We start from the raw sequence: 57,671 nt of genomic DNA, 5'->3' as shown, positions 1-57,671 counted from the left end.
AAGGTCTTTGAGGTCGTTGAGCAGCAGGCTTCGTTCCCTGGTGGTGATGCCGCCCTGTTCAGATACCTGAACGATAACATCAAGTACCCTGCAGTGGCTCAGGAAAATGGTATTCAAGGCCGTGTTACCGTATCGTTCGTCGTTGAGCGTGATGGCTCAATCACTGACGTGAAGGTGGAGCGTGGCGTTGACCCGTCTCTTGACCGCGAGGCTACTCGTGTCGTGAAATCTATGCCTCACTGGATTCCTGGTAAGCAGAACGGTAATGTCGTTCGCTCACGTTTCAGACTTCCTGTGACCTTCAGACTCAGCAACTAATTGTATGAAGAAATCAACATCTTACTTTTTCGTAGGATTAACACTGTTCGCCGGTCTTTGCTTTTCTTGTTCTGATAACAAGAAGGGTAAAGACGGTCGAACTGATACTTACTCATCAGGGGCGATCTCTTTCGTCTCTGATGAAAGTTTTAGTCCCATTATTGAGGAAGAGCGTACGGTCTTCCAATTCGATTATCCCCAAGCTAAGGTTACTCCTGTGTATACCAACGAGTCGGATGCTATCAATCGTCTTTTGGATGGCAAGGCTTGGTTGGCTTTTGCTGCTCGTGACTTCAAAGCGTCTGAGCTTCAAAACTTGCAGGCAAGGAACTTTAGGCCTGTGTCGATCAAGGTGGCTTACGACGCCTTGGCCTTCATTGTGAACAAGGCCAGTAGCGACACAATTATTTCTGTTCAGGACATCAGGAATGTTATGAGTGGAAAGGCTACTAAGTGGAGCGACATTTCCAATGGAGCATCAAGTGGCACCATCACTGTTGTATTCGACAATGCTAAGTCGAGCACAGTCCATTTCGTTGAAGATTCCATACTTGGCGGTAAGCCGATCACCAATCCCAATGTGGCTGCGGTGAACAAGACTGCCGAGGTGATTAAATATGTTGAGGAAAACCCTGGCGCGATTGGTGTTATTGGTAACAATTGGCTTAACGATAAGCACGATTCTACCAATCTCACTTTCAATAAAAACATTCGCGTCATGCGGGTCAGCAAGGTTCATCCTGCCACACCGGCGAGCAGCAGGTTGCCTTACCAATATTACATCTATAATGGTGAATATCCTCTCGTGAGAACCATCTATGCGCTTCTGAATGATCCGCGCCGTGGCTTGCCTTGGGGCTTCGCTCACTTCATTGAGGGGCCAAAGGGTCAGCGCATCGTGATGAAGGCTGGTTTGCTTCCCGTTTTGGGTCAGATCAATGTGCGGGATGTTAATGTAAGTCAATAAATAAAACTTTTGGTCTCATTCATCGTCTGCTTTATAAAGAAACCATTATTTAAAAGTCAGACAAGAGAGAATAAGAATTTTTGAGAACAACAACCCCATTAACGTTTAGAATTATGAAGACTATTAAATATGTATTGATGGGTGCTTTGCTGTTTGGTGCAGCAGCCCCTGGTATGGCTCAAGACGACAACAAGGCCGTTATCGAGCAGGTAGTGAGTGTTATCAAGGCCAAGCCCGCAAATCTCAGCGATCAGGTGAAGGACTTTGGCAAGAAGTACAAGAAAAACACAGAGGTTCTCTTGGCCATTGGACGTGCATTCCTTGAGCAGAAGGATCTCGTAAATGCTCGTGATTTCGCAGAGCGTGCTTTGGCTCGCGACAACAAGAACGCACATGTATGGTTGCTGAAGGGTGATATTGCTGTTAGTGATAACAATGGCGGTGACGCTGCTGTTGCTTATCAGAACGCCATCTATTTTGACCCGAAGGAACCCGATGGTTATTATAAGTATGCGATGGTTCAGCGTGGTGTTGACCCTGCCGGTGCAGCCCAGGTGCTTGAGGATCTTCGCCAACAGCGCCCCGACTATCCTGTTGATCAGTTGATTGGTCATATTTTCTTCAATGCACAGGACTACCAGAAGGCTGCTGATGCTTTTGCTAAGGTGTCTGATGTTACTAAGATGAAGCCTGAGTACATCACTGAGTATGCTACTGCTACTTGGTTGCTCGGTCATCGCGAGCAGAGTATTGAGGTTTGTAAGGCTGGTCTCTCTGTAAATCCTCGTAAGGCTGCTTGGAACCGTATCGCTTTCTACGACTATACTGACTTGAAGAAGACGGATGAGGCTTTGGCTTATGCCGACAAACTCTTCAATGCCAGCGATTCTGCCCACTTCATTGCAGAGGACTATACATATCACGGCACAGCCTTGCTGCAGGCTAAGCGTTGGGATGATGCTATTCATGCTTTTGAGAAGGCTTTGGAGCTTAATGAGGGCAACAATAAGCAGAAGAGCATCATCAACAAGAACCTCTCTGACGTCTATCTGCAGAAGGGTGATTTCGATAATGCCGTCGCTTATTTTGAGAAAAGTATGGAAGGCTCTGAGAAGCCGACTATGGATCAGCTCGACAACCTTGGCTCACTCTATGCCGATATTGCCTCTAAGAAATTGAAGGCTGAGGATAAGGCGGGTTCTGATGAGGCTTTCCGCAAAGCTGATGGAGTTTATGCTCGCATGTTGGAGTTGTATCCCAACTACGCCAACTATTGCAATTACATGCGTGGTCAGGTTAACGCCAACCTCGATCCCGATAGCAAGGAAGGTCTTGCCAAGCCTTATTATGAGGCGCTTGCCACCTCGTTGGAGGCAAAAGCTGAGAAGCAGTCAAGTGAGATCGCCATGTTGAAGCAGGCCTACCTGTACCTTATCGTTTACGATTTCAATGTGCTTCAGGACAAGGCTGCCGCTAAGGCTGTTTCTGAGAAACTCCTGGCCGTTGACCCTGAGAACGCTGTGGCTAAGCAAGTGATGGCTATGTAATTTCGTTATCAAGGCGACTTCAAATGGTTGCTACTCAATAATATGAGCGGGGTGCATCTCTAATGATGAGAGATGCACCCCGCTTTCATTTTGTTGATAGTGTAGGGAATCTTCTTGGTCTTATTGTACTCGCAAGGCTTGCACGTTACCGATTGGTTTTCGCTATCGTAGGGTATCTTCCTGTTTCTGTAGCACTCACAAGAGAGCCTGCCAGTGAACAATGTACTGTTAGCCTTTTACAAACCTGAGAACCTCAGGGCTTATGCTGAACGATGTGAAATGGATGGCAAAACAAAAGCCCAACCTGAAACCAGGCTGGGCTATATGTCTTTCTGATGATTGCTTATCAGAACTTACTCGGCGAGGCTGATTGCCTCGTTCGGGCATACAGAAGCGCAAGTACCGCACTCTGTGCACTCGTCAGGATTGATTTTGTAGATGTCGCCCTCAGAGATAGCGCCAACGGGGCACTCATCGATACATGTACCGCAAGCAACGCAGTCATTACTAATTACGTAAGCCATAATAATAAAATGTTTATTGTTAATACTGTTTTGTTAATTCGCAATCGTTCGACAACCTTTGCTGTTGTCTTTTTATTGTTTTGCAAAGATAGTCAATTTCCCCATAATACCTACAAATGATGAAGATTTTTTTTGCGATTTAACATTCGCTACTAAAAAATGAGGGTAGGGCGTTTGCCAAACAATAAATTGCGTGCTGCGTGCGTTATTCCTTATATGAAGCGAATATTGTGCCTTTTTATGCTCTCCCTGCTTGTGATTCGCGTGGCGTGTGGGCAGGAGCGTACGGTTGAGAACCGGCCGTATACCGATTTGCGTAAGTTCCATTTCGGCATTCTTGTTGGTACCCATTTGCAGGACCTTGAGTTCAACAATGTGGGTCCACAGCTCATTACCAATGCCGATGGCACCCAGCAGCAATATGTGATCACCTGCGACCAAGACCGTTGGGATGACGGTTTCAATGTGGGTGTGTTGGGTGAGCTGCGCCTTAATCGCACCTTCCAGTTTCGCATCGCTCCGGCCATGTATTTCGGAACCCGTCACATCTCGTTTCATAATATGGACACCAGCGCCCCCGACTCTATGTTGGCGCGCAACCAGACGTTGAAGACCGCCTATTTCTCATGTGCCCTTGATCTAATTGCTGCTTCGGCCCGTTTCAATAACCATCGTCCATACGTAATGGTGGGTCTTAATCCCGTCATTAACTTGAGCGGCTCTAATGACGATTACCTAAAACTCAAGCGTTACGACCTTTTCCTGGAAGCCGGCATCGGTTGCGACTTTTACCTTCCTTTCTTCAAGGTCAGACCTGAGTTGAAGTTCATGTACGGCCTCACAAACAGTCTCGACACCGATCACGCCTCACAGATTCGCGACCGTTCGATGTTGCCCTATGCCATGTCGGTTAATAAGGCCCGATCGAAGATGATAGCGCTGACCTTCTATTTCGAGTAACCCGCTTGCGAGTTCTTTCCGAGGGCTTTTCGGTAGGCTTGTATGATGGGGTCGGTGCCCTCTGCATTCATCCGCTTAAAGATCTTCTCCAATTTTTTCGTCTGTTTCTTGATACGTCGCAATCGAGGGTCCACAGTGTCTGCCATACTGAAGTTGATTCCCCTGATGGGGTTTCGCAGTTCAAACTCCTTCCGGGCCTCTTTTGTCCATCGCTTCACGCTCTCTGTGAGTTGCTTGTTGCGATATACGCCGTACACCACAATCTCTCCGATGTTGTTGTAGTCCTGCATCAGCGGGATGGAGTCGGCAGTAAGTGAGGCCGGAATGGCCAACGACACATAGCCTGTCGCACTGATGTGCAGTGTGTCGAAGCGCTCGGGGATGAACGCCTCGCCAAGAATTGTCGACGCCTCCGCTTCCTTGTGGTCCACCCACACCAATGCGTCCCTCACGGGCTCGTTTCGCTCAGGGTCGTAAACGGTGATGCACCGTTGAGCTTGCGCAGCCATGGAAGAGGCCAGCAGCGTTATGATGATCCATGATTTCTTCATGTTTCTTTTGTCTATGTGATGTTGTTTGTAAGCAATTACAAAGGTAATGCAATTTGCATAGAGTGCGAAACGATTTATCCCATTTCTTTTTCCCCCATTCGTTCATTAGCTTTTCCCCAAAATCGTTCATTAGCTTTTCATTTTGTTTGTGTTTGCTTTGAGCGAGTCGCGACAGTTGCACTGGAAGCTACTGACTAAGTCGTAACGATCGTGAAAACTGACGCTGAGAGAAACGATCGTTAGAGATGAAAGGCCCCAATAACATCCCAATAATCTCCTTTTTCAGTTTAATAGCCGATTTTGCTGTAACCTTAATCAATCCTTATAATTGCTACAAATGCCTGCGCCTAACTTGACTTGTGACATTTTAACGTTTCAAAAACAACGAAATTGCTCAATTATTAGGCATGGTTTGTCTAAAAATGATTAACTTTGCAGCCTAATCGAATAACGTACGTATTTACATGGCTGAAACAAAGAAGATCAAGACTGCGCTTATCTCAGTCTTCCACAAGGATGGATTGGAGGAAATCCTTGCCAAGTTACATGAAGAGGGTGTTGCTTTCCTGAGCACAGGTGGCACACAGAAGTTTATTGAGGGTTTGGGTTATCCTTGCCAGAAGGTAGAAGACGTAACCACCTATCCTTCTATTTTGGGTGGTCGTGTGAAGACCCTTCACCCGAAGATTTTTGGAGGAATCCTTGCTCGACGCGACAATGAGGGCGACCAGCAGCAGATGGCCGAGTACGATATTCCTTCTATCGATTTGGTCATTGTCGACCTTTACCCGTTTGAGCAGACCGTGGCCAGTGGAGCCTCTGATGCCGACATCATCGAGAAGATCGATATTGGTGGCATTTCTCTCATCCGTGCAGGAGCCAAGAATTTCAAAGATGTGGTTATCGTGCCCAGCAAGGCCGAGTATGGCATGTTGCTCGATGTGCTGAAGGCTAAGGGTGCACAGACCGATTTGGAGGATCGCAAGCAGTTCGCAGAGCGTGCTTTTGGCGTCAGCAGTCATTACGACACTGCCATCCACAATTGGTTTGCTAAGTAGTTTCGGGCACAGAACTTAATAAAGAACATGGGATTTTTTTCATTTATTCAAGAGATCGCTATGGATCTCGGTACCGCCAACACCATCATCATCAGCGATGACAAGATTGTTGTTGACGAACCGTCAGTGGTAGCCTTGGATCGCCGCACCGACAAGATGATTGCTGTGGGTGAGAAGGCTAAGATGATGTACGAGAAGACACACGACAATATCCGTACCATCCGTCCGTTGCGCGATGGAGTCATTGCCGACTTCACCGCTTGCGAGCAGATGATGCGTGGCCTGATTAAGATGGTCCACACGGGTTCGCGCCTGTTCTCTCCGTCGTTGCGCATGGTCATTGGTGTACCCTCTGGTTCAACGGAGGTGGAGCTTCGTGCTGTTCGCGACTCGGCCGAGCATGCCGATGGTCGTGATGTTTACCTCATTTTTGAGCCTATGGCAGCAGCCATTGGCATTGGTATCGACGTCGAGGCCCCAGAGGGCAACATGATTGTTGATATCGGCGGTGGCTCCACCGAGATCGCTGTCATCTCGTTGGGTGGTATTGTGAGCAATAACTCCATCCGTATCGCTGGTGACGATCTGACGGCCGACATCCAGGAGTATATGAGCCGTCAGCACAACGTGAAGGTTTCTGAGCGCATGGCTGAGCGTATCAAGATCCACGTGGGATCGGCCCTGACCGACTTGGGCGACGAGGCTCCCGAGGATTATGTGGTGCATGGTCCTAACCGCATCACAGCACTTCCCATGGAGGTGCCTGTGTGCTATCAGGAAATTGCTCATTGCTTGGATAAGACTGTGGCCAAGATTGAGAATGCCGTGCTTTCGGCCCTCGAGGCTACCCCGCCTGAGCTCTATGCCGATATCGTGAAGAACGGTATCTATCTCACCGGTGGTGGTGCGTTGCTGCGTGGTCTCGACCGTCGTTTGAAAGACAAGATCAACATTCCTTTCCACATTGCCGAGGATCCGCTCCACAGCGTGGCAAAGGGCGCTGGCATCGCTTTGAAGAACGTCAATCGCTTCTCATTCTTGATGAGATAAGTTTTTGTTTGAGCAGTGCGTAATCTATTAGAATTTCTTGCACGCTACAACCATTGGCTTCTCTTCGTCCTCCTTGAGGTGATAGGTGTCGTGCTGTTGTTCCAATACAACAGCTATCAGGGCAGTGTGTGGTTCTCATCCGCCAATGCCGTTGCTGGCAAGGTGCTGAGTTGGGACGCTAAGGTGGAGTCTTTCTTCTCCATGTCGAAGGCCAACCAAGAGCTCACCCAACGCAACCTCTATCTCGAGCAGCAGGTAAAAATGCTCTCGGGACAATTGGGTGAGGCCACCAAGGACAGCGGATGGGTTCATCGCAACCAGTTGTCCCTGCTTCGTTCGTTCAAGTTGATACCCGCCAAGGTGGTTAGCAACTCGGTCGATCGTTACGACAACCTTCTCACCATCGACAAGGGCAGTGCCGACGGAGTGCGTAAAGACATGGGCGTTGCCTGCGGCCAAGGGGTCGTGGGCATCGTCTATATGGTTTCCACCCATTATTCGGTCGTCATTCCCGTTCTCAACACCTCGTCGAACATTAGTTGCCGCATCCGAGGCCGTGGTTATTTCGGTTATCTCCATTGGAATGGGGGCGACCCTCGTTTGGCCTATATTGAGGATGTTCCTCGTCACGCCCATTTCCGTCTTTACGAATGGGTGGAGACCAGTGGCTACTCGTCGGTTTTTCCACCGGGCATTGCTGTGGGCAAGATTCTCCATGTTTACAACTCGCCTGATGGTGTGTCCTATCGTTTGCAGGTCGAGTTGGCCACCGATTTTGGCAACCTGAGCGATGTGTGTGTGGTCGATAATGAGCCTATGTTGGAACAGATAGACATCATGCGCTCGGCGCGTGACTCCTTGAAACTGAAAGATGGAAAGTAATTAGGGATGAACATTGATTTCTTTAAGCGGTTGTTGCTCTTTCTTGCCCTGTTGTTGGTGCAAGTGTTGGTGCTGAACAATATCCATTTGTTCGATTGCGCTACACCGTTGCTTTACGTCTATTTTGTCGTTAGTTTCCAGCGGGGATACCCCCGTTGGGCTATCTTGTTGTATAGTTTTCTCTTGGGCCTTTGTGTGGACATTTTTGCCGACACGCCTGGTGTCGCTACTACCTCGCTGACTCTTGTGGGCTTCTTGCAGCCCTATGTGCTCGAGTTGTTCATGCAGCGCGACGATGATGAGAACTTCCAACCAGCTATCTACTCTATGGGTCCGCTGACCTTCTTCTATTATTCCCTGTTGTTGATGTTGGTCTATTGTGTGGCCTTCTTTACCCTCGAGACCTTCTGTTTCTTCAATTGGGTGCAGTGGTTGCTGAGCATCGGGGGCAGTTTGGTGCTTTCCGAAGTATTGCTCATCGTTGTTGATGGCATTAGGAAGAAGTAATATTGATGAAGGATTTTAATCTCGACAATCGCCGTTATGTTATAGGTGGTGTAGCCGTAATTATTGTAACGATCTACATCATCCGCCTTTTTACGTTCCAGCTCCTCAGCGACGACTACCGTAAGAGTGCCGACTCCAATGCCTTCCTCAAGCGCATTGAGTTTCCCTCGCGTGGTGTTATTCGCGACCGCAATGGTAAGTTGTTGGTGTTCAACCAGCCGGCCTATGACATTATGGTGGTGATGAACGAAGCCAAGGGACGTCTCGACACGCTCGATTTATGTCAGACGTTGGGCATTACCAAGGAGTATTTCATCAAGCGCATGGATGAGATCAAGGACCGCAACAAGAATCCTGGATATTCGCGTTTCACCCAACAGCTCTTCATGAGCCAGATCAACGATAAGGATTACAGTGTCTTCTATGAGAAGATGTTCCGCTTTCCTGGTTTCTATGTGCAGAAACGCACCGTCCGCCAGTATGAATATCCCTACGCCGCCCATATCCTTGGTGATGTGGGTGAGGTGTCGCCGTCCGATATCGAAGACGACGAATACTATCAGGCCGGCGATTATATCGGTAAGTTGGGTGTTGAGCGTAGCTACGAGAAGCAGCTTCGCGGTGAGAAGGGCGTTCAGATCCTCTTGCGCGATGCTCATGGTCGCATCCAGGGCAAGTATCAGAAGGGACGGTTCGACCGTCGTCCGCAAGCCGGCCACGACCTGACATTGGGAATCGACATCAATCTTCAAGCCACCGCTGAGCGTATGTTGGAAGGAAAGATAGGCGCCATTGTGGCTATCGATCCTCAAACCGGACAGGTCTTGTGCATGGCCTCTTCGCCCTCTTACGACCCTCGGTTGTTGGAAGGACACAATCGCAGCAAGTACCACTCCTACCTGTCGCGCAACACGTGGAAGCCTTTGCTTAATCGCGCCATCATGGGACAGTACCCACCGGGCTCCACGTTCAAGACCACACAAGGCTTGACCTTCCTGTCTGAAGGCATCATCAATAGCCATACCGTGTTCCCCTGCCATCGTGGCTTCTCTTATAAAGGCTTGCATGTGGGATGCCACAGTCATGCGGCGCCCTTGGCCATCGTGCCTGCCATCAGCACGTCTTGCAACGCCTTCTTCTGTTGGGGACTGTATTACATGATGTCCAATCGTCGTAAGTACGGCACGGTGCAGAACGCCATGAACACCTGGCGCGACTACATGGTGAGCATGGGCTTTGGCTACCGCTTGGGCATTGACCTTCCGGGTGAGAAACGCGGACTCATACCCAACGCTGGTTTCTACGACAAGGCTTACAAGGGCTCTTGGAACGGCCTGACGATCATCAGTATCAGTATTGGTCAGGGCGAGGTTAACCTCACGCCGTTGCAGATTGCCAACCTGGGTGCCACCATCGCCAACCGCGGCTATTATTATGTGCCTCATGTGGTGAAATCCATAGCGGGCATGCCGCTCGACACGCTCTATACCAACCGCCACTACACACGTGCCACACGACGCTCCTACGACATCATTGCGGCAGGCATGCGCTCGTCGGCCTTGGGTGGTACGTGCCGCATGCTCGCATCGTTGCCCTTTGCGGCGTGTGGAAAGACAGGTACGGCCCAGAACCGTGGTCACGACCACTCCGTCTTTATGGGTTTTGCACCTATGGACAATCCGAAGATTGCAGTGTCGGTTTATGTTGAGAATGGTGGATGGGGAGCCGATTACGGTGTTCCCATGGGAAAGGTCATCATGGAACAGTATATCATGGGTAAGTTGAGCGAGGCCGGTGAACGCCTTGCCACTGAAATGCAAAAACGTAGAATTGGATATGGAAATGCAGAACGATGACAAGCAGCAGCCCAGTGTGCTTCGCAGTCTTGACTGGTGGACGATAGGCATCTACCTTGCGTTGCTCGCGTTTGGGTGGATCAGTGTCTGCGGAGCCAGTTACACGTATGGCGAGACCGATATTTTCAGTTTCGCCACCCGTTCGGGTATGCAGATCATATGGATAGGCACGTCGCTCGTCCTGGGCTTTGTGTTGCTCATGCTCGACGACCGTTTCTACGACACCTTTGCCTATGTCATCTACGCCTTGTTGTTGCTGCTGCTCTTTGTAACCATCTTCAACCCTCATGAAATTAAGGGTTCGCGGTCGTGGCTGGTGCTGGGCCCCCTTCGCCTGCAGCCTGCCGAGTTTGCCAAGTTTGCCACGGCGCTTGCTGTGGCCAAACTCATGAGCACCTACGGTTTCGACATCCATAAGCCCAAGCATCTCGCTACGGCTATGGCGCTCATACTCTTGCCTATGCTGTTCATTGTGGGGCAACGCGAAACCGGTTCGGCATTGGTCTACCTTTCGTTCTTCCTGATGCTGTATCGTGAGGGCATGCCAGGCGGCATCCTCTTTACGGGAGTGGCCATGGTGGTTTATTTCGTGGTAGGCATCAAGTACGAACAGGTGTGGTTGTTGAATACGCCCACGTCGCTTGGTAAGTTTGTTGTGCTGCTCTTGGTGCAAATGTTCACCTCGGCCATGGTCTTTGTGTATTGCAAGGAGAAGGAGCGTGCCATTCGTGTAGGTCTCATCTCGCTTTCCATCACGGTCGTAGCGTTGCTTTTCTCCCTCTATGTCATACCGTTCGATGTAGTGTGGGTCCAGTTGATCGTGTGTGCCTGCCTTGTGGGTTACTTGGTCTATGAGGGCTTGTCCACGCAAATTGTCCATTACCTGCTTATCGCTTTGTTCTCCGTGGGTTCCATCGCGTTCTTCTATAGCGCCGATTATCTGCTCAATAATGTGATGGAGCCCCACCAGCGTGTGCGCGTCAATGTGTTGTTGGGTCTCGATGAAGACTTGGCTGGAGCAGGCTATAATGTTCATCAGAGTGAGATTGCCATTGGTTCTGGAGGCCTTCGTGGTAAGGGTTTCCTCAATGGAACGCAGACCAAGTTGCGCTTTGTTCCTGAGCAAGACACCGATTTTATCTTCTGTACGGTGGGCGAGGAAGAAGGTTTTTTGGGATCAGCTGGCGTGTTGCTGCTGTTCTTGGCGCTTATCTTGAGGCTCATTCATTTGGCCGAACGGCAACCGTTCAAGTTTGGGCGGGTCTATGGTTACTGTGTGCTAAGCGTCTTCCTGTTCCATCTTTTCATCAATGTGGGCATGGTGTTGGGCCTAACGCCTGTTATTGGCATACCGTTGCCCTTCTTTAGTTACGGAGGATCGTCGTTGTGGGGTTTCACCATCCTGCTCTTCATCTTTCTACGTATAGATGCCGCTCGCAACCTTGTGCGCAGCTAAGAACGAGTGATGGCCCCCTATCAAGTCATGAGGCCATTGGGGTTCAACCAACATGATCTTTACTAAACCCCAATCGGTCATTAGACCGAAACAGGTGGGTTGTTAGGACCTTCTGGATTCTTTCCAACTCTTGTCAGCGTTTCTTTCGGCATCTTGCTTCCATTCGCATTTCGCCATAGCCCGCTATGGCTTCAATGCGAATGTCGCAACCTGCTCGAAACAAACACTAACAAGAATTGAAATCTAATGACGATTTGGGCTAAAAGGCGACCTGCCGCATCGCAAAGTCATTCGATTTGTGGTGCGGCAGGTCGCCTTTAGTGCTATCATTTTTCCCCAATGACCGTTTGGGTTTTATTGCCTTCTCTCCAGTTCGATGCCGATGTCCGACACGCCTGGCAGTATTTCGCGCTTCATGTCGTGGCGAACGGTGATGTGCAACGAGTCGTTCTCATTGAGTTGCATGAGCGAGACGGGGAAGTGGTATTGGTAATAGCTTACGCCTTTGCCCCTTACCTGTCCGTCCTTGCCCATCAGTGGGCAGTTGATGGTGTCTATTACCGTCTTGTTGGCGGGTAGCACCGTCTGCTCCACAATGAGCGTCATGCTGATGAAGGGAAATGCGTTGTTGATGCGCAGTCCCATGCTGGTGGCGTACAATCCTTGTTTGGCCAAGGGTGGAACTTCAAATTTCAGCGTGTCGATCTTCTCCCATCCGGCAATGGGCGTGTGGTTGTAGTGGTCGTAGACTTTGTTGCCCGTACACGCTACACATAGCACGCCTGCCATGAGGAATGCCATTATGTGTTTCATGCGTTCTCCTTTGGGGTAGGTTGTCCTTGTGGCTTGCTTGGCTGTGGATTGGCGCCCTGTTGCGGCTTGGCACCCTGCTGGGCTTTGGCTGGTTGCTGCTGGTTGGCCGTTTGCTGTGGCTTGCCATTGGGTTGCTGTGGCTTAGCCCCCTGTTGGGGTTGCTGTTGCGCTTCGCCCTTGGGTCCATTGGTACGGTTGGGCTTGTTGGTGCGGTTGGGCTTGTTGCGTCGTTTCTGTTGGTTTCCGTTTCGCGGAGCCTCGCCCTGCGGCGCATCCTGACGCGGCGAGTTTCCTTGTTGGTTGGTTTGTGCGGGTCGGTTGTCGGCTTTCGGCTTGTGGCTCTTCTGTCCTCCCTTCTTCTTTCGTTTCGACTTGTCGAATCTGCTCAGGTCTGCATCTGCCAGCAGGTCGATGGGCTTCTTGGCCTCCTTCGCCCTGTCGTCCTCTTGCAGCGAGAGCGGTTTCTCACCTTGTCGGTTCATGGCGATGACCTCCTTGGCGCGCTCGGCAGTTATTGTTTCGAGGTTTACAGCCAGGTTCTTGTCCGACGAGTAGGTGCAGAGCCCTGCCAGGATGTCGGTTTTGAAGAGGAAGAAATCGCAGTCTTGCGTTTGCAGTATAGCGTCCTTGGGCGGCAATTTGCGTCCAGCCTCCATGTAATCGTCCACCTCATAGTTGAGGCAGCATTTCAACTTGGCGCACATGCCAGCCAACTTCTGTGGGTTGAGCGAGATGTCTTGGAAGCGTGCGGCGTTGGTCGACACGCTCGAGAAGTTCTTCATCCATGTGGCGCAGCACAACTCGCGTCCGCAAGGTCCTGTTCCACCGATGCGTCCAGCCTCCTGTCGCGCTCCGATTTGCTTCATCTCAATGCGCACGTGGAATGTGGCTGCCAAGTCTTTGATGAGCTGACGGAAGTCCACACGTTCGTCGGCGATGTAGTAGAATATGGCTTTGTTTCCATCGCCTTGATATTCCACGTCGCCAATCTTCATCTGCAATCCGAGGCGTTTGGCGATCTGTCGGCTCTCGATCATGGTGTTGTGCTCGCGCGCCTTGGCCTCATGGTATTTCTCCATGTCCACAGGCTTCGCTATGCGATAGATGCGTCGTATGTCGTCGGCCGATTTGAGGTTGGCCTTTTTGATCTGCAAATGTACAAGGCGTCCGGTGAGTGTCACCACGCCGATGTCGTGTCCGGGATTGGCTTCCACAGCCACAATGTCGCCCTTTTGCAACCTGAGGTTATTGACGTTGTGGTAATAGCCTTTTCGCGTATTCTTGAACTGCACCTCCACCAAGTCGGTCGACTCAGCGTTGCCGGGTACATCGGCCAGCCAGTCGTAGGTGTTGAGTTGCTTGTCCTGTCGCCCCACAGCGGCGCTGCAGAGTCCACGGTCGCATCCCGTACATGTATTATTGTTCATGATAATTGTTTTTAGATGTGATAAAAGGTGTCATCTCCTAAGGAGTATGATCATATTGAGAGCCAAGTTGAAGAACTGAATCTTCGCATTGGCGTTCTGTCCGATGTCGCGGTGTGTGCGTTGTAGCATTTCAGCCATTTCCACCACATTGCGCTCATTGATGAATCGCGCGAAGTGTTGGCTAAACTTTTCCTCTTCCTGCGTCATGTAGTTGAGCGCTGGTTGCTGAAAGTTGAACATGAAGTTTTCGCGCACCAAGTGCAGGAAATAGGTCAACATGCGCCGTTGTTTCTCTCGTCCCAGACCGGCCACATTGTCGCTCCAATTCTTCAGACCTTTCATTTCGCGCATGTACGCTTGTCGCATGAGGTTCACGAAGAGGTCGAAAAACTGTCGGTTTTCACTGTCGCTGTCGAGCTCCTCCATGGCTTTCAGCCAGTTGCCGCATGCCGTATGTGCCACGCGTTGCGCCATGTCGGCGTCCAGTCCGCGCCTGCTGATGAGCGCCTGCTCCATGTCGGGCGTGTCGATGCGGTGCACGTCGAATCGTTGCACGCGACTGCGAATGGTCTCCAGCAGCCGTTCAGGCTCCTCGCTCACCAAGAGAAACACCGTTTGCGAAGGTGGTTCCTCCAGCAGTTTGAGCAGTTTGTTGGCACTGGTTATATTCATTCGCTCGGGCAACCATATCAGGCTTACCTTGTATCCGCCCATTGCCGACTTCATGTTCAGCACGTGGGCGAGCGCATCGCTTTCCGCCTCGAAGATCGCGGCTTGCTGGTTTTCGGCATCCATGGCCGTCATCCATTGGTCCATGGTGAAGTAGGGTGTCTTGCCGATCAGCGTTCGCCACTCCTTTGCAAAGTCGTCGCTGGTTATCTTTCGGTCGCTCGACGCGCCCTTGGGGCGTATCACGGGGTATGAGAAATGGAGGTCGGGGTGTTGCCATTTGCCCAGCATCGCCTCAGCGTTGGCCGTGGCGGCGTTGTTGGTTAGCAGCGAGTGGCCGTCGTGCCGCTCGCCCAGGAGGTAGGAGGCGAAGGCCAGGGCCAATGCCAGTTTGCCGCTTCCCGCCGGCCCGTTGAACATAAGGGCGTGTGGGACGCGTTGCTCCTCGACAAGTTGCAACAACCTGCCGATGGCTTCGCTTTGACCGATGACTTCGCTAAATTGCATATCTTATAGTAGGTTTTTGGTTATTTGTACCACGCTGTCCATGGCCGACACGGTGTAGAAGTGTATGTCTCTCACACCGTGCGCATAGAGTTCCTTACACTGTGCCGTGGTCCATTCCACTCCGAGCGCCTTGGCTTCCTCGTCGGTTTTGCACTTCACGGCTTCGGTAGCCAGCTCTTGTGGCATGTCGCAGTGGAACGTCTTGGGCACCTGTGTTATCTGTGTGAGTTTGGCAAACGGCTTGATGCCGGGCACGATAGGCATGGTGATGCCCATCTCCCTTGCCTTCTTCACAAACGCAAAGTATTTCCTGTTGTCGTAGAACAGTTGTGTCACGGCGTAATCAGCTCCGAGGTCTTGCTTTTCTTTCAGGTATTTCATGTCCATCTCGAGGTTAGGCGCCTCCTCGTGCTTCTCGGGATAAGCCGCCACGCCGTAGTGGAAGGGCTTTCCGGGGTTGCGCATCTCCGATCCGTCGATGAAGCGTCCTGCGTTGAACTCGTTCACCTGACGTATCAGGTCGGTGGTGTGCGTGTGTCCGCCGGGAGTGGCGGTAAACATGCGGTCCTCCTTGGCCTTGTCGCCACGGAGCAGCAACACGTTCGTGATGCCTAAGAACTGGAGGTCGATGAGCTCGTATTCGATCTTCTCGGCTGTCGTACCGCTGCAGATGACGTGTGGGATGACGGGCACCCCATAGCGTTTCTGAATGGCGGCGGCCACTGCGATGGTTCCCGGTCGGCGGCGCAAGCGCAACCGTTCATATTGTCCATCCTCCCGTTCACGATAAATATATTCGCTGTGATGTGTTGTGATGTTGATGTAGAGCGGGTCAAGATCGCCCAGCTTGTCGATGTTTCGAAACAGCGTTTCTGTTCCGTTGCCCTTCAGTGGGGGCAGCACCTCAAAGGAAAATCGGTGCGCGTTTGTGTTGTCGTTGAGTAAGTCTATGACGCTCATGAACTTTTGTCATTGATGTATTATCCGCTACAAAGTTAACAAAAAAGTTTCATAATCATTCGTTTGTAGTCCATTTTTCCACAATTCGTCAACGCATGCGCTCTGTGTGATTGGGTGGTTGCTCCTGTTGCTGTGGTTTTTCTCGTTGAAAAGCGGCGTAAATGTTGTGGTCTTCCGCAACTATTGCGTATCTTTGCATACACTAACCATTCCATAAATATGACAGAAGGATACAAGCAACAAGAGTATCATGGTCCGGTGAAGCGTTATTGCCAGACCATGGATTTGAAAGACAACCCCGAGTTGATTGAGCGCTATTGCAAGGCCCATAGCGAGCAAGAGTTTTGGCCCGTCATTGGCGAGGGTATCCGTGCGTGCGGCATCCTCGAGATGGAGATTTACATCTTGGGCAACCGATTGTTCATGATCGTTGAGACGCCCATCGATTTCAATTGGGACGAGGCTATGGCCAAACTGTCAACCTTGCCGCGCCAGCAGGAATGGGAAGATTTCGTGGCTGTGCTGCAAGGCTGCCAGGCCGGACAAACCAGCGATGAGAAGTGGAAGATGATGGACCGCATGTTCCATCTTTACTAAACCTCCATCCGACGTAAACACCCTTGTCTTACCCTCGTTCGGCATCCACCAGGTTGGTGAGCTGGCCGAAGTGGGTGATACGTGCGAGGCGTGGATGGTCGTACTCCTCTGTTTGCTCGTGTCGCCAGATGCTGGTGAAGGGTATATGCACGGCCCATCCTCCGAGCTGCAACACGGGCTCTATGTCCGACCGGAACGAGTTGCCCACCATGAGCATGTGGTCGATCTGCGTATCGAAGAGGCGGCATAGCTTGGCATATTCGGCCTGTGTCTTGTCGCTCACCACCACCACATCATCGAACAGCGGTGCGAGGTTCGAGCGCCTTACCTTGTTCTGTTGGTCGAGCAGGTCGCCCTTCGTAAACACCACCATGGCATAGCGCCCCGACTGCCGCAGCGCCTCTAGCGTGGGGCGTACCTCGGGCAGGGGTGTGGCGGGCAGTGTGAGCAGCGATTTTCCCAGTTCCACGATGCGCAGCACATCGGCCGCGGCAATCTGTCCGCGACTCACCTTTACCGCGTTTTCCACGAGCGATAGGGTGAACGCCTTGCTTCCGTAGCCCAGCAGTGGCATGTTGGCCGTTTCCGTTTGGAAGAGCATTTCGGCCACGGTGGGTTCATCGGCGTAGGGCGCCAGCAGTTGTGCGTAGGCCTTTTCCACATTGTCGAAATGGCCTTGGCAGTCCCATAGTGTGTCGTCGGCGTCGAAGGCAAGGAGCCTGATGTCCTTGTCGGCCAATTGTTTGATATCTAAGTTGTTGTCGTTCATGTTATAGGGAGTGGAAGCGGGCGTTTGCCCAGGCTTGCTGAATGGTTATTACTTTTCCTTGTTCATCTTTGGCAGGAACACGGCGCCGATGCCTATCAGTGGCAGCAACGTGCTGATTTTCAGTACGCTGTCGATGCCCCATGCGTCGGCAATGTATCCGAAGAGGGCGCTTCCCACACCGGCCGCTCCAAACGAGAGGCCGTAGAACAGTCCGGCCACGATGCCCGTGTGATGGGGCATGAGATCGGTGGCAAAGACGAGGATAGCCGAGAAGGCCGATGCCATGACCATGCCGATCACTACCGACAGCACGATGGTGGCCCAAAGGTTGGTAAGGTAGGGTAGGGCGATGGTGAACGGGGCTGCGCCGAAGATGGAGAACAGGATGACGCTCTTCCGTCCATAGTTGTCGCCTATCCATCCGCCCACCAGTGTTCCCACCACCTGCGAGGCGAGAAAGACAAACAGGCAGTATTGCGATGTTTGCACCGTCACGCCAAACTTGTCGATGAGGAAGAACGTGTAGTAGTTGGTCATGCTCGCCGTGTAGAAGTTCTTGGAAAACATGAGGATGAACAGCAGCACCACGAAGAATATCTTCCACCTCATGGCGTATGTCTTGGCGGTACTCCAGGTCACGGCGTTCACCTTGCGGTGGTTGGCCAAAGCCTTCACGTGCCACCGTCCCACGTAGTAGAGCACACTCGATGCCACCACGGCAATGATGGCAAACCAGCGCACGGCATGTAGTCCGTGGGGTATGATGATGAGTGCGGCCAAGAGCGGTCCGATGGCGTATCCGCCGTTGCCTCCCACCTGGAAGATGCTCTGCGCCAAGCCTTTCCTGCTTCCGGCTGCCACCTGTGCCACCTGCGACGCCTGGGGGTGGAATATGGATGATCCACATCCCATCAAGGCCACCGCCAGCATCACCATGGCGTAGCTCGTGGCCATCGACAGGATGAAGATGCCTGTGAAGGTGAACAGCATGCCCACGGCCAGTTGCCATGAGTGGTGGTGCTTGTCGGCATAGATGCCCACGAGGGGTTGTATCACCGATGAGGTGATTTGCAGGTTGAGCGTCAGCAGGCCGATCTCCACAAACGACAGGTTCAGTTCCTCCTTCAGCAGTGGGTAGATGGCTGGGAGCATCGACTGCATGGTGTCGTTGAGCAGATGGCAAAAGCAAACGGCGAACAGGATCATGAATGCGGTGTCGCCTGCCGTCTTGCTGGCTTGTGCTTTCGAAAAGAGCATAATCTGTTTACTGGTTGGGCTTGTTAATCTCTTGGGAAGGACCACCTTCAGGTGTTTCCCTCCCTATCTGTTTTTCACTGCAAAGTTATAAAGAAAACCCCAATGCCAAAAGTTTTCTCTCAACGAAAATGCTTGTTGTGGGCCCACCTGCAAAAGCGCGTGTCTTTCGTTTGGTGTAGCTTAAGGTAACGCCGCCCGCCCTTGTTGCTTTCATGACGAGAGCGGCAGGGGCGAACGGCGCCGTGTGAGGCCAAAGGCCAGAGGCTTTTGGTCCGTAATGGATGTTGTTAGATGTTGAGCTCCAACGCTACGGGGCAATGGTCGCTGCCCATGATGTCGGTGAGGATGGAAGCGCTGGTGACGTTCTCGTTGAGTCTCTTTGACACGAGGAAATAGTCGATGCGCCACCCCGCGTTTTTCTCGCGTGAGCGGAATCGGTAGCTCCACCAGCTGTAGGTCACCTCATCGGGGTGCAGGAGACGGAAGGTGTCGGTGAAGCCACTATTGAGCAGATCCGTCATCTTTTGCCGTTCCTCATCGGTGAATCCCGCGTTGTTGCGGTTTGTCTTGGGGTTCTTCAGGTCGATCTCCTCGTGCGCCACGTTGAGGTCTCCACACACGATGACCGGTTTCTTCTTGTCGAGCTCCATGAGATAGGCACGAAAGTCGTCCTCCCACTTCATGCGGTAGGGCAGTCGACGCGGCTTCAGCTCGCCCTCGTTGGCGTTCTGCGCGTTGGGCGTGTACACGCTGACGATGTAGAACGCCGGCATTTCCAGGGTAATGACCCGTCCCTCATGGTCGTGCTCATCGATCCCCATGCCGTAAGTCACGGCCAAGGGATGCTGTCGCGTGAAGATGGCCGTGCCGCTATACCCTTTTCTGTCGGCGTAGTTCCAGTAGCTCTCATAGCCCTCAAACTGCAGGTCGAGCTGTCCAGCCTGCAATTTCGTTTCGTTGAGGCAGAAGAAATCGGCATTGAGCTCGCGGAACACCGCCTCGAATCCGGGCTTGTTCTTCTCGGCGTCGGGCTTCATGCACGCCCTCAGGCCATTGACATTCCAAGAGATGAACTTCGTCATGGTTATTTGTCGTTGGGTGACAACTGGAAGTAGACCGTCTTGTAGATGCCCACCTGCTCCTGCCTGTTCACCATCAGGTTATAGGTGCGCATGTTGATCTCCAGGGTCTTGCGCTCATTGTTGAAGTAGCCCATGGAGTTGGGGTTGTTGTTGAGGAAGTTCACCTGCAGCTCATACTTTCGAGTGTTGATCTCCGCATTCTTGATGAAGATGCTGTAGGGCATGATGTTCAGCAGGCAGTGGGGATTGAGAAAGTTCTCGTTGTAGTAGAACGAGATTGCGCACACCAAGTCTTGTGCGGGGGCCGCCTTGATGGCGTTGCGCAGCGAGTCGTTGGCGCTTCCCTCGAGCACACCCGCGGCCAGCGAGCTGACGGGGAAGTTGTGGATGATGATCGCCGTATCGTTGACCGTGTAGCTCACGTTGTTCAGACTGTCGTATTTCACTCCGCTTGTGGCCTGCCATTTGAGCTTACCCGTGTAGGTGCCCTTCATGGCCTTCATGGCCTGCTTCATCTCGTCCTGCGAGAGTTCGTACTTATCATCGTCGCCCAGGCACGATGTGACGGTCAGCATGGTGCAGAGCGCCATGAACACTACCACCCATTTGTTCCATTTCATATTGCTATCCAGTTTATTTGTTGGTTATGATGTTGTCTTTGTTGTTGGTCGATGCGCCCCTTGCGGGCGCTATGTGGTTAGATGCGCTTCGACTCGCCTCTGAGCAGGCTCATAAACTCCTCGCGCACCTTCATGGCCTCGAACACACCGCTGTAGGCCGATGTGGTGGTGATGGAGTTTTGCTTCTCCACCCCTCTCATCTGCATGCACATGTGCTTGGCCTCGATGACCACCATCACTCCTTGCGGCTTCAACGTGTCGTTGATACACTCCATGATCTGGTGTGTGAGGCGCTCCTGCACTTGCAGGCGGTGACTGAAGATGTCCACCACGCGAGCGATCTTGCTTAGGCCGGTGATGTGGCCGTTGGGGATGTATGCCACGTGCGCCTTTCCGTAGAAGGGCAGCATGTGGTGTTCGCACATGGAAAAGAAATCGATGTCCTTGACGATGACCATCTGGTCGTAATCCTCGGCAAAGAGCGCGTCGGTGAGCACCTTGTGTGGGTCTTGCGTGTAACCACGTGTGAGGATCTGCATGGCTTTTGCCACGCGCATAGGCGTTTTTTGCAGACCTTCGCGTGTAGGGTCCTCTCCCAGGAGGGTGAGCACCTCTTTATAATGGCTTGCGAGCTCGTCGAGCCCTTCTCTAAATTCTGTTTCTGGATTCATATTGGTTGATTGACGTTTTTGTTGGAAATGTCAGTAAGGTTGTTCTTCTTTAATACTGTACGGTGATGGTTCCCTTGACGATTGTGGCGCCCTTGTATCCCATGGCCCGTAAGCTGTGGAGCATTTTCTGCGCCTCCCCATAGGTGCGATAGTTGCCCACTCGGCAAATCCATCGTGGCGAATAAAAATGCACGTAGACCGGCTGGTCGGGATGCTTCATCTTGATGGCATTGCCGATTTGCTGTGCTCGCTGCTTGTCGTCGCGCGTGTTTCCTCCGGCGAAAGCCTGCACCCGGTATCCGCTGATCTTATGGCTGTTTCGCATGACCTTCTTCGACATATCGACGGTAGGTATGCTCATTTCGCCCGTCTCCTCGGTGGTTCGTTCGGTCTTATGACCCTCCGCTTTTCTCTCCGAGGCGTTTTCTCTTTCGTGCTCTCTCTCTCGTTCCTTGTAGAGCGCTTGCGCTTTGTCCTTTGCCGCGTTGTCTTTGTTGTGGTTAGGTTTCGGTGCAACCTTCGTCTTCTCGCCGACGGTCTTACCCACGGTGGTCTTCGGTGTGGTGGTTGTCGTCGTGATGCTTTTCACACCGTTTACCAGGTTGTCGATATCCTTGCTCTGCGTCACGGTGACCTTACCCTCTCCCGGCTTCGATTTCTTCAGTTGGTCGAGGAAGGTCTGCGCGTTGGCGCTCGTGGTGGCGCACATCATGAACAGCAGTGATAGGATGGTATTGCGCATGTTGGTTGTTTGGTGAATGTTGTTAGATAATCAAAAGCCAATGAGAGCTTCCCCCTTTCGTAGGGGAAGCCTCATTGGTAATGGTTTTCGTTGGTATGAATTACTTCTTCCAAGCGTCGATGATGCCCTTGAAGTCGGCAGCCTTCAGCGAGGCTCCACCGATCAGACCACCGTCGATGTTGGGCTTGGCGAAGAGCTCAGGAGCGTTGCTTGCCTTGCAAGAGCCACCGTAGAGGATGGTTGTGTCGTCAGCGACCTCCTTGCCATACTTGTCGGCAACGATCGAACGGATGTAAGCCAGCATCTCCTCAGCCTGGTCGGAAGTGGCGGTCTTGCCGGTACCGATAGCCCAGATCGGCTCGTAAGCCAGCACGATGTTCTTCCACTCCTCAGCGGTGAGGTTGAATACGCTACCGTCGAGCTCTGCCTTCACTACCTCGTTCTGCTTGTTGGCCTCGCGCTCCTCGAGCGTCTCACCGCAGCAGAAGATAACCTTCAGGCCGTTGGCCAGCGCCAGCTGCACCTTCTCCTTGAGGATCTCAGCGGTCTCGCCGTAGTACTGGCGACGCTCAGAGTGGCCGAGGATGACATACTGAGCACCCGTAGACTTCACCATGGCGGCGCTCACCTCACCGGTGAAAGCACCCTTCTCCTTGTCGGCGCAGTTCTCAGCACCCAGGGCTACCACGTTCTGGTCGATGACCTGAGCCACGCTTGCGAGGTGGATGAACGGTGTGCAGATGATCACACCGCAGTTGGGTTTGTCGGCAACGAGTGCCTCGTTGATCTCCTTGGCCAGGGCTACGCCCTCCTGGAGGTTCTCATTCATCTTCCAGTTGCCTGCAACGATTTTCTTTCTCATTTGTTTTACGTTTTAATGGTTGATATGATGTGTTGTAAACTTATCGGTTGTGCATGATTTTCTGCTCCTCCTTCTTGAGCAACGCCTCGCCCTTTCGTATCTTCCGCCTGATGTAGAGGCTCCACGCCCACGTGCGGTCGGCGATGATGAGTAGCAGCAGGGGGATGAAGAACCATAGCGCCACCTGCGTGATGGTTTTTGCCGCGCTCTCCTCGGGCAGGTGTCCTATCTCGAGCTTGTCGATCGGTCCTTGCAGCACGTCGGCAGTGGGCAGGTCGTTGTGGCTCCACTTGCGGATGATTGTTCCGTCCTTGATGAGCAGCAGCCCCGGGTTGCTTCGGATGATGGTCTTCAGCGTTGTCTCGTCGGTGAGGCAGAACGGGTATTCGGCCCCCGTGATGTCCTCCCAGTGCTGTATGGCCCCCTCGGTGGAGGCCGTCAGGCAGTAGAAGGGTATGTGTTGCTCCTGCGCGTACTCGTAGATCTGGTCGATGCTTCCGAAGTTGGAGTCGTCGGCCACCTCGAGATGAGGCGATATGAGCAGGAAGGTGTAGCCCTTGTGGCCGAGCACCTCCTCGGTGATGTCGTCGCCGTCGGCCAGTTGGATGGCGAAGTCGTGGATGGGCGGCACGTATCCCTCTTTCACCACGACCGTCTTCGAGTCGATAAACTGCCATGTGGAGTCGGGATAGTTGTCGACGTTGAACGTCTTGCGCTTTCCGTCCTTCTCCATGACGAACGTCGTTTCAAAGACCGGTTGCTCCGCCCCTTCGGGAATCTCCATTCCCTTGGGAATGTTGGCGCCGATGTGGTAGGGCCTGAAGTCGAACAGTGGCAGGTACCACAGGCAGTAGACGCTGGTCATCACGATGAACAGTATGGTGAAGTTGATGGCTATCCATTGGTTGGGCTTCGACACGAATCGGTACATGGCGTGTGGGAATCGTGCCGTGAGGGCCGCGCAAGCCAGCAACGCCACGTTCTTGAGCAGCGTCTGCGTGTTGGTGAGGTGTATGGCGTCGCCAAAGCATCCACAGTCTTTCACGGGGTTGGCGATGGCTATCCATACGGTGATGAGCGTCATGACGGCCATCACCGCCAACAGCAACCTTGCCACCACCCTGCGCCTGATGGCAAGCATGGCGAATGTGCCGAGGGCAAACTCCATAGCGGCCAGCGCCACGGCGGCCATGAGCGTGAGCCAGTCGGGGATGGCGTTGGCCAGTCCGAGCGCCTCCAGGTAATCGTGGATCTTATACTGTGTGCCCAGCGGGTCGATGGCTTTGACGAAGCCCGAGAACACGAAGGCCGCTCCGATGAGCAACCGGCAGGCGTTCACCGCCACGCGCGTTGTCCATCTGTAGGAGGTGGTGCGGCTGTCGGCCGTGGCCTCCGGGCTGGTGGGTGCGTCTTTCAGGCTTGTCGTGTTGGGCGTTTCGCTCATGCTTGGATGTGATCGGTGCCGTTCTCCTTGAGGCGTATGGCCCCAAACACGGCATAGTTGATGATGTCCATATAGTTGGCGTCGACACCCTCCGATGCGATGGCCTGTCCGTGGATGTCCTCCAGCTCCTTCACCCGTTCAATCTTGGTGAGGATGAGGTCGGTGTAGCTGCTCACCCTCATGGTGCGCCACGCCTCTCCATAGTCGTGGTTTTTGCGCTTCATAAGCTCAAACACCTCCTTTGCGTGTTGGTCGTAGAGCTCCAGCGCCTTGTCGGGCGCCATGTCGACCCTGTCGGCGAATCCCTGCTCGAGCTGTATGAGCCCGGCGATGCCGTAGTTGATAAGCGCCAAGAATTCCGGACGTATGCCGTCGCCCACCAGCGACTTGCCCGTTATTTCGAGGGTGCGTATGCGCATGGCCTTGATGAACAGCTGGTCGGTCAGCGATGAGGGGCGCATGATGCGCCATGAGGCTCCGTAGTCGTGGAGCTTGGCGGCGAACACGTTGCGACACTCGCTCAGGGTGTCTTGAAACTGCCTGTCCGTATCTTGTTGTTTTGTCATAACGTATGCAAAGTTACACATTATTTATGATACTACGTAAAAAATGGGCGAGAAATGATGTTGTCGTCACTCCTGTTGGCGCTGGTGGATGATGCGCACGGTGCCGCAGAGGGCGTCGTAGCGAATCTGCAGCGAGTCGCGCTTGGCGCGCAGCATGTTCTGCCGGTAGAGGTTGTGCTCCTGGTCGATCTGCATGAGGGTGGCCTGCAGGGCCGAGTCGGTGCGCGCTATGTCGGCTTGCGCCATCTTGACCGACGCCTCTTGCCATATTTTCAGGGCGCGCTTGCGGCACTCGGTGGCCTTGGGGTGCTCGGCGCGCAACTCGCGTATGGCGTTGAGCGTTCCCTGGTAGTCGTTGTGCTGGTAGAGCGAGTCGATGCGTTGCATCAAGGGCTCCGCCAGTTCGTCGGCCGAGGGTTGGCAGGCGGTGAGGCAGGCGAGCGCTGCAAGCAGTAAGAGTTTTCTCATGACGTTATGGTTTAGCATGATGTGATGTGCGTTTGAAGGGGGTGTGGCGCCTTGGATGGCTCCCATCTAAACCGCAAAGGTATGAAAAAATATTGGCATGGGCGTTGATTGGTGCGCAATTAAGTTTTTTTATATCGGTATTGCGAATGAAACAAACGAACAAAGAACTTCGTGAGAAGAGCCTCGCTCCGAACCACGCTCCAACTTTTTGGAAATGCGCGATTCTCAGCGATTTTTGCAATCGTCTGATACTCAAAGCCTTGCGACAAATGATAGTGTTTTGTTAAATATTATGCGCCGTTTTGGCTTGCGAAACATGCCTAATCGAGTTGCGTGAGCTTAGAGATGGCGCTTCGAAACGTGGCCTTTCGTGCCTCGAAACATGCCAAATGGTGCCTCGATAGATGGTCTTTCGCAAGATGGGCGCTGAAAAACCGAATTTTCGAAGGATAATTCTCGCCATTTCGTTTCTATTTCATCCCTCCGCCATGACGCAGATTTTGACCAATTAACTTGACGAAATGATACGTTCTGTAGGCTTCGGATGAGACTTGCCCTTTGCCCGCTTTTGTGAGTGAGAACAACGATGTTCGTCAAATTATCGAATCTTTGGCCTCAGACGGCGTAACAACGAATTTCCCGAATTTACGAATTTGTGTAATCGTCAACGATTACCAATTTGAACGAATTTGCTGTCGCAATTAGTTAGTTCGTGTAATCACTTCCCTACGGTTAGTGGGGCTACGACAAATCTCGTTGTTCTTTCTCTGCTGGCGCTACGAAAGAGATAAAGCCGAGCGGCCGCGTCTGGGCGTAAAAACCATGGGTTCGGGGGTGCAAATCATAGCCTTTGGCGATGGGATGGACGCGGCTTATTTTGTTATCTCAATAATAATGCGTACCTTTGCACCGCTTTTTTAATATAGGACAACAAACTATGCGGATACTTAGCGACGACCAACTGGCTCAACTGCTCGACAAAGACATTTTCCATAAAATATCGGAGGCTGCCGACTCCCTGCACCTGGAGTGCTACGTGGTGGGCGGATATGTGCGCGACCTCTTCCTGGAGCGCCCATCGAACGATATCGATGTGGTGGTGGTGGGCAGTGGCATTGAGGTGGCCTCACGCCTAAAGAGCATGCTGGGTCGAAGAGCCCACCTGTCGGTGTTCCGCAACTTCGGCACGGCGCAAGTGAAATGCGGCGGACTGGAGGTGGAGTTTGTGGGCGCCCGCAAGGAGAGCTATAGCCATGACAGTAGGAAGCCCCACGTGGAAGACGGTACCCTCGAAGACGACCAGAACCGTCGCGACTTCACCATCAACGCCATGGCCGTGTGCCTCAATGGCGACCGCTTCGGCGAGCTCGTCGACCCCTTCGACGGTGTGGCCGACCTGGAGGATGGCATCATCGCCACCCCCCTCGATCCCGACATTACCTTCAGCGACGACCCCTTGCGCATGATGCGCTGTGTGCGCTTCGCCACCCAGCTCAACTTTGAGATTGAGGAGGAAACACGCGAGGCCCTCGCGCGCAACGCCGACCGACTGAAGATCATCAGCGGCGAGCGCATACAGGAGGAGCTCAACAAGATTATTCTGGCACCCCATCCCAGCACAGGATTCTTCTACCTGCGCGAGTCGGGACTGCTGCAACTCATACTGCCCGAACTGGTGGCGCTCGACCAAGTGGAGACGCGCAACGGAAGGGCACACAAAAACAACTTCTACCACACCCTTGAGGTGCTCGAAAACGTGGTGCGCGCGCAGAAGGCCAAGGCCAACGACATGCGCCTCAACGGACTGGACGACAAGGCAGCGGCGAAGGAAGGTGAGCCCACCTTCGACCACACCCTCTGGCTGCGCTGGGCAGCCCTGCTCCACGACATCGGCAAACCCAAGAGCAAGCGCTGGGAACCCGCGCAGGGATGGACGTTCCACAACCACAACTACCTCGGCGCCAAGATGGTGCCCGGCATCTTCCGTAGGCTCAAGTTGCCCCTTGACGCCAAGATGAAATATGTGCAGAAGCTCGTGGACCTCCACATGCGACCACAGGTCATCGCCGATGAGGAGGTGACCGACTCGGCCGTGAGACGAATGGTGAACGACGCCGGCGACGACATCGACGACCTGATGATGCTCTGCGAGGCCGACATCACCAGCAAAAACCAAGTGAAGAAGCAACGGTTCCTCCAAAACTTCCAACTGGTGCGAGAGAAGATCGTGGACCTCAAGGAGCGCGACTTCAAGCGACTGCTGCAACCCTGCATCGACGGAAACGAGATTATGGAGATGTTCCACCTCCAGCCCTGCCGCGAGGTGGGCGTGCTCAAGCAGACCCTAAAAGACGCCGTGCTCGACATGAAGGTGCCCAACGAGCGAGAGCCGCTCATGCAGCTCCTCATGGAGAAGGCCAAGCAGATGGGACTCATCGAAACGTAAAAAGATGGTAAAAGATAGCCTTTTTAGGAATAAATAGTGTTAAATGTGTAACCCACTGAGAGCGAGTTACATATTTATTATATAACTTTGCTCCGTGAAAACTAAAAGGAGGCTTTGAGTTTTCCAAGCGATCTTTCATCCACCCGTCCCACTTCAGTGGAGTGGACGGCGATTTTATTTGTAGGATACAACATTCAATAGACAAAAAATACATTATTAATAGGTATGACAAAGAGCAAAATTTTATTGTTTGCAGCCTTGGCTGCAATGCTTGTCTCGTGTGGAGGCAAGAAGTCATCAGGTAAGCCCAACTTTGGTGACAACGAGTATGCTGTGAGAACCATCGGTGCTCAGAGCGCAGAACTCCAGACCACGTACCCCGCTACCATCCGGGGTATGCAGGATGTGGAGATCCGTCCGAAAGTGTCGGGCTTCATCACAAAGCTGTGTGTGAAGGAAGGTCAGGCCGTCAAGGCAGGCCAGCTCCTCTTCGTGATCGACAACGTGACCTACGCCGCCGCCGTGCGCCAGGCCAAGGCCGCCGTCAACTCAGCCAAGGCTCAGCTCAACACCGCCCGCTTGACCTATAACAACAACGAGAAGCTCTTCAAGAACAACGTGATCGGTTCTTACGAGCTCCAGTCGGCCAAGAACAACATGCAGGCCGCTGCCGCAGCCCTCGCACAGGCCGAGGCCAGCTACGTGTCGGCCAAGGAAAACCTTAGCTACTGCTACGTGACCAGTCCGGCCAGCGGTGTGATCGGCGACCTGCCTTACCGCGTGGGTGCCCTTGTGAGCGCCAGCAGTCAGCAGCCATTGACCACCGTGTCGAACATCAGCACCATGCAAGTCTACTTCTCCATGACCGAGAAGGAGCTGCTCGACATGACCAAGACCGCCGGTGGCCTGCACACAGCCATTAAGGACTATCCTGCCGTGAAGCTCCAGTTGGCCGACGGAACCATCTACGACCATCCGGGACGCGTGGCCACCGTGAGCGGTGTGATCGACGCCACCACGGGTAGCGTGTCGATGCGCGCCGATTTCCCCAACCCCCAGCACCTGCTGAAGAGTGGCGGTTCGGGCTCTATCGTGGTGCCCCACGTGTCGAGCTCGGCCATTGTCATCCCCCAGTACGCTGTGGCGCAAGTGCAGGACAAGCACTTCGTGTATATCGTAGGCAAGGATAACAAGGTGAAATACTCAGCGGTGACCGTCGATCCCCAGGACGATGGCAAGAACTTCATCATCACCAGTGGCCTGAAGGTGGGCGACCGCATCGTGGTCAACGGCATCTCATCGCTTACCGACGGTGCCGAGATCAAGCCCATCACCGAGGCACAGTACCAGGAGAAGCTGAAGAAGACCGAGAAGCTGGGCGCAGCACAGGGCGACCTGAAGGAGCTCAAGAAGGCCTTCGGTAAGTAAACACACATATTTCTTAGGATAGAAACAAAAGAGATAAATCCATGAAGTTAGATAAATATATCAAGCGTCCGGTGCTCTCTACGGTGATCTCCATCGTGATGGTGATCCTCGGATTCATCGGACTCATATCGCTGCCGATTGAGCAGTACCCGAACATCGCCCCGCCTACCATCATGGTGCGTGCCTCGTACACGGGTGCTAACGCTGAGACGGTGCTCAACTCCGTGCTTGCCCCGCTGGAGGAGCAGATCAACGGTGTGGAGGGCATGACCTACATGACCTCATCGGCCACCAACAGTGGTTCGGCCTCTATCACCGTGTTCTTTAAGCAAGGCATGGACGCCGACATGTGTCAGGTGAACGTGCAGAACCGTGTGTCGCAGGCGTCGGCCCTGCTGCCCGCCGAGGTAACCAAGGCCGGTGTGCAGGTCATGAAGCGCCAGTCGTCGACGGTGATCCTCTTCGGTCTTACGGCCGACGACGACCGTTACGACGATGAGTTCCTCGCCAACTACGCCAACATCAACGTGGTGCCAGCCATCAAGCGTGTGAATGGTGTGGGTGAGTGCCAGTGCTTCTCACAGAAAGACTACACCATGCGCCTCTGGATCGACCCCGTGAAGATGAAGAGCTATGGACTGATACCGACCGACCTCACCGGTGTGCTCGCGCAGCAGAACATCGAGGCCGCCCCGGGATCGGTGGGTGAGAACACCGACAAGCAATACGAATACACCTTCCGTTACAAGGGTCGTCTGAAGACACCTGAGGAGTTTGGCGACATGATCATCAAGTCGACCAAGGACGGACAGACCATCCGCGTGAAGGATGTGGCCCGTGTGGAGATGGGCGCCCTCTCTTACTCTGTGGCATCTGAGCTCAACGGCAAGTCGTCTGTGACCATGATGGTGACACAGACCGCCGGTTCGAACGCCACTGAGATTGCCAGCGACATCAAGCAGCTGCTCGCCGAGCAGGAGAAGACCCTGCCCCCTGGACTCCATTTCGACGTGATGCAGGACGTTACCGAGTTCCTCTTCGCCTCGATCGAGGACTTGGTGAAGACCCTCTTTGAGGCCTTCGTGCTCGTGTTCATCGTGGTGTATATCTTCTTGCAAGACACCCGCTCAACGCTCATCCCACTCATCGCCGTGCCGGTGTCGTTGATCGGTACGTTCTTCTTCCTCTATGTGTTCGGCTTCTCGCTCAACCTCTTGACGCTCGCCGCCCTCGTGCTCGCCATTGCCATTGTGGTGGACGATGCCATTGTGGTGGTTGAGGCCGTGCACGCCAAGCTCGACTTGGGATACAAGTCGGCACGCCTGGCCTCTATCGACGCCATGAACGAGATTTCGGGAGCCATCATCTCCATCACCCTTGTGATGGCCGCCGTGTTTATCCCCGTGTCGTTCATGGGTGGTACAACCGGTACGTTCTACCGTGAGTTTGGTATTACGATGGCCATCTCCATCGTGATCTCGGCCCTTAACGCCTTGACCCTCTCGCCGGCTCTCTGCGCCATCCTGCTGAAGCCGAAGAACGAGGACGGCAGCGAACGCAAGATGTCGATGGTCGACCGCTTCCACGCTTCGTTCAACGCCGCCTACGGCAAGGTGCAAGACCGTTACCGCAATGGTGTGCGCCGCATCGTGGAGCGCCCCATCATCGCCATCGCATCGGTCATCGTGGGTATCGTTGTCATGGGCGTGCTCATGGCAACCACCAAGACCGGTCTGGTGCCTGATGAGGATACGGGTACCGTGTTCTGTACTGTGTCGACGCCTCCGGGAACCTCTATGAAGAAGACCCAGGAGGTGATGGACCAGGTGGACCGCATGCTCGCCACCAACCCCGCCATCGAGAGCCGTATGCGCATCACCGGTTACAACTTCATTGCCGGTCAGGGTTCCAACCAGGGAACGTTCATCGTCAAGCTGAAGTCGTTTGAGGAGCGCCAGAAGATGGAGGGCCCGCTGAAGTATGTGGGTGTGCACAACCTCGGTTCGACCATGGTGCTCGGTATGATCTACAAGCAGACAGCCGCCATCAAGGGCGCACAGATCCTCGCCTTCCAGCCGCCTATGGTGCAGGGATTCTCGGCCACCAACGGTCTGACCTTCTCTATGCAGGACCGCACCGGTGGCGATGTGAACAAGTTCTTCGACGTGACGCAGAACTTCATCGCAGAGCTCAACAAGCGTCCGGAGATCTCGAACGCCATGACCTCCTACAACACCAAGTATCCGCAGTATAAGATCGACGTGGATGTGGCCAAGTGTAAGCAGAGCGGTATCGATCCCTCAACGGTGCTCACCACCATGCAGGGCTATTACGGAGGTATGTACGCCTCCAACTTCAACTCTTACGGTAAGCTCTATCGTGTGTATATCCAGTCGGATCCCAAGGATCGCGCCGACCTGAAGAGCCTCGACAACATCTACGTGCGCACATCGGCCGGCGAGATGGCACCCATCAAGGAGTATGTGTCGTTGACCCGTGTGTATGGACCGCAGGAGATCGACCGATTCAACCTCTTCACCTCTATCAACGTGAACGCATCGGCCGCCGAAGGCTATTCGACCGGCGACGCCCTGAACGCCATGGCTGAGGTGGCCAAGACCTCGCTGCCCGCGGGCTATAGCTATGAGTTCTCGGGTCTGACACGTAACGAGCAGGAGTCGAGCAACTCTACGGCGATGATCTTCATCCTCTGTCTGACCTTCGTGTACCTCATCCTCGCAGCCCAGTACGAATCGTACCTGCTGCCGTTGTCGGTAATCCTCTCCATCCCCTTCGGATTGGCCGGAGCATTCCTGTTCACCAACATGTTTGGTAACAACAACGATATCTACATGCAGATCGCCCTCATCATGTTGATGGGTCTGTTGGCCAAGAACGCCATCTTGATCGTGCAGTTTGCCTTGGAGCGTCGACAGACCGGTATGGCCATCTCATGGTCGGCCGTGCTCGGAGCCGCAGCCCGTCTGCGTCCTATCCTGATGACCTCGTTGGCCATGATCATCGGTCTGCTTCCTATGTTGATGCCTTGGGGTGTGGGCTACCATGGTAACATGACCCTGGGTGCCGCCGCCATCGGAGGTATGCTCATCGGTATGCTCTGCCAGATTATGATTGTGCCGGCCCTCTTCTACATCTTCCAGACATTGCAGGAGAAGGTGAAGCCCATCGAGTTTGAGGACGACAATGCCGACGTGGCTACGGAGCTCAAGCAGTATACCAACCCGCTGGCTGCCAACTTCCGCACAGGCGAGGAGAAGCTTGCAGGCGACAAAGCCAATCCTAACATGTAATATTCAGCGTCAACATGTCAATATAACAGCATTAAGATGAAAATTAAGAATATCATTCCGATAGCATTCGCAGCTGCTCTGATGAGCAGTTGCGGAATCTACACCAAATATGAGCGCCCCGACGTGAACACCGCCGGACTGGTGCGCGACTCGGCCTCGGTGGCCGATACGCTCGCCGTGGCCGACACCACGAGCTTTGGCAACCTGCCTTGGAGGAGCGTGTTTACCGACCCGCAGCTGCAGGCGCTCATCGAGAAGGGACTGGAGAGCAACGTCAACATGCTCAACGCAGCCCTTAACGTACAGATGGTGGAGGCACAGTTGAAGGTGGCCAAGCTCGCTTTCGTGCCCTCGTTCACCTTCTCGCCCCAAGGCACCATCGCTTCGTGGGATGGAAACAAGGCCACCAAGACCTACTCGCTGCCCATCACGGCCAGTTGGAGCGTGGACCTCTTCGGAAACCTGCTCAACCAGAAACGTAGCGCACAGATGAGCCTTCTGGCCACCAAGGAATATCAGCTCGTGGTGAAGACCAAGCTCATCTCCAACATCGCCAACATGTACTACACCCTCCTCATGCTCGACAAGCAGCTTGAGGTGGTGGACAACATGGCGTCGCTGGTGAAGGAAACGTGGAACATCATGAAGATTCAGAAGGAGTTGGGACGCACCAAGGAAACCAGCGTGCAGAGCGCCGAGAGCAACTACTACTCTGTGCTCGCGCAGGCCACCGACCTGAAGCGACAGATTCGCGAGACCGAGAACTCGCTCTCGCTGCTCCTCGGACAGTCGGCGCAGCACATCGCACGTGGCAAGCTCGACGCACAGTCGCTGCCTTCAACGTTCTCAACGGGTGTGGGCATTCAGTTGCTCAACAACCGTCCCGACGTGCACTATGCCGAGATGGCTCTCGCACAATGCTTCTATGATGTGAACACCGCCCGTTCGCGCTTCTATCCCAACATCACCATCAGCGGCACGGGTGCCTTCACCAACAGCGGTGGCATGGGCATCGTGAACCCGGGTAAGATGCTTTTCAACGCCGTGGGTAGCCTGGTGCAGCCCATCTTCCAGCATGGCGTACTCATCGCCGGACTGAAGGTGGCCAAGGCACAGCAGGAGCAGGCGTTCAACACATGGCAGAACGCGGTGCTCTCTGCAGGCAGTGAGGTGAGCAACGCCCTCGTGCTCTACAACTCATCGGAGGAGAAGAGCCAGTTGGAGGCCAAGCAAGTGGAGAGCCTGAAGAAGAACGTGGAGTACACCAAGCTCCTCTTCAACGACGGAAGCAGCACCTATCTCGAGGTGATCACAGCCCAGCAGAGCCTGCTCAACGCAGAGCTTGCGAAGGTGGCCGACGACTTCTATAAGATGCAAGCCGTGGTGAACCTCTACTACGCACTTGGTGGAGGACGCGATTAACGTTTCATTCTTTACATTAAAGCATTCAGATTATGAACAACATAAGTCCACAAGCATACGTCGACCCTAAGGCGAAGATCGGCAACAACGTTACCATCTATCCCTTCGCTTACATCGAGGGCGACGTGGAGATAGGCGACGATTGCGTCATCTATCCCTATGTGAGCATCATGAACGGCACTCGTCTGGGACGTGGAAACAAGGTGTACCAGAACACGGTGCTCGGCGCTGAGCCACAAGACTTCAACTACAAGGGTGAGATTACCACCCTTGAGATTGGCGATGAAAACATCATTCGCGAGAACGTGGTGATCAACCGTGCCACCTATGCCACAGGCAAGACACACATCGGAAACCGCAACTTCCTCATGGAGGGTGTGCATATCAGTCACGACACCGACGTGCACGACTATTGTGTGTTTGGTTATGGTACCAAGATCGCTGGCGACTGCGAGATACACAGTGGCATCATCTTCTCATCAGGCGTGATCGTCAACGCACAGGTTCGTGTGGGAACAGCTGCCATGGTGACCAGCGGATGCCGTGTGAGCAAGGATGTGCCGCCTTTCATCGTGGCCACCGACAACCCCGTGCGCTATGCAGGGCTGAACCAAGAGATGCTGCGTAGCCATGGCATCAGCGACAAGGTGCTCAACCATCTGGCCAACGCCTACCGCCTCGTGTTCCATGGACAGACGTCGGTCTTCGACGCCGCCTTCCAGATCAAGGAGCAGGTGCCCGACGGATCAGCCGTGAGAAATGTGGTGAACTTTATTCAGAGCACGAAACTCGGAATCATAGGAAAATTATAATTCATACCTATAATTATTATGTAACAGGGGTTGGATGGTTGTGAAACCATTCCAGCCCCTTTTACAATGGTGGGTATGATGTGTGCGAAAGCCCCTGGTGGGGCGGACCTGGACTATGCTTGCTCTTGGAGTCGGTTGAGGGTCCAGGCGTAGGCTTGGGCGGTGCGAGCGTCCATGTGGTCGAAGTGGCCGCCTTCGTTCCATTGGAGCGTGGTGTTGTTAGGGCCGAGCTGTTGCTCCAACAGTTGCTGTTCGAAGCGGATGTTGGCACCAACGCGTGCCATCGAGAGGTTGCGCACATGCTCCTCCTTGCGGCCAATGCTCAGGTAGGCCACCTTAGAAAGGGTGGGGTGAGAACTGGCAAACGTTTGCCAACCATCGATCCACACCGAGGGAGAGGCGGCCGCTATGCCGGTGAACACGTCGGTTTGTGTGGCAGCCCACAGAGAGAAGAGGGCAGCCAGGGAATAGCCGCCCAGGACGACGGGTAGGTCGCCAAACCGCTGTTGCAACACGGGCAACAGGCGGTGGGTAATAAACCGTAGCGTTTCTTCGGCGTGATGGCCCACCTCCTCGCGCCGCGAGATGGCGTCGTCGTGCCAAGGCGACATCTGCAAATGCCAGTCGTCGATCTTGAAGGCAGCCATGACGAAGGGGCGCGGTGTGTGTTGGGCTATCAGCGCCACCTCGTGGCCGATGGTGGCCACCTCCTTCCGCTCAAGCGGTTGGATGAGCAACGCCACGGGATTGTCGTGCACGTAAAGGTCTACTGCGATGTCGAGGTTGTCGAGGGTAAGGTGTTTCATTCTTCCTTGATGATGTTTCCTTCAGCCTGTTGGGCGTATGATAGGCATGCGTCGGTGTGGTCGTTGATGATGCCGATGGCTTGCAAGAACGAGTAGATAATGATGGATCCCACATATTTGAATCCACGTTTCTTCATGTCCTTGGCCACAAGGTCGGAGAGGGCGTTGCGGGTGCATTCCTTGTTTTGGTGACTGGGGTAGCGCCACGTCTGTCGGTTCGTGAAATGCCAGATGTACAGGTCGAAGCTACCAAACTCCTGAGCCACCTGCAAGAAAGCCTTGGCGTTGTAGACCATGGCCTGTACCTTGCGCGGCGAACGAATCATGCCCTTGGTGTTGAGGATGCGGTTGATGTCCTCCTCGGTGAACCGTGACACATGCTCTGGGTCGAAACCTGCGAAGCATTGGCGGAATACCTCGCGGCGCTCGAGCATCATGAGCCATGACAGGCCACACGACATGCTCTCCATGACAAGCATCTCGAAGAGGCGGTGCTCGTCGTGAAGCGGCACGCCCCATTCCTCATCATGGTACTTCTCAAGCAGGGCGTTGCCTACAGCCCACAAGCAGCGGGGAGGGTACTGCATGTGCTTCATGTCGTGGCCGCCCCATGTGGTCATGTTGACGAAGCGGAATCCCAAGACCACGTACAATCGCTCGGCCCACGGATGCGTCAGGTCGACCAGCAGTCCTACGGGTTGGCGTCGACCATGACGCCGTATCAGTTCGAGCATCAAGGCCGATGCGATGCCTTGCTTGCGGTACTCGGGGTTCACGGCCAGCGTGTCGACGTAGTATTCGCCCGCCTGCGTTTCATCGAGTATGCCCGAGAAGTCGCGGTCCATCTGCTCCTTGATCGTTTCGAGGAAAGCCCGTCGCAACGAATGCAAGTGGGCGCCATCGTAGCCGATGATGACGCCGGCGATGTCGCCCTTCGGCGTCTTGGCAACCAGTGCGTTGCGGTAACTGTACTGGCTGTCGTCACGAGCCACTAAGCCCGTCATCATCTGTCGGAACTCGTCCAGCGTGTGGTGGGGCCCGGCAAAGTGTTGGCAACAATCCTCGTCCATGGCCATCATGATGAGGGGGGCAATGCTGGGCGCCTGGTCGGGCGTTGCGGGTTCTATATGGTATTTCATGGTTGAAGTGAATGGGGCGGTTTGCCTATGTTGTTGTTCGCCACTAATCGTAGTGGTTTGGGAGATGGTTGGGACTTGCGCACCTTAGTAAGACGCGGTGCAGGGGAAGCCTGCGGCCACCACTCGGTCGCGTATGCTGTCGAGCTCCTCGTGGGTAGCCTTGCATAAGTTGTGGTCGGGGGTCTCGCGGTCGATGGTGTAAACCATCACACCTTGGGGCTTGATGGCCTTCACGGCTTCCAACCACGGCTCCACATATCGGTCGCTTGTGTTGTCGACCGACACCGTCTGGCCTTTGCGGTCGACGGTTGTTCCCTTCATAAACATGGTCTGTATGATGACGTGGCCATTGAAAAGCTTCATGTTCTCAATCACCTTCATCACGTCGTAGCTCGGTTGGGCGGGGCGGTCGGTCAACTGGATGTAGTCGGCGTCGACCGTGTCGAGTTTCAGAATGTTATTGTCCACCTTCATCAAGGCCTGCCGTGTCCGTTCGTGACCTATAAACGTGGAATTGCTCAGCACGCTGATCTTCGCGTCGGGGCACCACTTGTCGCGCAAACGGATGGTGTCGTCGATGATTTCGGGGAAATGGGGATTGCTGGTGGGCTCACCGTTTCCGGCAAACGTCAGCACATCGGGGTGCTCACCATCGTTGTGCATCTTTTCCAGTTGGCGAGCCAAAGCCTCGGCCACCTCCTCGCGTGAGGGGTGGTGGGTATGGGTGTGATGATCCTTGTTGAAACCGCATTCGCAATAAATGCAGTCGAAAGTGCAAATCTTACCGTCGGCCGGCATCAGGTTGATGCCTAAGCTCAGTCCCAAGCGGCGGCTGTGAACGGGTCCATAGATGGGACTTGGAAAAATGATAGTGCTCATGATTCTTGTTTGGCTTATAATGGGTTTCGGATGACCTTCCCGGAGGGCGTGGCCCATCCTTCGACCTGCAAAGATACAGATAATTATCTGAGGGTTGAAGTTAACACACGTTAAACTCTCTTGTTTGTGACATTTTTTTTGTTACTTTGCATGCAAATTTGGGTTATTATAGCCATTTGAAAATGGGACATAAACGAAAAAAGGCCAGTAGGCGCTCTATACGCCTGCAATCGGTCACGCTTTGTATTAGCACCGCTCTGGTGCTTATCCTCTTGGGACTGGTTGTTTTCTCCACATTGCTGGGGCGCAACTTGTCGTCATACGTCAAGGAGAATTTGGTGGTCACCATGATGCTCGAACAGGACATGACCGACACCGAGGCGCAGACCATGTGCCGCGGCTTGGCCAAGCGCCCTTACATCAAGAGCATCCATTTCATCAGTAAGACACAGGCTTTGAAAGAGGCTACCAAGGAGATGGGTACCGACCCGTCGGAGTTTACCGATGGTGTCAATCCGCTTCCGTCGTCGGTCGACCTCACGTTGAAGAGCGATTATGCCAACAACGACTCGTTGAAGTGGATAGCCAAGGAGCTTAAGCAATATCCGAAAGTGTCGGAGATCAACTATCAGCGCGACCTCGTTGAGGCTGTGAACCGCAACCTCACGAAGATCGGCTTGGTGCTGCTCGTCCTGGCGGTGCTGCTCACCTTCGTGTCGTTCTCGCTGATCAACAACACCGTGCGCTTGGGAATCTATGCGCGTCGCTTCTCCATTCACACCATGAAACTGGTGGGAGCGTCGTGGGGCTTCATCCGTTGGCCATTCCTTCGTCGCGCCATCGCCACAGGCATGTTGGCAGCTATCTTGGCGTGTGCAGTGCTGGGTGGCGGCATGTATCTGCTCTATTGCTACGAGCCCGACGTGCTGACTGTCATCTCATGGGAGGAGATGGCCATCACCGCCATTGCCGTGTTCCTCTTTGGAATCATTATAACCGCAATGTGTGCCTGCATTTCCGTCAACAAGTTCCTGAAGATGAAGGCTGGCGAACTCTATAAAATTTAATTTATCATTCAAATAAATCGCGAGAGGGGAGCGGCCCTAAGCGGTTCCGCCAGTTGAGCATTGGTGGAATCCCGTGTGGCTCGGCCGCCTTTCGTAAAGTTGAAATTCTAACTATGGATAGAAGAAATTTAGCATTCGACCGTACCAACTTCATTTTGTTGGCCATCGGTTTCGCTATCGTAGTCATCGGTTTTATCCTGATGAGCGGTCCGTCGTCGACCGAGGAAGCGTTCAATCCCGACATCTTTAGCGCACGTCGCATTAAGGTGGCTCCCGTGGTGTGCTTCGTGGGATTCGTCTCTATGATCTATGCCATTGTGCGCAAGCCCAAGGACAATGGTGCCGACAAGCAACTCGACGAACAAAAGAAGGAGGATTAATAAGGTATGAACGAACTTCAAGCTATTCTCTTAGGTATCATCCAGGGTCTTACGGAGTATTTGCCCGTCAGTAGCAGTGGTCACCTGACCATTGTGTCGTCGTTCATGGATGTGGAAGGAGCCGACAACCTGGCGTTTACCGTTGCCGTCCATGTGGCTACGGTGTTGAGCACGTTGGTTATCTTCTGGAAGCAGATCGTGTGGATCTTCCGCGACCTCTTTAAGTTCTCTTGGAACGAGGGCACACGCTACGCAGCGCTCATTGCCCTGTCGATGATTCCCGTGGGTATCGTTGGTGTGTTCTTCAAAGATGCGGTGGAGGAGATTTTCGGATCAGGCTTGCTCATAGTGGGCATCATGCTTCTGTTGACCGCAGCCCTGCTCTCCTTCTCTTATTTCGCCAAACCCCGTCAGAAGGAAAAGATTAGTTTCAAGGACGCTTTCATCATTGGCTTGGCCCAGGCTTGCGCCGTGATGCCCGGCCTGTCGCGTTCAGGAAGCACCATCGCCACAGGCTTGTTGCTCGGCGACAAGAAGGAGAAGCTGGCACAGTTCTCTTTCCTCATGGTCATTCCTCCCATTTTGGGCGAGGCTTTGCTCGACGTGATTAAGATGATGAAGGGCGGTGTGGCCACCGTTATGGGCGACATCCCCTTGTCGTCGCTCATCGTTGGATTCATCGCTGCGTTTATCTTCGGATGCCTGGCCTGCCGTTGGATGGTCGACATCGTGAAGCGCGGCAAGCTCATCTACTTCGCTGTGTATTGCGCAGTGGTAGGTCTCGGCGTCATCATATTTAGCATCCTCTAATCCTCCAGCGAGTCAACGAATGCAAATGGACTTCATACAAGGCGAGATCATCGCCATCGACAAGCCCTATCGCATGTCGAGTTTCGGAGCGTTGGCCCACATACGCTACCTGCTTTCCAAATATTTGGGCAAGAAGGTGAAGGTGGGTCACGCAGGAACGCTCGACCCTTTGGCCACTGGTGTGCTCGTTCTATGCACGGGGCGATGCACCAAGCGTATTGAGGAATTGCAGAGCCACACTAAGGAATACACCGCCACCCTTCAGTTGGGTGCCACCACCGATAGCTACGACTGCGAGCACACCGTGAACCACACCTACCCCTGGCGCCACATTACCAAGGAGTTGGTGCTCGAGACCCTTCCGCAATTTGTGGGCGACATTGATCAGGTGCCACCCACATATAGCGCTTGCAAGGTGGATGGTGCGCGTGCGTACCAGCTTCGTCGCAATGGCGAGCAGGTGGAGTTGCAGCCCAAGCGCGTCCGCATCGATGAGATAGAGCTCACCGATTTCGACGCCGAGCAACATCGCATATCCATCCGCGTGGTCTGCGGCAAGGGCACCTACATCCGTGCTTTGGCCCGTGATCTGGGTAGAGCCATGGGAAGTGGCGCGTACCTCACCGACCTGAGGCGCACGCGAGTGGGTGATTTCACGGTCGACAACTGCATCAGCTTCGACCACTTCTGTGAGTGGTTGGCAGAGCAAGACGTGGTGATGCCGAAGCAAGAGGAGAAAAAACACAATCGGGTGGAAGGCAAAAAGCCCATTGGCTAACATCCCTACACCTATCAAATAATAACGTTCGTCGTGCCCACTTGTAGCCCAATGGGGCGCGATGTTTATGTTTTTAAGTTCAAACTTCAAAGAAAAAATGAAACTGTCACAATTCAGGTTTAAGTTGCCCCAAGAGCAGATTGCTATGTATCCGCATAGTCTTGTTCGTGAGTTTACCAACGACGACGGCTCCAAGGAGTCGTTCCGCGTAACGCGTCGCGACGAGGCTCGTCTGATGGTGCTGCATCGCACCACGGGCGAGATCGAGATGTTCAAGAAGGATGAGAAGGGCAACCCCATTGAGGGCAAATACATAGAGTTCCGCGATATCTTGGATTATTTTGACGAGGGCGACACGTTCGTCATGAACGACACGAAGGTTTTCCCCGCTCGTCTCTATGGAACCAAGGAGAAGACCGACGCCAAGATCGAGGTGTTCATCCTTCGTGAACTCAACGAGGAGACCCACCTGTGGGACGTGCTCGTGGAGCCGGCGCGTAAGATTCGCATTGGCAACAAGTTGTTCTTCGACGAGGTAGGCACCATGGTGGCTGAGGTTTACGACAACACCACGAGCCGTGGCCGTTCGCTGCGCTTCCTTTACGACTGCTCGCACGAACAGTTCAAGGAGGAGTTGTTCTCGTTGGGCGAGATGCCGTTGCCCGACTACGTGCTCAACGGTCGTCCTGCCGATCCCACCATGAGCAACATGCATGTCCACTCACATGCCACGGAAGACGATGTCACCGACTTCCAGTGTGTGTTTGCCAAGCACGAGGGAGCCGTCACCGCACCTGCCACTGGCTTGCATTTCAGTCGTGAGCTGATGAAGCGCATGGAGATCAAGGGTGTGAACGCTGCCTATATCACCTTGCATTGCGGTTTGGGCAACTTCTCGCAGATTGAGGTGGAAGACCTGACCAAGCACAAGATGGACTCTGAGCAGATGCAGATCACCAAGGAGGCGTGCGACCTTGTGAACCAGACCAAGCTTTCGGGACACCGTGTGTGCGCCATCGGAACGAGCGTGGCCAAGGCCACCGAGACTGCTGTGGGCACCGACGGCTTGCTCAAGGAGTATGATGGCTGGACCAGCAAGTTTATCTTCCCACCCTACGACTTTGGCTTGGCCAACTGCATGGTGGCCAATTTCTTCCATCCTGAGTCGACCCTCATGATGTCGACGGCTGCCTTTGGAGGTTATGATGCCGTAATGGAGTGCTACGACAAGGCACTTAAGAATGGCTACATGTTTGGCTGCTTCGGCGACAGTCTGCTCATTATCGACTAAGGCGCACGCCTTTTTCGATGAACCTTAAGCTTCTGGCTATGTTGCATCACGTTTATTTCAGCATCGGCTCCAACATCGGCAACCGCAAACGCCTGGTTCGTGAGGCCATCGCCTTGCTCAACGAGCGAGTGGGCGAGGTGGAGCGGCAGTCGTCGTTGTTGGAGACGGAGCCGTGGGGCTTCACGTCGCCCAATAAGTTTATTAACGCCTGCGTGTGTTGCCTGACAACCCAGACGCCGCGCCAATTGCTGGCCATCACACAGAACATTGAGCGCGAGATGGGACGCACGATGAAGACTACCGATGGGCAGTATCACGATCGCGTCATCGATATCGACATCTTGTTGTACGACGACCTCAGTGTTGACGAGCCCGACTTGGTCATTCCCCATCCTCGCATGCGGGAGCGTGAGTTTGTCATGGTGCCGTTGCGCGAGATTCTCGACAACGTCTAACAAACATAATCGTAAGTTGGACATTAGGCCGAAACAAGTGGATTGTTAGGATTTAAGCACTAACAAGAATTGGAATCTAATGTCCGATTTGGCATAAAAAGAGCCGCATCACCTTGATGGTAATGCGGCTCTTTCAATTTCTTTCTATTGAGCGGCAGGCTTTGCGCCTGTGCTGCTTACTTACGCAGACCGAGGGCCTTCACGATGGCACGGTAGCGGTTGATGTCGCGCTCCTTCAGGTAAGTGAGCAGACGACGACGCTTACCGACGAGCTGAGTCAGTGAACGAGTAGTCACATAGTCCTTGTGGTTAGCCTTGACGTGCTCAGTCAGGTGCTTGATGCGATAGGTGAACAGAGCGATCTGGCTCTCTGCAGAACCTGTGTCTGTTGTTGACTTGCCATACTGGCCGAAGATCTCTTCCTTCTTCTCTGAATTAAGATACATGTTGTTTGTTGATTAATAATGGTTGCATCATTAACATCTGTTGGTCGCTCTATGGCCTTAATCAAAACCGTTGGCAACCGCAAATGCTCCGGTATTTCCGAAAATGCGGTGCAAAGGTACAACTTTTCATTCATTCACACAAGCCTTTCGATTATTTTTAGTAATTTTGCACGCAAATAAATATAGCTATTTTTTAAGGTAAATCAATGCAAGACATTCGTAACATCGCAGTTATTGCGCACGTTGACCATGGTAAGACTACCTTGGTCGACAAGATGATGCTCGCTGGAAAACTGTTCCGTGACGGCCAGGACAACAGCGGCGAAGTGCTCGATTCCAATGATTTGGAGCGCGAACGAGGGATAACCATTTTGTCGAAGAACGTCTCCATCAACTGGAAGGGCGTCAAAATCAATATTCTCGATACTCCGGGCCACTCCGATTTCGGTGGTGAGGTGGAGCGCGTGTTGAACATGGCCGATGGTTGTTTGCTGCTTGTCGACGCCTTCGAGGGTCCGATGCCGCAGACGCGTTTCGTGTTGCAGAAAGCCTTGCAGATTGGTTTGAAGCCCATCGTGGTGGTCAACAAGGTCGACAAGCCCAACTGCCGCCCGGAGGCCGTGTACGAGATGGTGTTCGACCTGATGTGCGACCTCAACGCCACCGAGGACCAGCTCGATTTCACCGTGGTCTATGGTTCGGCCAAGAACGGATGGATGGGCCCCGATTTCAATAAGCCCACCGACAACATCGACTATCTGCTCGATAAGATTGTGGAGGTTATTCCGGCTCCTAAGCAGCTCGAAGGCACTCCTCAGATGCTTATCACCTCGCTCGATTATAGCAACTATACCGGCCGTATCGCCGTGGGTCGCGTGCATCGTGGCAAGCTCACCGATGGCATGAACATCGTTATTTGCCACCGCGACGGCACCCAGGAGCGCACCAAGATCAAGGAGCTCCATACCTTTGAGGGCATCGGCCACAAGCGTGTCGATAGCGTGGAGAGTGGCGATATCTGTGCCGTTGTCGGCTTGGAGCGCTTTGAGATTGGCGATACCATCGCCGACTTTGAGAACCCTGAGCCGCTGCCTCCCATCGCCGTCGACGAGCCCACGATGAGCATGCTGTTCACCATCAACGACTCGCCTTTCTTCGGACGTGAGGGTAAGTTCTGCACCTCGCGCCAGATTAACGACCGTTTGCAGCGCGAGCTTGAGAAGAACATCGCCCTTCGCGTGGAGCCTTTTGAGGATTCTACCGATAAGTGGATTGTGAAGGGCCGTGGCGTGCTCCACCTCTCTGTGCTCATCGAGACCATGCGTCGTGAGGGTTACGAGTTGCAGGTAGGCCAGCCGCAAGTTATCTATAAGGAGATCGACGGTCAGAAGTGCGAACCTGTTGAGGAGCTCGATATCAATGTGCCGCAAGACTATTCGTCAAAGATGGTCGACATGGTTACACGCCGTAAGGGTGACCTCACGGGTATGGACACCGAGGGCGACCGTGTCAACATCACGTTCGACATTCCTTCGCGTGGTATCATTGGTCTGCGTACCAATGTGCTCACCGCTTCGCAAGGCGAGGCCATCATGGCTCACCGCTATAAGGAGTATCAGCCCTATAAGGGCGACATTGTGCGTCGTACCAACGGTTCCATGATTTCCATGGACGGTGGAACGGCCTACGCTTACGCCATCGATAAGTTGCAGGATCGCGGTAAGTTCTTTATCGATCCGGGTGAGGAGGTTTACCCAGGCGAGGTAGTGGGCGAGCACGTCCACGACAACGACTTGGTCATCAATGTGTGCAAGGCCAAGCAGCTCACCAACGTGCGTGCCTCTGGTTCTGATGACAAGGCCCACATCGTGCCGAAGACCGTCATGAGCCTGGAGGAATGTCTCGAGTATATCAAGGCCGACGAGTATGTGGAGGTCACTCCGAAGAGCATCCGCATGCGTAAGATCATCCTCGACCACCTCGAGCGCAAGCGTTCCAACAAGGAGTAATGATTCATTCCGCTATAAGCGAATGATGGTGCGGGCAATGGCTTTTGGGTCATTGCCCGCATTTTGTATGCTCGGCATGGGCATTGTTTAACGGATGAAAGTTGCGCATAGCCATCATTTCGACGCTTTACGCCTCAATAATCTGTGTTGATTGAGAATGTTCGTCCCGCCATCCCGTCCATAGAGCGATACGTTCTGTCTGATATTTTGGTGCAAAAGTTGTGTGGCGTTTTTCGTTGAACCAGCCACAGAAATGGTCGTTTTTTTGCGCTTGTCGTCCCCATTTTTCGCCGTGCGCCCACCGTTAGGCATCTTTCGTTTTGCGATACCTACCTAACCCCACCTCGAAAGGCCATGTTTCGAGGTTCGAAAGACCATGTATCGACTCTCGGTTAGGCATGTTTTGCAACGCAAAAGGTTAAGCAAAAAGTTACGATTCTCTTCTTTCTTTGATAACCTGTTGTAAATCAACCGATTGTATAATTGTGATGAGAATCGCGTATTTCCGTCCAATCCTTCCGTCGTTGCTACCAATGATGTAGATTTCACTATAGATTGTTGCCGTAATTCGCATTTGGCTCCCACACCATGAGGCCCATCCAACCATCGTGGTGATTTGCGTTTCGATTCGCCTGCCATTTCCTTTGAGCAACATGCAAATGACAGTTGTGTTCACACGAGTTTCACATGCGAATCGCTTTGAAAAAAAGAAGCGGCAATTAGCCTTGTTGATCTATGTAACAAGCAGGTCCTATTTCGTAGGTCTTGTCAGTTGTGCCCCACCTATGTAAAGTGCTGTTACAATTTGATTGGCAAGATGGTTGTTTAGCGAAACAAATAGTTGCGCAATTAAAATAATCTTGTTACTTTTGCAGAAAGTGGACGATATTTGTCATTACTCAGTGGTAGCCTTTTTATCCACAAAGAGTAACCTTTTTATAATAATGAGATCACAAACCGCATGAAAAGTTCAGATACAATCATTACAAGCACACAAAACACACGTGTGAAGAAACTTATCTTGTTGCAACAGAAGTCAGCCGAGCGACGCAAGGCTGGTCTGTTTGTGGTGGAAGGGCGGCGCGAGCTGTTGCATTGTCTCCACTCGGGCTACGAGATTGACACCTTGTTTTATTGTCCACAGTTGCTTTTCGTGGCGGGCGAGGATGGTGAATTGAGGCGTGTGATCGCCGCCAACCCTTCGTTGGAGGTGTCTGCCGAGGTGTATGAGCGCATCGCCTATCGTGGTTCTACCGAGGGCGTGGTGGCTCAGATGAAGGTGAAAACAATGGCGTTGGCCGACCTGCAGTTGCCCGACAACCCCTTGCTGATGGTGCTCGAGCGTGTGGAGAAACCCGGCAATCTGGGTGCTGTGCTTCGCTCGGCCGATGCGGCGGCCGCCGATGCCGTGATTGTTTGCGATCCGCTTACCGACCTTTATAACCCCAACCTCATTCGTTCGAGCATTGGCGCCATTTTCACCGTGCCCACCGTGGCGTGCTCATCGGTCGATTGCATCGCCTTCTTGAAGGAGCGTGGCATACGTATCCTCACAGCCCAGCTGCAAGACTCGCATCTCTATTATGATACCGACATGCGCCGAGGCACCGCTTTGGTCATGGGCACCGAGGCCACCGGTCTGACCGAGCCTTGGCGTCAGGCCGCCGACGCCCACATACGCATCCCTATGAAAGGGCAACTCGACTCGCTCAATGTGTCGGTCAGCGCAGCTATTCTCCTTTTTGAGGCTGTGCGCCAACGGGAGGAATAAGCCTCTCCACACTTCCCATCTCGGGGAAGCGCACTTGCAAGGCCCGCGCCTTTTCCAATGTTTTGCTGATGAAGCGGGCATGTTCCTCCGATTCGGGATGGAAGGGCCGATGCGCCAGGGCCTCACGGATGGGGCGCCATTCGCGCAGGAATGTTTGGGTTTGGGGGGAGAAATAAGCCTCTCCAAACCGTTCGAAGATGTAGTCGATGGCCTGTGGAGTGGGGTGGAGCATGTCCTCACCATAGAAACGATAGTCGCGTAGCTCGTCGAGCACGATCTCGTACGACGGGAAATAGGCAGGCGCCAACGCCGATAGTTCTTGCTGCATTTTTTCTATGGCGAGCAGCAAGGTGGCCTTCGAGAGTTGCGAGCCGTGGTAGCCATATTTGCGATAGCGGATGGGCGACACCGTGAAAATGAAGCGCACTCGTGGGTAACGGCTATGGATGAGCTTCATGGTTTGTGTGAGGTGGGTGGCACATTGTTCCACCGTGAGCACCTGCTCGTCGAACAGGCGTTGAGGCCGCTTTTGGCAATTGTCCACAATCTCGCCCGTGGCTTTAAGCACATACACATGGTTGGTGCCCAGGGTGAAGACGCAGGTGCCCGTCTCTCCCTCTGTGAAAGGCATCCGCCCCTCGTGCAACAGGCGTTCCACGGTGTGGCGAATGCTCACCGGGTTATACATCACCCCGTAGGGATTCACCACCGTTCGGAAGCGTTCACGGCTGAAGCGTTGCCCCATATTGTCGGCGAAGCATGAGCCCACAAACAACATGCGTTCGCATGGCGCGATGGTCCACGGCGATTGGGGAATGTCGATGGGTGTTCTGAAATCCATGGTTCTCTTTAGCTTCTTGAAACCTGCATGCCCTTGTGGCTCAGCGTCATGTCCACAAAGCGAGCGTTGGCGTTGGTGGGATGGTTGTTGAGGAGGGTCTTGATGCGCGCCGCCGCCTCAGGATCCTTGGCCACCATGTAGAGGTAACCGCCTCCGCCTGCCCCCGGCAACTTATAGCCCAGACACAGGTCGTCGACGAGCTCGGTGATGCGTTGGCACTCGTCGGGGTTGGTGCCACTGTCGAGCGCTTGGTTTTGTTGCCACGTCTTGCGCACCAATCGTCCCATGGTCTCAAAGTCCTCGCGCTGAATGGCCTCGTACATGGTCATGGCATGCGCCTTCATGTCGCGCAGGATCGACAACTCCTCGTGCTGGTTGAGGAACATGCGTCTCACGATCTCCGCCAAGATGGTCTTGGCTGTTCGCCTGATGCCCGTGTAGTATAATAGGTGGCAAGCCTGGTATTCGGGTTGGGTGAAGATGCCCGTAGGCAACCACCTGACGATGGGGTCCTGATGGAATCCCGCCTGCGTTTGCAGCAGTTTCACGCCGTGCAGCAATCCGCCAAACTGGTCTTGCCATCCTCCGCCAGTGGTGAGCAGTTGTTCGAGGGTCAGTGTGCGGTGGCCGATCTCCGCCTTGTCCCATCCCAGTCCGCAAAACTCGTTGAGCGCTCCCAGAACGGTGGCGGCCAGCACGCTGCTGGTGCCCAGTCCCGAACCGGCTGGGATGGCCGAGAGCAACGTCACCTCGATGCCACACCCGAAGGCGTGCAACTGGTCGGCTAAGGACTGATAGGGCTCGGCGCAAAACTCGGGCAGGAAGCCGCAGAGCGCCAATGCCGCCTTGGGGATGGAGAAGGGGCTTCCCACTTGGTTGAAGGCCCCCAACTGTTCGTAGGTTGTCACCACCTCCGACGCACCCAGGTCGATGCTGCGCAGCACGATGCGAGGCTCCTTGCAAGGCTTCACGTAGGTCTGTATGGGTTGTTGGCCATTGAGCTCAATGGCCAGGTTGATCACGTTTCCTCCCTCCATGAGGCAGTAGGGCGGCGTGTCGGTCCATCCGCCGGCAATGTCGATGCGCACAGGCGAGCGCCCCCAAACTATCTGGTCGTCGTAGGCCACCTTGTGTGGCGCCACCCGGCTGTTGGCCAATGTGTCGGTCAGGCCCTCGCGAAGCAGCGCAAACGCCTTGCGCTCCATCGTGGCCTTCAGGGCGTCGTTGGTGGCGATCGCCGATTGGAACATGGCATCGCTGATGCGCCGCATCAATGGCTCATTGTTGCCGATGGGCGTGGGAGCGGGTATGTGGTATTGGCGAAACTCGCGTGCCGCGTCGTCGAGGTCGAGTTGGTAGAACACGCTGTGTTCGTGGTTTTTGGCAAGCGTCTGCCAGTTCTTGGCGCGGAATTGCTGCCGTTGCAGGCAGAGTCGGTGCAGGTTGGCTTGCGTGGATATTTGTTCGGCCGATAGCCACTCGCCAACCACCGTGTTGTCGCCGTTCATATAGGCGTTGAGCGCCGCTGCGTTGGGCAGCAGGGGGAAGCGTGGGGTGGTTTGTTCATCGCCGGAAAACTTATCGTAGAAGCCGTAGCGGCGCACACACCAAGCCTCCTCGCCGATGGGCACAAAGTCGATACACTCATTGGGTTCCAGGCTTACCGCCCAATCGTTTTCGGGCGCACCCGTCACAATGTTGTTGTGGCTCAGCTCCCATCGCGCACCCATATGGCTGTTCTCCACCCACACGTTCTTGTTGCTGTCAGTGAAGGGCCTCAGCGTAATGGTGTTTTGCACGAAGATGCTGGGGCAGGGCTTCATGGAGTGGTGGAGTATGTGGCGCTGGTCGTTCACCAGGTTCTGGATGGCCACGGTCGACGAGAGCAACTCGTGGGAGGTGCCGAAGTGATAGAATTCGCCACCGGGCAGGGGCAGGATGGCCACCTTCAGCTGCGCCACCTCATCGTCGTGCTGGCTGGGGTGGGTGCCCAGGCCGCATCCGAAGGTGCCGTAGAGGTCATATTCCGTTACCTTGCCGTTGTGGGTGGAGTGGTGGGTGAGCACCTCGATGGCCTTGTCCGACAAGAGCCATACGCCGATGTCGGTGAGGTAGAAATGGTCTTTCTGCAATCGGTTGAGCGTGTCGACCGATGGCTTTTGCAACATACACTCGAGCGCCGTGGGGTCTTTGCGGGTGCTCACAAACACGCCATGATCTTTGGCAATCTCCGGTCCAAGCCACAAGCCATAGCACACCACGTCGGCCTCGGGGATGGGTTGCAGGGGTTGGGTGGCGCGAATATACACGTCACCGCTCACAATCATCGTGCGAAGGCTCTTGGGCGCACTGTCCATGATGCGCTCGTAGAGCGGCAGTTGCAGTTGCAGGAGGTTCTGTGAGAGCCGTTGTCCGCGCTCCCAACGAAACACGGGGATGGGCGTCAGAATCTTGCCCGAGGGAGCGTAGGCCGGTAACCGTCGGCTCTGGCCGCCCGCATGGAGCAGCAACAGGCGCTCGTCGGCTTTTTTGCCGTGAGCCTTCCAATACTCCATGAGCAAGTGTACCGATCCACCGCCCGAGCCCAATTTGTGGCCGATGGGGTCGTGGGTGCAAAACCATTCGTCTTTTGGGTAGCCCGTAATATCGTGGAAGCATCCCACCAGGTTGGGAGGGAGCGACAAGAGTTTCTGCATGTTCAGTGTGTTTTTTTAGGGATGGGGTTACGTTGTTCCATTTGCAAAAGTACATATTTATTTGGTTATCATGGCATTTTGTGTTACTTTTGCGCTAAATAAATTTTATCCATGAGTAGCAACCAAGACGGATTGTTCAAAAAAGAAGGCGTAGGCATTCTCGTGCCTTTCGCCATGATAACCCTCTGCTTTGCCATGTGGGGCTTTGCCAACGATGTTACCAGCCCGATGGTGAAGTCGTTTGGCCTAATCTTCCAGATGAGCACGTTTGAGAGCAGTTTTGTGCAGGTGGCCTTCTACCTGGGCTATTTCTGCATGGCCCTTCCCGCCGCCCTGTTCATCCGGCGTTTCTCGTTCAAGGCGGGCGTGGTGATGGGGCTTGCGCTCTATGCGTTGGGCGTGTTGGCCTTTGTGCCCGCCCGGTCCACGGGAACGTTCATGGCCTTTCTCCCCGCCTATTTCGTCATGACGTGCGGCTTGTCGTTCCTCGAAACCAGTTGCAACCCCTATGTCTATGCCATGGGTTCCGAGTCGACGGGCACGCGCCGCCTCAATTTCGCGCAAGCGTTCAATCCCGTTGGCGCGCTCATGGGCGCCATGGTGGCCCTTACCTACGTTTCGGGCAGCTTGGACCCCTCCGATGGCGCCACGCGGCGCCAGCTTCTTATGGCCGATCCCTTGCGGTTCGATGCCATCAAGGCCCACGACCTCGACATCCTGGTGCAGCCTTATCTCTATACAGGCCTGGTCATCTTAGCGGTGTTGGCCGCCGTAGTGCTCACCCGCATGCCCAGCACCGACGGCACCTGCGATCGTAAGGGCGTGGTGTCGGTGTTTGTTCAACTGCTCCGCACGAAGAACTATCGTGAGGGTGTTGTGGCACAGTTCTTCTATGTGGGAGCGCAAACCGTGTGTTGGACCTATCTCATGCATTATGGCCACCACGTGTTCTACGACCTTGAGGGGCTTGGCGAGGCCGAGGCCCAGCAGCTCACCACCCACTATTACTTAGTCGCCTTGGCCCTGTTTGCCGTGGGACGTTTCGTCTGTACCTGGCTCCTGACGCGCGTAGAGGCTGGGCGCCTGTTGGCCGTGCTGGCCCTGGCCGCCATCGGTTGCCTGGTGGGCGTAATCCTCATCGAGGGCAGGGTGGGCCTATGGTGCCTCGTGGCCGTGTCGGGATGCATGAGCCTGATGTTCCCCACCATCTATGGCATGGCCCTTACGGGCGTTCGCCACCATCTGGAGTTTGCCGGGGCAGGCTTGGTGATGAGCATTCTGGGAGGCAGCGTCGTGCCCCTGCTGCAAGCCGCCATGATGGATAGCCACACCGTTATCATGGGACTGACAAGCGTCCATTACTCGTTTGCCGTTCCCCTTGTGTGCTTCGCCGTGGTGGCGCGTTACGGACTGATGCGCCGCCACCGCCAACCCAAAGCGTAGCCTGCGCCGTGGTTACCGAGGAGAGAGCGTGGAAGGACCGTTGGCGCCTATGGCGGCGCCGCTGATGGAGAGCGTGGCGCTACGGCTACCGTTGTAGAAATCCACATGCGTTTCAGTTCCGTCGAGTTTCAGGTTGGGGTTCCAATAGAGTGTGCGGCGGTAGTCTTTCGTGCTCGGCAATGGCGTTTGGCTATAGTCGGGATGGTAAAACTCGTCGGGCATGGTGAACCCATGGAGCACGATACGCCTGTCGCGCATGGTGTAACGTGTGGCATCCTGTGGCATCATGTCGTAATCGACCACCACGTCGGCACTCTTGCTGTTCATCTCCGGATGGTCGTCCTCGCGTAGACTGAAGTCGGTGTAGAACTTCGCTGTTTGCAGGCGCTTCAACTTGAGGTCCTTAAACACGGCCCAGTTGCTGCGTGTAACGGGTGAGGCATCCGATTGTTCCTTGTTGGGAACGTAAGTGCGATAGAAGAGATAACGGTCGAGACGCGCGTCGACTAAGAACATTTGCTTCGCGTTGTAATTGCCCATCAGCATGATGCTCATCTGCAAGGGCAGGCGTCGGAAGTTTACCTTTCCATACGACAGGCCATAATCGGTCAGCAGGTTATACAGTTCCACGGCGTCGTATTGGCAGGCGGGCTTGCTCCAAACAATGGCGTGTTTGCTCTTCCTACGGCGTGCCTTCACGTTCAACTCGTTCAGTTCGGTTCCCGCATATTCCACAGTGTCGGTCTCTTCATAGGTCTCTTCCCATTGGCTTGCGGGTTGATGGGTTTGGTAAAATGAGTATTTCGATGCAAAAACGGGATAGAAGAGGTCGCGTTTGACGTAGTATTCGGGCCATGCGTCTTCGTTGAACACGTCGTAATCGTCCAGTTTCTTCTTTTTCTTCTTGGAGATGTTGTCGCCGTATGCGCCCATCATCAGGATGGCGTCGCCATAGAACGGCTCCAGGCTAAAGGCGTAATGGCCTCCCTTGTCGGTGCGTTGCTCCACCTGCCAAATGTCGGTTCCCATCACCACCTCGCCTTTTACGACCACTTCTTTCTTCAGCGAGCCATGGTCCACCCCGTGCTCCGCATCGGTCTGGTTGGTGGCTTCGGGCTCTTGGTCGCCACGTTCGTCGGTTGCGGTATTCGATACCACTTCGGCTCTTTGGGTCTTATTGTTATCCGTTGGTTCGCCATACTTCTCCTGTTCGGCGAGATAAGTCATGCCTTCGCCATTGCTAAACCTTTCCGAGTATTTGCCAAACTCGCCCGCTTCGCCGCTGGCGTTAATGGCGTCGAGCGTCCAACCGAATATGCCCATGCGCCACCAGGGCATTTCTTCGGGCTCGATGGGATGGCTCGATGGGGTGGAGTAGACGTGACCTTCCACGGTCATGGCTGTCTCGGGTTGATAGCGCAGGGGCTTGTCGGCAAGGATATCCTTGACGTCATAACGCCTCCATCCCTGCACCATGAGCAGCAAGTCAAGGCGTGCCCGATGGGTGCTGTCGTCTGCTTCGAAATAGTAGTCGGGGTTGGCTACGAAGCCTTTCAGGTCGCTCGCCAGAAGCAGGTCGGTCAGAATGTTGCCCGTGTCGTAGGTGGGGGTATCGTAGCTGTTATCTCTGACGGCCAGGCTCATGGTCTTGATGTTGGCGGGAGCCTGTAGCTTCAAGCTGATTTTCTCGTAAGGACCGTATTCTTTTTTAAGACCTTCGACCGTTATCTGTTGTTTGTTGAGGTCATGATGATCAACGAAGAACAACCTGTCGGCCAACACTTGGCCCTCTTGGGTCATCACCACAAGATCGTTGACGCCCGTTGGCAACTTGCTGGTGTTGAGGCGAAGCGACGCTGCGCCTGTTGCGTTGAGGTTGATGTCGTGGTAGTCTCTTAGTTCGCCACGGCATAGAATGGCTATGGTTAGTGCCGGCGCATTGAGTCCCACGGCTTGCAGTTGCAGCTGGTCTTGGTTGAGATGGATGGCTATTCCTTGCGGTTGGGCCACTGGCAAGTCGAACGAATACGACTTTCCCTTATAGTTGAACACCACTTTCTCTGATGCGTCTTGGTTGCTGTTGAGCGAGAATACGCCGCGTCCCAAGTGGTTGGCCACGATGGATTGCTGTCCCAGGCTGCCCATGAGGTTCACTCCCTCGCCCAGTTCGTTGGTCGCTTCGAAGGCTATGCGCTGTGAGGTGCCCGCAATGCGGTTGCCGCCTTCGGGGAAGAAAGCCACGTTCAACTGTGGTTTCGGCACCTTTCGAGCTCGCTGGCGGGGCCGGGGAACAATGCTCTTCAAGGAGTAATCGCCTGCCTGAAGTGGTCTTTCGTAGATGGGCACGACGCGCGAATACAGACTTCCGTATTCGCGAAAGAAGTCGGCGGCCATCTTCCGGTTGTAGAATTCTTCGCGGTAAATGCGGTTGTACGACTTTTCCGTTACGTTGAAGTTGAGCATCCATCGTGTATAGGCTCGGAGCTCGTAGTAGCCCGAGTAGAGTGAGTCGGTGAGCGCAAAGTTGCCCGCCCCATAGCCATCGGCCGACACGATGAGCTGTTGGCGCTCCACCACAAAGCCGTCGGGCGACACCAGTTCCACGTAGACGATGCGGCTCATATCGGTGGGCGTGAGGTCGTTGGCTTTCACCACGTATGCCTTATACCAGAGCGTGTCGCCCATGAAATAGCTTGTGTTGTCGAGGTGCAGATACACCTTCTCCTGTATGGGCGCTTTCTCCAAGCGTCCTTTGAGGCTGTTGTCTTGCGCTTGCATGCATAGGGGCATACACAACAAGCCCATGAGTAATCTGAAGATACATTTGTTCATAATGGAGCCGATATGCGTTTGTATCTTGTTGGCGGTTATTGTGAAACCACCACATGTCCATTCTCGGTGATTCCTTCTGCCGAATAGTACAAGTCGTGGCAAGTGCTGTTGGCCAAGACCTCGAACGACACCTTGCCGTTGGCGTCTGTTGTCAAGTTGGGCTCCCAGAGGAGCGTTCGGCGGAAATCTTCGTTGGGTATGATGCCCATTAGCTCTCTGTCTTCGTAGGTCTCGGGGTAGGTAAGGCCGTGGAACCATGTGGTGCGCAGTCCATTGGGCTTTTTGCGATAATAGCGGCCTTGAGGGTTTTGGTACACAAAGATCTTTATGGCGTTGGGGCCAACCTGCTGGGCGCGCCAATCGTTGATGTCGGCGTTGGCTGTTGTTACGAGCACCTTGCTCACCTCATCCATATAGAAAGGAAAAGCGTAGGGAACCACGGCGCCATCTCTCTCGCTTTCTATGTTGTTGGGGTTGTCGGGCTTCCTTATTCTTCTTGATACGCCCGTGGCGCAAGCAAAGCGATTGTTTACAAACCACATGATGGGGCGACGCCCATAGGTCAGGCCTGTGTCGTAATAGTTGTATTGGTCTTTGATGTAAGGCATGTAGCCCGACACGTTGTCGCTTCCTTTGAGCTGAGGCAGTTTGCCCTTCAGGTATTCTATCAGCGTGGGCATGGACATGCCTTTGTCGAGCAGTTGGTCGACCTCATCGCCTGGACGGAATATCAGGTCGGCCGTATTCATCTTGCCCTGATAACTCTCCCAATAGTTCTTTTTCTGCCAGCGCTTGGCCGTTACCAACAGTTGGCGCAGCACATGTATGCTGTCGGTGCTCAGCGTGAGGTCGCCACGGTCAATGGCGTCTTGCAGGTTGATGGGCGGCACGGGGAGTTGTATGGGTTGCCTCTCTTGAGGGTCGAGGGCGCGTGGTTTGGGCGAGAAGTTGCGGCTTACGCCAACGTAGTAGCCTTGCAGCTTGTCTTCCTTGCTGGTCTTCACGTACATGGTCCAACCATTGCCCCAACAGGCGGGCACGGTGAAGCGGTAACGCCCTCGGCTATCGGTCTTGGTGTATCCCTTAAGGGCATCGCCATCAGCATTGTTGAGCACCAGTGTGAGGTCGATGCCTTCCACGGGCTGTTTCTTCTTGGTGCGGTAAATCTGTCCGTTGAGAATCATCTGTCTCTCAATGGGATAGTCGAAGGCGAAGTTTTTCTTGCCCTCCATCATTTGGAAGTCGTAGCGGCGCCATCCCTGCACCAGCATCAGCAAGTCGGCTGCTTGACGATGCTCATTGTCGTCGCTCTCGAGATAGTAGGCTGCATGGTTGATGTAGCCTTTCAGGTCGCTGCTCAGCAACAGCCATGAGGCGGCGTTTTGGTTCCATTCGCTTATCTGGCTGCCTGCGTCTCTCACGGCGAGCGAGAAGGTGGTGTTGGGCAATGTGGTGGCCGACATCTTGATGGTGCGCCCTGTCACGCTATCCATGGCGATGTGGATGGGGGCCACCTTGGTATGGGGATAGCCGAAGAGCATGCGCGAGGCGAGTATCTGCCCGTGCTCGTCGATGACGGTTAGTTGCGACACACCTTCTTTCATCTGCCTACGTGGCACCGAGAAGGTGAGGGGCTTGTCGCCCAACGTGTGTTCCTCGCAAAAGTAAACCTTTCCGTTGTTCATCAGCGTCACGCCAACAGTCTGCCCTTGCCAGTCGGCTGTGGCTGATAGTTGAATGGGTACTTGGCTCTTTTGCATCATGTCGACGCTGAGTGCCACGCCTGATGTCTCGGCGGCAGGGAGAGGGATGTTGGTGCTGCGCCCGTTGTCGCATACTACGTACAGCGTGCAGGGCGAGTCGTTTGGCGTCACAAACACCATGCCGCGCCCATCGTTGTTGGTCTGTGTGCGCATCAGCGTCTGCGTGCCCTGTTTCAGCGTGCAGGTAGCTTTCAGCCGTTGCCCTTGTTGGTCCAGCAACTCGAAGGCCACCCGGGTTTTGAAGCCTTTGATCAAGTGGCCGCCCTCGGGATAAAACTTGGCGTTGATGTTGTGCTTCAGGCCTTCTGACTTGTCGCGATTGCTGGGCACGTCGGTCGCCCTGGGTGTCCAGAGCCTGGGATTGCTGTAATCTCCTTCTTTCGCGGGTTTTTCAAAGACGGGTATGGTTCGGGAGAATATGGCGTCCTTGCCCCAGTTGAGCATGTAGCGTGTGTAGGCGCGGATCTCAAAGAAACCACCGCGGAGGATGTCATCGAGTTTGATTTGCCCCATGCCCACACCATGATTCAGCTTCACCTTCACTTGTTTTTCCATTTCGCCTGTCGTGTTGTAGAGCTCCACGTAGGCAATGTTGCTGCGCCCGCCCAGCGAGTCGTTGCTGCTGCAAACTTGGTAAACCTTGAACCACAAGGTCTCGCCGATAAAATAGCCTGTGTTGTCGAGATGAAGGTACAGTTTCTCCTGCGGAAACACATGGTTGAACTTCCCCACAATTTTCGTGAAGTAACCGATGCTGTCGTTCCCCGCGGCGTGAATGGGAAAGAGCGATACCATGAAAAAAAGTATGGTGGTCAGGCTTCTGAGCCTGTAGGTCTTGTGTTGTTTCATGGTTGTTTCGTTTTAGAGGGTATTTGTCAGATGGGTCCCAGCCTTCATGATGACTTTTACTTACAATAGCAAAGCTAAAAGAAAACTATGGAAAACGCAAGCGTTCTTGCGATTTTTTTTGTTTTTATTCCTTGGTTTCGCTTACCTATCGATGTTTCTCAACGCAGCCTACCATGTACTAAGCACTTTGGGGCCTTTGCCCCACACAAATGACGAGGCCGCATGATGCAAAACTTATGTCACTTTGTGAATGTTCCGAAGCTGCCCTCGCGTTCAAACTTCCTGATGATGGCCTCTTCGGTGGAAGTGGTTTTCACGATCTTGTAATGCTCACGGAAGGCTTCGTCGTTGCCCCGTTGGCTCAGGGCGTTGTAGATGTCCTCCTTGCGTGTAGACGTTCCTTCACCGATATCATAATTGCCAATGTTGAACAGGGTGCTCCAGTAGACACCACCGTAGTCGTTCTTGCCTCGGTTGACTACCATGCGCGTGCCAATGGACGCCACCTCGTCGAATCCGCGGTCGTGCTTGTAGGTCATCTGGATTTCGATGTCGCGCGGACAATAGCGAAACATGGATGTGGGGCCCGACGTGCGATAGCGGATTCTTACGAGTTCGTTGTGCACCTTCCCGCGAAAGGATAGCAGGCGTAACTTGTCCATGTCAAACATCAGTCTTCCCGTCATGGCGTGAGTGGTGCCCTGCGCCGTTTCGCCAAACTGCACCACGATGATTTTTGAGTCATCATCGCCTTGCAAGATGGCGTATGACAGGTTGTATAGGTCGTCATAGTAGTGCTTGGTCCACTTATAGCAATACTCTGTTAATTCTAACGTAATCGTTTGAAAATGAGGGAGTTAATTAACG

48 protein-coding genes and 1 pseudogene (1 of these 49 running past the window's edge) are annotated in these 57,671 nt (G+C 53.9%); 25 read left to right on the top strand and 24 right to left on the bottom strand.

What is annotated here, in order from left to right:
- The 3 genes from KM934_RS04205 to KM934_RS04195 all read left to right on the top strand — a co-directional run.
- Nucleotides 1-318: the 3' end of an energy transducer TonB gene (locus KM934_RS04205; RefSeq protein ID WP_215759373.1), read on the top strand. Its footprint begins 531 nt before the window's first position; only the last 318 of its 849 coding nucleotides appear in the window; its start codon lies off the left edge, out of view; the stop codon is at nt 316-318.
- 4 nt (nt 319-322) lie between these two features.
- Nucleotides 323-1,285: a PstS family phosphate ABC transporter substrate-binding protein gene (locus KM934_RS04200; protein WP_215759372.1), complete on the top strand. Its 963-nt coding sequence runs from the start codon at nt 323-325 to the stop codon at nt 1,283-1,285.
- A gap of 113 nt (nt 1,286-1,398) precedes the next feature.
- Nucleotides 1,399-2,832 (top strand): tetratricopeptide repeat protein, encoded by a 1,434-nt coding sequence (locus KM934_RS04195; RefSeq protein WP_215759371.1) that lies wholly within the window; start codon nt 1,399-1,401, stop codon nt 2,830-2,832.
- A gap of 353 nt (nt 2,833-3,185) precedes the next feature.
- Here the strand turns inward: KM934_RS04195 and KM934_RS04190 are convergent, their stop codons facing one another.
- The gene (locus KM934_RS04190; protein WP_215759370.1) at nt 3,186-3,356 is read right to left on the bottom strand and encodes a 4Fe-4S binding protein; all 171 of its coding nucleotides are present in this window, start codon (nt 3,354-3,356) and stop codon (nt 3,186-3,188) included.
- A 216-nt stretch (nt 3,357-3,572) separates the two neighbouring features.
- On the opposite strand from KM934_RS04190, the gene porT reads away from it, so the two are divergent.
- A complete protein-coding gene (gene porT, locus KM934_RS04185; protein ID WP_215759369.1) occupies nt 3,573-4,316 on the top strand; it encodes a type IX secretion/gliding motility protein PorT/SprT in 744 nt (247 codons plus the stop codon).
- On the opposite strand, the gene KM934_RS04180 is transcribed toward porT, so the two are convergent.
- Entirely contained in the window at nt 4,304-4,867 is a 564-nt protein-coding gene (locus KM934_RS04180; RefSeq protein WP_215759368.1) for a hypothetical protein, read from the bottom strand. The two genes, porT and KM934_RS04180, sit on opposite strands and share 13 nt — an antisense overlap.
- Nucleotides 4,868-5,331: 464 nt before the next feature.
- On the opposite strand from KM934_RS04180, the gene KM934_RS04175 reads away from it, so the two are divergent.
- Genes KM934_RS04175 through rodA form a run of 6 tightly spaced genes read left to right on the top strand, consistent with a single transcriptional unit; the run spans nt 5,332 to nt 11,676 of the window.
- Nucleotides 5,332-5,925 carry an IMP cyclohydrolase gene (locus KM934_RS04175; RefSeq protein WP_215759367.1) on the top strand — a complete coding sequence of 198 codons (594 nt, stop codon included), beginning with the start codon at nt 5,332-5,334 and terminating at the stop codon, nt 5,923-5,925.
- A gap of 27 nt (nt 5,926-5,952) precedes the next feature.
- Nucleotides 5,953-6,975, top strand: a complete 1,023-nt coding sequence (locus tag KM934_RS04170; protein ID WP_215759366.1) for a rod shape-determining protein — start codon at nt 5,953-5,955, stop codon at nt 6,973-6,975.
- Between the two features lie 15 nt (nt 6,976-6,990).
- Nucleotides 6,991-7,857, top strand: a complete 867-nt coding sequence (gene mreC, locus KM934_RS04165; protein WP_215759365.1) for a rod shape-determining protein MreC — start codon at nt 6,991-6,993, stop codon at nt 7,855-7,857.
- Nucleotides 7,858-7,863: 6 nt separating this feature from the next.
- Nucleotides 7,864-8,364, top strand: a complete 501-nt coding sequence (mreD, locus tag KM934_RS04160; protein ID WP_215759364.1) for a rod shape-determining protein MreD — start codon at nt 7,864-7,866, stop codon at nt 8,362-8,364.
- A gap of 5 nt (nt 8,365-8,369) precedes the next feature.
- Nucleotides 8,370-10,220 carry a penicillin-binding transpeptidase domain-containing protein gene (locus KM934_RS04155; RefSeq protein ID WP_215759363.1) on the top strand — a complete coding sequence of 617 codons (1,851 nt, stop codon included), beginning with the start codon at nt 8,370-8,372 and terminating at the stop codon, nt 10,218-10,220.
- Nucleotides 10,201-11,676 (top strand): rod shape-determining protein RodA, encoded by a 1,476-nt coding sequence (rodA, locus tag KM934_RS04150; RefSeq protein ID WP_215759362.1) that lies wholly within the window; start codon nt 10,201-10,203, stop codon nt 11,674-11,676. The genes KM934_RS04155 and rodA overlap by 20 nt, the downstream gene beginning before the upstream one ends.
- A gap of 354 nt (nt 11,677-12,030) precedes the next feature.
- Here rodA and KM934_RS04145 read toward each other — a convergent pair whose 3' ends face one another.
- From KM934_RS04145 to KM934_RS04130, 4 genes are read right to left on the bottom strand one after another with little or no spacing between them, the layout of a single operon-like run.
- Nucleotides 12,031-12,489 carry a gliding motility lipoprotein GldH gene (locus KM934_RS04145; protein ID WP_215759361.1) on the bottom strand — a complete coding sequence of 153 codons (459 nt, stop codon included), beginning with the start codon at nt 12,487-12,489 and terminating at the stop codon, nt 12,031-12,033.
- The gene (ricT, locus tag KM934_RS04140) at nt 12,486-13,916 is read right to left on the bottom strand and encodes a regulatory iron-sulfur-containing complex subunit RicT (protein WP_215759360.1); all 1,431 of its coding nucleotides are present in this window, start codon (nt 13,914-13,916) and stop codon (nt 12,486-12,488) included. Before ricT ends, KM934_RS04145 begins: the two co-directional genes overlap by 4 nt.
- Before the next feature lie 30 nt (nt 13,917-13,946).
- Nucleotides 13,947-15,092 carry a DNA polymerase III subunit gene (locus tag KM934_RS04135; RefSeq protein WP_215759359.1) on the bottom strand — a complete coding sequence of 382 codons (1,146 nt, stop codon included), beginning with the start codon at nt 15,090-15,092 and terminating at the stop codon, nt 13,947-13,949.
- Nucleotides 15,093-15,095: 3 nt separating this feature from the next.
- Nucleotides 15,096-16,052, bottom strand: a complete 957-nt coding sequence (locus tag KM934_RS04130; RefSeq protein WP_215759358.1) for a methylenetetrahydrofolate reductase — start codon at nt 16,050-16,052, stop codon at nt 15,096-15,098.
- A gap of 219 nt (nt 16,053-16,271) precedes the next feature.
- Between KM934_RS04130 and KM934_RS04125 the strand changes: the two genes are divergently transcribed.
- On the top strand, nt 16,272-16,649 hold the full coding sequence (locus KM934_RS04125) for an L-rhamnose mutarotase (protein ID WP_215759357.1): 378 nt from the start codon (nt 16,272-16,274) through the stop codon (nt 16,647-16,649).
- A gap of 28 nt (nt 16,650-16,677) precedes the next feature.
- On the opposite strand, the gene KM934_RS04120 is transcribed toward KM934_RS04125, so the two are convergent.
- The 9 genes and pseudogenes from KM934_RS04120 to KM934_RS04080 form a co-directional block, all read right to left on the bottom strand.
- Entirely contained in the window at nt 16,678-17,418 is a 741-nt protein-coding gene (locus KM934_RS04120; protein ID WP_215759356.1) for an HAD family hydrolase, read from the bottom strand.
- Nucleotides 17,419-17,466: 48 nt separating this feature from the next.
- Entirely contained in the window at nt 17,467-18,675 is a 1,209-nt protein-coding gene (locus tag KM934_RS04115) for an MFS transporter (protein ID WP_215759355.1), read from the bottom strand.
- Between the two features lie 287 nt (nt 18,676-18,962).
- Nucleotides 18,963-19,757 (bottom strand): exodeoxyribonuclease III, encoded by a 795-nt coding sequence (locus KM934_RS04110; protein ID WP_215759354.1) that lies wholly within the window; start codon nt 19,755-19,757, stop codon nt 18,963-18,965.
- A 2-nt stretch (nt 19,758-19,759) separates the two neighbouring features.
- A complete protein-coding gene (locus tag KM934_RS04105) occupies nt 19,760-20,377 on the bottom strand; it encodes a DUF4840 domain-containing protein (protein ID WP_215759353.1) in 618 nt (205 codons plus the stop codon).
- A 77-nt stretch (nt 20,378-20,454) separates the two neighbouring features.
- A complete protein-coding gene (gene folE, locus KM934_RS04100; RefSeq protein ID WP_215759352.1) occupies nt 20,455-21,048 on the bottom strand; it encodes a GTP cyclohydrolase I FolE in 594 nt (197 codons plus the stop codon).
- Between the two features lie 49 nt (nt 21,049-21,097).
- Nucleotides 21,098-21,790, bottom strand: coding sequence for an SPOR domain-containing protein (locus tag KM934_RS04095; RefSeq protein ID WP_215759351.1), 693 nt, complete (start codon nt 21,788-21,790; stop codon nt 21,098-21,100).
- Between the two features lie 100 nt (nt 21,791-21,890).
- A pseudogene (locus tag KM934_RS04090) lies at nt 21,891-23,997 on the bottom strand (BT_3928 family protein).
- Nucleotides 23,998-24,092: 95 nt separating this feature from the next.
- Nucleotides 24,093-24,662 carry a DUF1599 domain-containing protein gene (locus KM934_RS04085; RefSeq protein ID WP_215759350.1) on the bottom strand — a complete coding sequence of 190 codons (570 nt, stop codon included), beginning with the start codon at nt 24,660-24,662 and terminating at the stop codon, nt 24,093-24,095.
- 66 nt (nt 24,663-24,728) lie between these two features.
- A complete protein-coding gene (locus KM934_RS04080; protein WP_215759349.1) occupies nt 24,729-25,130 on the bottom strand; it encodes a hypothetical protein in 402 nt (133 codons plus the stop codon).
- A 937-nt stretch (nt 25,131-26,067) separates the two neighbouring features.
- Between KM934_RS04080 and KM934_RS04075 the strand changes: the two genes are divergently transcribed.
- From KM934_RS04075 to lpxA, 5 genes are all read left to right on the top strand, one after another.
- A complete protein-coding gene (locus KM934_RS04075; RefSeq protein ID WP_215759348.1) occupies nt 26,068-27,576 on the top strand; it encodes a CCA tRNA nucleotidyltransferase in 1,509 nt (502 codons plus the stop codon).
- 225 nt (nt 27,577-27,801) lie between these two features.
- On the top strand, nt 27,802-29,004 hold the full coding sequence (locus tag KM934_RS04070; RefSeq protein ID WP_215759347.1) for an efflux RND transporter periplasmic adaptor subunit: 1,203 nt from the start codon (nt 27,802-27,804) through the stop codon (nt 29,002-29,004).
- Nucleotides 29,005-29,045: 41 nt separating this feature from the next.
- The gene (locus KM934_RS04065) at nt 29,046-32,315 is read left to right on the top strand and encodes an efflux RND transporter permease subunit (RefSeq protein WP_252344886.1); all 3,270 of its coding nucleotides are present in this window, start codon (nt 29,046-29,048) and stop codon (nt 32,313-32,315) included.
- 36 nt (nt 32,316-32,351) lie between these two features.
- Nucleotides 32,352-33,737 (top strand): TolC family protein, encoded by a 1,386-nt coding sequence (locus KM934_RS04060; RefSeq protein ID WP_215759346.1) that lies wholly within the window; start codon nt 32,352-32,354, stop codon nt 33,735-33,737.
- Nucleotides 33,738-33,766: 29 nt separating this feature from the next.
- Nucleotides 33,767-34,549, top strand: a complete 783-nt coding sequence (gene lpxA, locus KM934_RS04055; protein ID WP_215759388.1) for an acyl-ACP--UDP-N-acetylglucosamine O-acyltransferase — start codon at nt 33,767-33,769, stop codon at nt 34,547-34,549.
- 113 nt (nt 34,550-34,662) lie between these two features.
- On the opposite strand, the gene KM934_RS04050 is transcribed toward lpxA, so the two are convergent.
- The 3 genes from KM934_RS04050 to KM934_RS04040 all read right to left on the bottom strand — a co-directional run bounded on the left by KM934_RS04050 (nt 34,663) and on the right by KM934_RS04040 (nt 37,373).
- Nucleotides 34,663-35,355, bottom strand: coding sequence for an alpha/beta hydrolase-fold protein (locus tag KM934_RS04050; protein ID WP_215759345.1), 693 nt, complete (start codon nt 35,353-35,355; stop codon nt 34,663-34,665).
- Nucleotides 35,352-36,494, bottom strand: coding sequence for a GNAT family N-acetyltransferase (locus KM934_RS13275; RefSeq protein ID WP_215759344.1), 1,143 nt, complete (start codon nt 36,492-36,494; stop codon nt 35,352-35,354). The genes KM934_RS04050 and KM934_RS13275 overlap by 4 nt, the downstream gene beginning before the upstream one ends.
- 84 nt (nt 36,495-36,578) lie before the next feature.
- On the bottom strand, nt 36,579-37,373 hold the full coding sequence (locus KM934_RS04040) for a radical SAM protein (protein WP_215759343.1): 795 nt from the start codon (nt 37,371-37,373) through the stop codon (nt 36,579-36,581).
- A gap of 182 nt (nt 37,374-37,555) precedes the next feature.
- Here KM934_RS04040 and KM934_RS04035 point away from each other — a divergent pair, with 182 nt between their 5' ends.
- The 6 genes from KM934_RS04035 to folK all read left to right on the top strand — a co-directional run bounded on the left by KM934_RS04035 (nt 37,556) and on the right by folK (nt 42,154).
- Complete coding sequence (locus tag KM934_RS04035) at nt 37,556-38,440, top strand: cell division protein FtsX (protein ID WP_215759342.1); 885 nt, start codon at nt 37,556-37,558, stop codon at nt 38,438-38,440.
- Between the two features lie 113 nt (nt 38,441-38,553).
- Nucleotides 38,554-38,820, top strand: coding sequence for a DUF3098 domain-containing protein (locus KM934_RS04030; RefSeq protein WP_215759341.1), 267 nt, complete (start codon nt 38,554-38,556; stop codon nt 38,818-38,820).
- A 6-nt stretch (nt 38,821-38,826) separates the two neighbouring features.
- Nucleotides 38,827-39,630: an undecaprenyl-diphosphate phosphatase gene (locus KM934_RS04025; protein ID WP_215759340.1), complete on the top strand. Its 804-nt coding sequence runs from the start codon at nt 38,827-38,829 to the stop codon at nt 39,628-39,630.
- 25 nt (nt 39,631-39,655) lie between these two features.
- A complete protein-coding gene (truB, locus tag KM934_RS04020; RefSeq protein WP_215759339.1) occupies nt 39,656-40,408 on the top strand; it encodes a tRNA pseudouridine(55) synthase TruB in 753 nt (250 codons plus the stop codon).
- Nucleotides 40,409-40,505: 97 nt separating this feature from the next.
- Nucleotides 40,506-41,699, top strand: coding sequence for a tRNA preQ1(34) S-adenosylmethionine ribosyltransferase-isomerase QueA (queA, locus tag KM934_RS04015; RefSeq protein WP_215759338.1), 1,194 nt, complete (start codon nt 40,506-40,508; stop codon nt 41,697-41,699).
- 38 nt (nt 41,700-41,737) lie between these two features.
- Complete coding sequence (gene folK, locus KM934_RS04010; protein ID WP_215759337.1) at nt 41,738-42,154, top strand: 2-amino-4-hydroxy-6-hydroxymethyldihydropteridine diphosphokinase; 417 nt, start codon at nt 41,738-41,740, stop codon at nt 42,152-42,154.
- A gap of 176 nt (nt 42,155-42,330) precedes the next feature.
- Here the strand turns inward: folK and rpsO are convergent, their stop codons facing one another.
- Nucleotides 42,331-42,600, bottom strand: a complete 270-nt coding sequence (gene rpsO / locus KM934_RS04005; RefSeq protein WP_215759336.1) for a 30S ribosomal protein S15 — start codon at nt 42,598-42,600, stop codon at nt 42,331-42,333.
- A gap of 206 nt (nt 42,601-42,806) precedes the next feature.
- Between rpsO and typA the strand changes: the two genes are divergently transcribed.
- Both typA and KM934_RS03995 read left to right on the top strand, forming a co-directional pair.
- On the top strand, nt 42,807-44,609 hold the full coding sequence (typA, locus tag KM934_RS04000) for a translational GTPase TypA (RefSeq protein ID WP_215759335.1): 1,803 nt from the start codon (nt 42,807-42,809) through the stop codon (nt 44,607-44,609).
- Nucleotides 44,610-45,570: 961 nt separating this feature from the next.
- Nucleotides 45,571-46,380, top strand: coding sequence for a TrmH family RNA methyltransferase (locus KM934_RS03995; RefSeq protein ID WP_215759334.1), 810 nt, complete (start codon nt 45,571-45,573; stop codon nt 46,378-46,380).
- On the opposite strand, the gene KM934_RS03990 is transcribed toward KM934_RS03995, so the two are convergent.
- On the bottom strand, nt 46,340-47,221 hold the full coding sequence (locus KM934_RS03990; protein ID WP_215759333.1) for a GSCFA domain-containing protein: 882 nt from the start codon (nt 47,219-47,221) through the stop codon (nt 46,340-46,342). The genes KM934_RS03995 and KM934_RS03990 overlap by 41 nt on opposite strands.
- 8 nt (nt 47,222-47,229) lie before the next feature.
- Nucleotides 47,230-49,917: a bifunctional fucokinase/fucose-1-phosphate guanylyltransferase gene (locus KM934_RS03985; RefSeq protein WP_215759332.1), complete on the bottom strand. Its 2,688-nt coding sequence runs from the start codon at nt 49,915-49,917 to the stop codon at nt 47,230-47,232.
- A 111-nt stretch (nt 49,918-50,028) separates the two neighbouring features.
- Here KM934_RS03985 and fucP point away from each other — a divergent pair, with 111 nt between their 5' ends.
- Nucleotides 50,029-51,360, top strand: coding sequence for an L-fucose:H+ symporter permease (fucP, locus tag KM934_RS03980; protein WP_215759331.1), 1,332 nt, complete (start codon nt 50,029-50,031; stop codon nt 51,358-51,360).
- 12 nt (nt 51,361-51,372) lie between these two features.
- Here the strand turns inward: fucP and KM934_RS03975 are convergent, their stop codons facing one another.
- The 3 genes from KM934_RS03975 to KM934_RS03965 all read right to left on the bottom strand — a co-directional run bounded on the left by KM934_RS03975 (nt 51,373) and on the right by KM934_RS03965 (nt 57,562).
- Nucleotides 51,373-54,192, bottom strand: coding sequence for a hypothetical protein (locus KM934_RS03975; RefSeq protein ID WP_215759330.1), 2,820 nt, complete (start codon nt 54,190-54,192; stop codon nt 51,373-51,375).
- A 35-nt stretch (nt 54,193-54,227) separates the two neighbouring features.
- Nucleotides 54,228-56,804 (bottom strand): hypothetical protein, encoded by a 2,577-nt coding sequence (locus KM934_RS03970; protein WP_215759329.1) that lies wholly within the window; start codon nt 56,802-56,804, stop codon nt 54,228-54,230.
- A gap of 239 nt (nt 56,805-57,043) precedes the next feature.
- Entirely contained in the window at nt 57,044-57,562 is a 519-nt protein-coding gene (locus tag KM934_RS03965; protein WP_215759328.1) for a hypothetical protein, read from the bottom strand.
- Nucleotides 57,563-57,671 lie beyond the last annotated feature (109 nt).

It is taken from the genome of Hallella faecis (genome assembly GCF_018789675.1).
GTDB lineage: Bacteria > Bacteroidota > Bacteroidia > Bacteroidales > Bacteroidaceae > Prevotella > Prevotella faecis.
The sequence above is the reverse complement of the archived record's forward strand: the minus strand, read 5'-3'. Positions and strand labels throughout refer to the sequence as shown.

Excerpts from the sequence above, each read along its gene's own strand:
- KM934_RS04200 (WP_215759372.1), top strand. The coding sequence starts at position 323 with ATGAAGAAATCAACATCTTACTTTTTCGTAGGATTAACACTGTTCGCC.
- KM934_RS04195 (WP_215759371.1), top strand. The coding sequence starts at position 1,399 with ATGAAGACTATTAAATATGTATTGATGGGTGCTTTGCTGTTTGGTGCA.
- KM934_RS04190 (WP_215759370.1), bottom strand. The coding sequence starts at position 3,356 with ATGGCTTACGTAATTAGTAATGACTGCGTTGCTTGCGGTACATGTATC.
- porT (WP_215759369.1), top strand. The coding sequence starts at position 3,573 with ATGAAGCGAATATTGTGCCTTTTTATGCTCTCCCTGCTTGTGATTCGC.
- KM934_RS04180 (WP_215759368.1), bottom strand. The coding sequence starts at position 4,867 with ATGAAGAAATCATGGATCATCATAACGCTGCTGGCCTCTTCCATGGCT.
- KM934_RS04175 (WP_215759367.1), top strand. The coding sequence starts at position 5,332 with ATGGCTGAAACAAAGAAGATCAAGACTGCGCTTATCTCAGTCTTCCAC.
- KM934_RS04170 (WP_215759366.1), top strand. The coding sequence starts at position 5,953 with ATGGGATTTTTTTCATTTATTCAAGAGATCGCTATGGATCTCGGTACC.
- mreD (WP_215759364.1), top strand. The coding sequence starts at position 7,864 with ATGAACATTGATTTCTTTAAGCGGTTGTTGCTCTTTCTTGCCCTGTTG.
- KM934_RS04155 (WP_215759363.1), top strand. The coding sequence starts at position 8,370 with ATGAAGGATTTTAATCTCGACAATCGCCGTTATGTTATAGGTGGTGTA.
- rodA (WP_215759362.1), top strand. The coding sequence starts at position 10,201 with ATGGAAATGCAGAACGATGACAAGCAGCAGCCCAGTGTGCTTCGCAGT.
- KM934_RS04145 (WP_215759361.1), bottom strand. The coding sequence starts at position 12,489 with ATGAAACACATAATGGCATTCCTCATGGCAGGCGTGCTATGTGTAGCG.
- ricT (WP_215759360.1), bottom strand. The coding sequence starts at position 13,916 with ATGAACAATAATACATGTACGGGATGCGACCGTGGACTCTGCAGCGCC.
- KM934_RS04135 (WP_215759359.1), bottom strand. The coding sequence starts at position 15,092 with ATGCAATTTAGCGAAGTCATCGGTCAAAGCGAAGCCATCGGCAGGTTG.
- KM934_RS04130 (WP_215759358.1), bottom strand. The coding sequence starts at position 16,052 with ATGAGCGTCATAGACTTACTCAACGACAACACAAACGCGCACCGATTT.
- KM934_RS04125 (WP_215759357.1), top strand. The coding sequence starts at position 16,272 with ATGACAGAAGGATACAAGCAACAAGAGTATCATGGTCCGGTGAAGCGT.
- KM934_RS04120 (WP_215759356.1), bottom strand. The coding sequence starts at position 17,418 with ATGAACGACAACAACTTAGATATCAAACAATTGGCCGACAAGGACATC.
- KM934_RS04115 (WP_215759355.1), bottom strand. The coding sequence starts at position 18,675 with ATGCTCTTTTCGAAAGCACAAGCCAGCAAGACGGCAGGCGACACCGCA.
- KM934_RS04110 (WP_215759354.1), bottom strand. The coding sequence starts at position 19,757 with ATGACGAAGTTCATCTCTTGGAATGTCAATGGCCTGAGGGCGTGCATG.
- KM934_RS04105 (WP_215759353.1), bottom strand. The coding sequence starts at position 20,377 with ATGAAATGGAACAAATGGGTGGTAGTGTTCATGGCGCTCTGCACCATG.
- folE (WP_215759352.1), bottom strand. The coding sequence starts at position 21,048 with ATGAATCCAGAAACAGAATTTAGAGAAGGGCTCGACGAGCTCGCAAGC.
- KM934_RS04095 (WP_215759351.1), bottom strand. The coding sequence starts at position 21,790 with ATGCGCAATACCATCCTATCACTGCTGTTCATGATGTGCGCCACCACG.
- KM934_RS04085 (WP_215759350.1), bottom strand. The coding sequence starts at position 24,662 with ATGACAAAACAACAAGATACGGACAGGCAGTTTCAAGACACCCTGAGC.
- KM934_RS04080 (WP_215759349.1), bottom strand. The coding sequence starts at position 25,130 with ATGAGAAAACTCTTACTGCTTGCAGCGCTCGCCTGCCTCACCGCCTGC.
- KM934_RS04075 (WP_215759348.1), top strand. The coding sequence starts at position 26,068 with ATGCGGATACTTAGCGACGACCAACTGGCTCAACTGCTCGACAAAGAC.
- KM934_RS04070 (WP_215759347.1), top strand. The coding sequence starts at position 27,802 with ATGACAAAGAGCAAAATTTTATTGTTTGCAGCCTTGGCTGCAATGCTT.
- KM934_RS04065 (WP_252344886.1), top strand. The coding sequence starts at position 29,046 with ATGAAGTTAGATAAATATATCAAGCGTCCGGTGCTCTCTACGGTGATC.
- KM934_RS04060 (WP_215759346.1), top strand. The coding sequence starts at position 32,352 with ATGAAAATTAAGAATATCATTCCGATAGCATTCGCAGCTGCTCTGATG.
- KM934_RS04050 (WP_215759345.1), bottom strand. The coding sequence starts at position 35,355 with ATGAAACACCTTACCCTCGACAACCTCGACATCGCAGTAGACCTTTAC.
- KM934_RS13275 (WP_215759344.1), bottom strand. The coding sequence starts at position 36,494 with ATGAAATACCATATAGAACCCGCAACGCCCGACCAGGCGCCCAGCATT.
- KM934_RS04040 (WP_215759343.1), bottom strand. The coding sequence starts at position 37,373 with ATGAGCACTATCATTTTTCCAAGTCCCATCTATGGACCCGTTCACAGC.
- KM934_RS04035 (WP_215759342.1), top strand. The coding sequence starts at position 37,556 with ATGGGACATAAACGAAAAAAGGCCAGTAGGCGCTCTATACGCCTGCAA.
- KM934_RS04030 (WP_215759341.1), top strand. The coding sequence starts at position 38,554 with ATGGATAGAAGAAATTTAGCATTCGACCGTACCAACTTCATTTTGTTG.
- KM934_RS04025 (WP_215759340.1), top strand. The coding sequence starts at position 38,827 with ATGAACGAACTTCAAGCTATTCTCTTAGGTATCATCCAGGGTCTTACG.
- truB (WP_215759339.1), top strand. The coding sequence starts at position 39,656 with ATGGACTTCATACAAGGCGAGATCATCGCCATCGACAAGCCCTATCGC.
- queA (WP_215759338.1), top strand. The coding sequence starts at position 40,506 with ATGAAACTGTCACAATTCAGGTTTAAGTTGCCCCAAGAGCAGATTGCT.
- folK (WP_215759337.1), top strand. The coding sequence starts at position 41,738 with ATGTTGCATCACGTTTATTTCAGCATCGGCTCCAACATCGGCAACCGC.
- rpsO (WP_215759336.1), bottom strand. The coding sequence starts at position 42,600 with ATGTATCTTAATTCAGAGAAGAAGGAAGAGATCTTCGGCCAGTATGGC.
- typA (WP_215759335.1), top strand. The coding sequence starts at position 42,807 with ATGCAAGACATTCGTAACATCGCAGTTATTGCGCACGTTGACCATGGT.
- KM934_RS03995 (WP_215759334.1), top strand. The coding sequence starts at position 45,571 with ATGAAAAGTTCAGATACAATCATTACAAGCACACAAAACACACGTGTG.
- KM934_RS03990 (WP_215759333.1), bottom strand. The coding sequence starts at position 47,221 with ATGGATTTCAGAACACCCATCGACATTCCCCAATCGCCGTGGACCATC.
- KM934_RS03985 (WP_215759332.1), bottom strand. The coding sequence starts at position 49,917 with ATGCAGAAACTCTTGTCGCTCCCTCCCAACCTGGTGGGATGCTTCCAC.
- fucP (WP_215759331.1), top strand. The coding sequence starts at position 50,029 with ATGAGTAGCAACCAAGACGGATTGTTCAAAAAAGAAGGCGTAGGCATT.
- KM934_RS03975 (WP_215759330.1), bottom strand. The coding sequence starts at position 54,192 with ATGAACAAATGTATCTTCAGATTACTCATGGGCTTGTTGTGTATGCCC.
- KM934_RS03970 (WP_215759329.1), bottom strand. The coding sequence starts at position 56,804 with ATGAAACAACACAAGACCTACAGGCTCAGAAGCCTGACCACCATACTT.